At 58.2% G+C, this 57,671-nt stretch carries 54 protein-coding genes (2 of these 54 running past the window's edge); 15 read left to right on the top strand and 39 right to left on the bottom strand.

Features of this window, described 5'->3' with window-relative positions; translation table 11 throughout:
- Together hflC and hflK are read right to left on the bottom strand one after the other, a co-directional pair.
- Window positions 1-809 carry the 5' portion of a protease modulator HflC gene (gene hflC / locus FQ187_RS04445; protein ID WP_129439821.1) on the bottom strand. 226 nt of this gene lie to the left of the window's left edge, so 809 of the gene's 1,035 nt are visible here — the first part of the coding sequence; the start codon lies at window positions 807-809; its stop codon lies beyond the left edge, outside the window.
- Entirely contained in the window at window positions 806-2,764 is a 1,959-nt protein-coding gene (gene hflK / locus FQ187_RS04450) for a protease modulator HflK (RefSeq protein WP_149628661.1), read from the bottom strand. The genes hflC and hflK overlap by 4 nt, the downstream gene beginning before the upstream one ends.
- A gap of 217 nt (window positions 2,765-2,981) precedes the next feature.
- Between hflK and lpdA the strand changes: the two genes are divergently transcribed.
- The 3 genes from lpdA to FQ187_RS04465 all read left to right on the top strand — a co-directional run bounded on the left by lpdA (window position 2,982) and on the right by FQ187_RS04465 (window position 5,738).
- On the top strand, window positions 2,982-4,382 hold the full coding sequence (lpdA, locus tag FQ187_RS04455; protein ID WP_149628558.1) for a dihydrolipoyl dehydrogenase: 1,401 nt from the start codon (window positions 2,982-2,984) through the stop codon (window positions 4,380-4,382).
- A 176-nt stretch (window positions 4,383-4,558) separates the two neighbouring features.
- Complete coding sequence (locus FQ187_RS04460; protein ID WP_149628559.1) at window positions 4,559-5,059, top strand: Hcp family type VI secretion system effector; 501 nt, start codon at window positions 4,559-4,561, stop codon at window positions 5,057-5,059.
- Window positions 5,025-5,738: a DUF4225 domain-containing protein gene (locus FQ187_RS04465; protein ID WP_149628560.1), complete on the top strand. Its 714-nt coding sequence runs from the start codon at window positions 5,025-5,027 to the stop codon at window positions 5,736-5,738. The genes FQ187_RS04460 and FQ187_RS04465 overlap by 35 nt, the downstream gene beginning before the upstream one ends.
- Before the next feature lie 566 nt (window positions 5,739-6,304).
- Here FQ187_RS04465 and FQ187_RS04470 read toward each other — a convergent pair.
- Window positions 6,305-6,778 (bottom strand): Lrp/AsnC family transcriptional regulator, encoded by a 474-nt coding sequence (locus FQ187_RS04470; RefSeq protein ID WP_038980472.1) that lies wholly within the window; start codon window positions 6,776-6,778, stop codon window positions 6,305-6,307.
- Between the two features lie 145 nt (window positions 6,779-6,923).
- On the opposite strand from FQ187_RS04470, the gene FQ187_RS04475 reads away from it, so the two are divergent.
- Window positions 6,924-7,553: a LysE family translocator gene (locus FQ187_RS04475; protein ID WP_149628561.1), complete on the top strand. Its 630-nt coding sequence runs from the start codon at window positions 6,924-6,926 to the stop codon at window positions 7,551-7,553.
- 3 nt (window positions 7,554-7,556) lie between these two features.
- Here the strand turns inward: FQ187_RS04475 and FQ187_RS04480 are convergent, their stop codons facing one another.
- The 26 genes from FQ187_RS04480 to rpmH all read right to left on the bottom strand — a co-directional run bounded on the left by FQ187_RS04480 (window position 7,557) and on the right by rpmH (window position 34,908).
- The gene (locus FQ187_RS04480; protein ID WP_149628562.1) at window positions 7,557-9,671 is read right to left on the bottom strand and encodes a hypothetical protein; all 2,115 of its coding nucleotides are present in this window, start codon (window positions 9,669-9,671) and stop codon (window positions 7,557-7,559) included.
- On the bottom strand, window positions 9,658-10,854 hold the full coding sequence (locus FQ187_RS04485; protein WP_149628563.1) for a DUF3142 domain-containing protein: 1,197 nt from the start codon (window positions 10,852-10,854) through the stop codon (window positions 9,658-9,660). Before FQ187_RS04485 ends, FQ187_RS04480 begins: the two co-directional genes overlap by 14 nt.
- A gap of 51 nt (window positions 10,855-10,905) precedes the next feature.
- Window positions 10,906-12,936 carry a pyridoxamine 5'-phosphate oxidase family protein gene (locus tag FQ187_RS04490; RefSeq protein ID WP_149628564.1) on the bottom strand — a complete coding sequence of 677 codons (2,031 nt, stop codon included), beginning with the start codon at window positions 12,934-12,936 and terminating at the stop codon, window positions 10,906-10,908.
- A gap of 63 nt (window positions 12,937-12,999) precedes the next feature.
- Window positions 13,000-13,626, bottom strand: coding sequence for a glutathione S-transferase family protein (locus FQ187_RS04495; RefSeq protein WP_149628565.1), 627 nt, complete (start codon window positions 13,624-13,626; stop codon window positions 13,000-13,002).
- A gap of 132 nt (window positions 13,627-13,758) precedes the next feature.
- Complete coding sequence (locus FQ187_RS04500) at window positions 13,759-14,661, bottom strand: LysR family transcriptional regulator (RefSeq protein ID WP_149628566.1); 903 nt, start codon at window positions 14,659-14,661, stop codon at window positions 13,759-13,761.
- Window positions 14,662-14,739: 78 nt separating this feature from the next.
- A complete protein-coding gene (gene glmS / locus FQ187_RS04505) occupies window positions 14,740-16,572 on the bottom strand; it encodes a glutamine--fructose-6-phosphate transaminase (isomerizing) (RefSeq protein ID WP_149628567.1) in 1,833 nt (610 codons plus the stop codon).
- 1 nt (window position 16,573) lies between these two features.
- Complete coding sequence (locus FQ187_RS04510; RefSeq protein ID WP_149628568.1) at window positions 16,574-17,350, bottom strand: DeoR/GlpR family DNA-binding transcription regulator; 777 nt, start codon at window positions 17,348-17,350, stop codon at window positions 16,574-16,576.
- A gap of 98 nt (window positions 17,351-17,448) precedes the next feature.
- Window positions 17,449-18,816: a bifunctional UDP-N-acetylglucosamine diphosphorylase/glucosamine-1-phosphate N-acetyltransferase GlmU gene (gene glmU / locus FQ187_RS04515; RefSeq protein ID WP_149628569.1), complete on the bottom strand. Its 1,368-nt coding sequence runs from the start codon at window positions 18,814-18,816 to the stop codon at window positions 17,449-17,451.
- A gap of 116 nt (window positions 18,817-18,932) precedes the next feature.
- On the bottom strand, window positions 18,933-19,358 hold the full coding sequence (locus FQ187_RS04520; protein WP_008155716.1) for a F0F1 ATP synthase subunit epsilon: 426 nt from the start codon (window positions 19,356-19,358) through the stop codon (window positions 18,933-18,935).
- Between the two features lie 45 nt (window positions 19,359-19,403).
- Complete coding sequence (gene atpD, locus FQ187_RS04525; RefSeq protein WP_149628570.1) at window positions 19,404-20,783, bottom strand: F0F1 ATP synthase subunit beta; 1,380 nt, start codon at window positions 20,781-20,783, stop codon at window positions 19,404-19,406.
- 27 nt (window positions 20,784-20,810) lie between these two features.
- On the bottom strand, window positions 20,811-21,671 hold the full coding sequence (atpG, locus tag FQ187_RS04530) for a F0F1 ATP synthase subunit gamma (protein ID WP_033059680.1): 861 nt from the start codon (window positions 21,669-21,671) through the stop codon (window positions 20,811-20,813).
- Between the two features lie 50 nt (window positions 21,672-21,721).
- Complete coding sequence (gene atpA, locus FQ187_RS04535) at window positions 21,722-23,266, bottom strand: F0F1 ATP synthase subunit alpha (protein WP_033059681.1); 1,545 nt, start codon at window positions 23,264-23,266, stop codon at window positions 21,722-21,724.
- A 21-nt stretch (window positions 23,267-23,287) separates the two neighbouring features.
- Window positions 23,288-23,824 carry a F0F1 ATP synthase subunit delta gene (locus FQ187_RS04540; protein ID WP_033059683.1) on the bottom strand — a complete coding sequence of 179 codons (537 nt, stop codon included), beginning with the start codon at window positions 23,822-23,824 and terminating at the stop codon, window positions 23,288-23,290.
- 12 nt (window positions 23,825-23,836) lie between these two features.
- A complete protein-coding gene (locus FQ187_RS04545; RefSeq protein WP_046044927.1) occupies window positions 23,837-24,307 on the bottom strand; it encodes a F0F1 ATP synthase subunit B in 471 nt (156 codons plus the stop codon).
- Window positions 24,308-24,363: 56 nt separating this feature from the next.
- Window positions 24,364-24,621: a F0F1 ATP synthase subunit C gene (gene atpE / locus FQ187_RS04550; RefSeq protein ID WP_002555987.1), complete on the bottom strand. Its 258-nt coding sequence runs from the start codon at window positions 24,619-24,621 to the stop codon at window positions 24,364-24,366.
- Window positions 24,622-24,754: 133 nt separating this feature from the next.
- On the bottom strand, window positions 24,755-25,624 hold the full coding sequence (atpB, locus tag FQ187_RS04555) for a F0F1 ATP synthase subunit A (protein ID WP_149628571.1): 870 nt from the start codon (window positions 25,622-25,624) through the stop codon (window positions 24,755-24,757).
- Window positions 25,625-25,640: 16 nt separating this feature from the next.
- Complete coding sequence (locus FQ187_RS04560; RefSeq protein ID WP_007948092.1) at window positions 25,641-26,048, bottom strand: F0F1 ATP synthase subunit I; 408 nt, start codon at window positions 26,046-26,048, stop codon at window positions 25,641-25,643.
- A gap of 148 nt (window positions 26,049-26,196) precedes the next feature.
- Entirely contained in the window at window positions 26,197-27,069 is an 873-nt protein-coding gene (locus tag FQ187_RS04565; protein WP_008027541.1) for a ParB/RepB/Spo0J family partition protein, read from the bottom strand.
- Between the two features lie 9 nt (window positions 27,070-27,078).
- A complete protein-coding gene (locus FQ187_RS04570) occupies window positions 27,079-27,876 on the bottom strand; it encodes a ParA family protein (RefSeq protein WP_008155709.1) in 798 nt (265 codons plus the stop codon).
- Window positions 27,877-27,894: 18 nt separating this feature from the next.
- Window positions 27,895-28,539: a 16S rRNA (guanine(527)-N(7))-methyltransferase RsmG gene (gene rsmG, locus FQ187_RS04575; protein ID WP_149628572.1), complete on the bottom strand. Its 645-nt coding sequence runs from the start codon at window positions 28,537-28,539 to the stop codon at window positions 27,895-27,897.
- Complete coding sequence (gene mnmG, locus FQ187_RS04580) at window positions 28,536-30,428, bottom strand: tRNA uridine-5-carboxymethylaminomethyl(34) synthesis enzyme MnmG (RefSeq protein WP_149628573.1); 1,893 nt, start codon at window positions 30,426-30,428, stop codon at window positions 28,536-28,538. The genes rsmG and mnmG overlap by 4 nt, the downstream gene beginning before the upstream one ends.
- Window positions 30,429-30,979: 551 nt before the next feature.
- Window positions 30,980-32,350, bottom strand: a complete 1,371-nt coding sequence (gene mnmE, locus FQ187_RS04590; protein WP_149628574.1) for a tRNA uridine-5-carboxymethylaminomethyl(34) synthesis GTPase MnmE — start codon at window positions 32,348-32,350, stop codon at window positions 30,980-30,982.
- A gap of 79 nt (window positions 32,351-32,429) precedes the next feature.
- The gene (gene yidC, locus FQ187_RS04595) at window positions 32,430-34,115 is read right to left on the bottom strand and encodes a membrane protein insertase YidC (RefSeq protein ID WP_149628575.1); all 1,686 of its coding nucleotides are present in this window, start codon (window positions 34,113-34,115) and stop codon (window positions 32,430-32,432) included.
- Window positions 34,116-34,117: 2 nt separating this feature from the next.
- Window positions 34,118-34,363, bottom strand: coding sequence for a membrane protein insertion efficiency factor YidD (gene yidD, locus FQ187_RS04600; RefSeq protein WP_074872215.1), 246 nt, complete (start codon window positions 34,361-34,363; stop codon window positions 34,118-34,120).
- The gene (gene rnpA / locus FQ187_RS04605) at window positions 34,356-34,757 is read right to left on the bottom strand and encodes a ribonuclease P protein component (protein ID WP_031319201.1); all 402 of its coding nucleotides are present in this window, start codon (window positions 34,755-34,757) and stop codon (window positions 34,356-34,358) included. Before rnpA ends, yidD begins: the two co-directional genes overlap by 8 nt.
- Window positions 34,758-34,773: 16 nt before the next feature.
- Complete coding sequence (gene rpmH, locus FQ187_RS04610; RefSeq protein ID WP_003213577.1) at window positions 34,774-34,908, bottom strand: 50S ribosomal protein L34; 135 nt, start codon at window positions 34,906-34,908, stop codon at window positions 34,774-34,776.
- A 567-nt stretch (window positions 34,909-35,475) separates the two neighbouring features.
- On the opposite strand from rpmH, the gene dnaA reads away from it, so the two are divergent.
- The 4 genes from dnaA to gyrB are packed head-to-tail and all read left to right on the top strand — an operon-like array spanning window position 35,476 to window position 41,692.
- Window positions 35,476-36,996, top strand: coding sequence for a chromosomal replication initiator protein DnaA (gene dnaA / locus FQ187_RS04615; protein WP_149628576.1), 1,521 nt, complete (start codon window positions 35,476-35,478; stop codon window positions 36,994-36,996).
- A 39-nt stretch (window positions 36,997-37,035) separates the two neighbouring features.
- A complete protein-coding gene (gene dnaN / locus FQ187_RS04620) occupies window positions 37,036-38,139 on the top strand; it encodes a DNA polymerase III subunit beta (RefSeq protein ID WP_149628577.1) in 1,104 nt (367 codons plus the stop codon).
- A 20-nt stretch (window positions 38,140-38,159) separates the two neighbouring features.
- A complete protein-coding gene (gene recF / locus FQ187_RS04625) occupies window positions 38,160-39,263 on the top strand; it encodes a DNA replication/repair protein RecF (RefSeq protein WP_056738504.1) in 1,104 nt (367 codons plus the stop codon).
- A gap of 5 nt (window positions 39,264-39,268) precedes the next feature.
- Window positions 39,269-41,692, top strand: coding sequence for a DNA topoisomerase (ATP-hydrolyzing) subunit B (gyrB, locus tag FQ187_RS04630; protein WP_046045408.1), 2,424 nt, complete (start codon window positions 39,269-39,271; stop codon window positions 41,690-41,692).
- Between the two features lie 287 nt (window positions 41,693-41,979).
- Here the strand turns inward: gyrB and FQ187_RS04635 are convergent, their stop codons facing one another.
- From FQ187_RS04635 to glyQ, 4 genes are all read right to left on the bottom strand, one after another.
- Complete coding sequence (locus FQ187_RS04635) at window positions 41,980-42,759, bottom strand: 1-acyl-sn-glycerol-3-phosphate acyltransferase (RefSeq protein WP_149628578.1); 780 nt, start codon at window positions 42,757-42,759, stop codon at window positions 41,980-41,982.
- An 82-nt stretch (window positions 42,760-42,841) separates the two neighbouring features.
- Window positions 42,842-43,381 (bottom strand): D-glycero-beta-D-manno-heptose 1,7-bisphosphate 7-phosphatase, encoded by a 540-nt coding sequence (gene gmhB / locus FQ187_RS04640; protein WP_178122674.1) that lies wholly within the window; start codon window positions 43,379-43,381, stop codon window positions 42,842-42,844.
- Between the two features lie 4 nt (window positions 43,382-43,385).
- Entirely contained in the window at window positions 43,386-45,440 is a 2,055-nt protein-coding gene (glyS, locus tag FQ187_RS04645) for a glycine--tRNA ligase subunit beta (RefSeq protein ID WP_149628580.1), read from the bottom strand.
- Entirely contained in the window at window positions 45,437-46,390 is a 954-nt protein-coding gene (gene glyQ, locus FQ187_RS04650; protein WP_003213601.1) for a glycine--tRNA ligase subunit alpha, read from the bottom strand. Before glyQ ends, glyS begins: the two co-directional genes overlap by 4 nt.
- A gap of 81 nt (window positions 46,391-46,471) precedes the next feature.
- Between glyQ and tag the strand changes: the two genes are divergently transcribed.
- The 3 genes from tag to FQ187_RS04665 all read left to right on the top strand — a co-directional run bounded on the left by tag (window position 46,472) and on the right by FQ187_RS04665 (window position 48,269).
- On the top strand, window positions 46,472-47,029 hold the full coding sequence (tag, locus tag FQ187_RS04655; RefSeq protein ID WP_033059707.1) for a DNA-3-methyladenine glycosylase I: 558 nt from the start codon (window positions 46,472-46,474) through the stop codon (window positions 47,027-47,029).
- A gap of 40 nt (window positions 47,030-47,069) precedes the next feature.
- Window positions 47,070-47,957 (top strand): lysophospholipid acyltransferase, encoded by an 888-nt coding sequence (locus FQ187_RS04660; RefSeq protein WP_129439735.1) that lies wholly within the window; start codon window positions 47,070-47,072, stop codon window positions 47,955-47,957.
- Window positions 47,958-48,029: 72 nt separating this feature from the next.
- Window positions 48,030-48,269, top strand: a complete 240-nt coding sequence (locus FQ187_RS04665) for a PilZ domain-containing protein (RefSeq protein WP_008155688.1) — start codon at window positions 48,030-48,032, stop codon at window positions 48,267-48,269.
- Here the strand turns inward: FQ187_RS04665 and FQ187_RS04670 are convergent, their stop codons facing one another.
- Genes FQ187_RS04670 through def form a run of 5 tightly spaced genes read right to left on the bottom strand, consistent with a single transcriptional unit; the run spans window position 48,270 to window position 52,866 of the window.
- Window positions 48,270-48,584: a tetratricopeptide repeat protein gene (locus FQ187_RS04670; RefSeq protein ID WP_149628581.1), complete on the bottom strand. Its 315-nt coding sequence runs from the start codon at window positions 48,582-48,584 to the stop codon at window positions 48,270-48,272.
- 55 nt (window positions 48,585-48,639) lie between these two features.
- On the bottom strand, window positions 48,640-50,013 hold the full coding sequence (gene trkA / locus FQ187_RS04675) for a Trk system potassium transporter TrkA (RefSeq protein WP_149628582.1): 1,374 nt from the start codon (window positions 50,011-50,013) through the stop codon (window positions 48,640-48,642).
- Window positions 50,014-50,035: 22 nt separating this feature from the next.
- A complete protein-coding gene (gene rsmB / locus FQ187_RS04680) occupies window positions 50,036-51,346 on the bottom strand; it encodes a 16S rRNA (cytosine(967)-C(5))-methyltransferase RsmB (protein WP_149628583.1) in 1,311 nt (436 codons plus the stop codon).
- Entirely contained in the window at window positions 51,343-52,302 is a 960-nt protein-coding gene (fmt, locus tag FQ187_RS04685; protein WP_149628584.1) for a methionyl-tRNA formyltransferase, read from the bottom strand. The genes rsmB and fmt overlap by 4 nt, the downstream gene beginning before the upstream one ends.
- 57 nt (window positions 52,303-52,359) lie before the next feature.
- Window positions 52,360-52,866 (bottom strand): peptide deformylase, encoded by a 507-nt coding sequence (gene def / locus FQ187_RS04690; protein WP_149628585.1) that lies wholly within the window; start codon window positions 52,864-52,866, stop codon window positions 52,360-52,362.
- Window positions 52,867-53,037: 171 nt separating this feature from the next.
- On the opposite strand from def, the gene FQ187_RS04695 reads away from it, so the two are divergent.
- From FQ187_RS04695 to FQ187_RS04705, 3 genes are all read left to right on the top strand, one after another.
- On the top strand, window positions 53,038-54,063 hold the full coding sequence (locus FQ187_RS04695) for a LysM peptidoglycan-binding domain-containing protein (protein ID WP_149628586.1): 1,026 nt from the start codon (window positions 53,038-53,040) through the stop codon (window positions 54,061-54,063).
- A gap of 79 nt (window positions 54,064-54,142) precedes the next feature.
- Entirely contained in the window at window positions 54,143-55,243 is a 1,101-nt protein-coding gene (gene dprA / locus FQ187_RS04700) for a DNA-processing protein DprA (protein ID WP_149628587.1), read from the top strand.
- Window positions 55,244-55,297: 54 nt separating this feature from the next.
- A complete protein-coding gene (locus FQ187_RS04705) occupies window positions 55,298-55,855 on the top strand; it encodes an L-threonylcarbamoyladenylate synthase (RefSeq protein WP_129439724.1) in 558 nt (185 codons plus the stop codon).
- Window positions 55,856-55,942: 87 nt separating this feature from the next.
- Here the strand turns inward: FQ187_RS04705 and FQ187_RS04710 are convergent, their stop codons facing one another.
- Entirely contained in the window at window positions 55,943-56,920 is a 978-nt protein-coding gene (locus FQ187_RS04710; protein WP_149628588.1) for an NADPH:quinone reductase, read from the bottom strand.
- Between the two features lie 179 nt (window positions 56,921-57,099).
- Between FQ187_RS04710 and hemF the strand changes: the two genes are divergently transcribed.
- Window positions 57,100-57,671 carry the 5' portion of an oxygen-dependent coproporphyrinogen oxidase gene (hemF, locus tag FQ187_RS04715; protein ID WP_149628589.1) on the top strand. Its footprint extends 343 nt past the window's final position, so 572 of the gene's 915 nt are visible here — the first part of the coding sequence; it begins with the start codon at window positions 57,100-57,102; its stop codon lies beyond the right edge, outside the window.

Raw genomic sequence — 57,671 nt, forward strand, 5'->3', positions numbered from 1 at the left:
ACCGTGGCATCAGCCTGCACGATGCGCGCATCCCGCTCGGCAGCGGAACGGATTTGCGCCGCTTCGCGCTTACCGATGGCCGTGCGTTCGGTGGCGATTGTTTCACGCTCGGCACGCATGCGATCGACCGTAGCGGTGAGGGTTACCGACGGCAAGGTCAGACGCTCGATACCGACTTGCAGCACCCGCACGCCATAAGTGGTGAGTAACTGCTGATCGATTTGCTGACGCAGTTGCGCTTCAAAATCAGCGATGTGTACTTTGTTGGCGTCGGTGTTCACCAGGTTAGCCAGATCAAAACTGCTGGCCGTGGTTTCCAGCGCGGAGCCAACAAACGTACGAATCTGCCGCGCTGCTTCGTCCGGCTGATTCTGTACGGCGCGCATGAAGCGTTGCACGTTGTCCGGATCACCCTGAACCTGCCAGGCCACGTAAGCCTGAACGATGATACGCAAACCGTCCCGCGTACCCACATCCTGTAAACCACTCGAGGTCGTGCGCAGTCGCAGATCGACAGGAATCGCCGCTTCAAAAGGAGCAGGCCAACGCCAGCCAAGACCCGGCTCCAACAATACCCGCGACGGATTACCGAAACGCGTGATCACCGTGGCCTCCCCCGAACGCACCTGCACCAGGCTCGCTGCCGCGATGGCGAACGCTACCAGTAACGCTGCCCAGCCCATTCGCCGCCATGGGAACGGGCCAGCTTCTTGGGGATCACCGTGGTGGTGATGTCCGTGGTGATGCCCGCCATGGCCGTGATCGTGGCCAGTATGGTCATCGTGATCGTGAGTGTGTGACTGGCTCAATTGGCAGCTCCTGGCTGAGCGGTTTTACGCGCCGGCGCAGGGTCAGCCGGCAGCGTGAACGTACGTAAGTCTATGGTCGGCGCGTTACTGCTGCCGCCCAGACGATGATCGAGCACCAGCAACCTGGCATTGGCCAGGCCCTGGGACAGTTGGCTGAAGTACTGCTCCAGCACGAAGGCCTGGCCGGCGCTGGCGTAGGCCTTCTGCTCGGCGCCGAATCTCAGATCTGCCGCTTGGGCGGTGGCGTTGATTTCACGAGCGCTGGCCGTCGCTTGATCGCGAGCGATGCTGGCCTGCAATTGCGCCTGGTTGGTGGCCTCCGCCGCCGCACCGCGCTCGCGGGAAATCAATGCCTGGGCGCCAATCTGCGCTGCCTGAACGCCGTGATAGGCATTGGCGGCACCGGCCGGCGGATGAATCGCCTCGACCACGGTGGCGAGAATTTCCACGCCGCTGTCGAGTTTCTGCAAGTCGGCCTGTACCGCGCGACCAATCTCTTCGGCGAGCCCTACCCTGTCTTCACCGAGCAAACCGTCGAGGGTTCGCGAAGCGAAATCGTGAACCAGAATTCGGCTGGCGGTGCTGCGGATCAGTGTCGGGACATCAGCGCTGTTGTAGGTCGCGGCCAACGCCGCTTGATCACTCAGGCCGATGCGATACACAAAACGAACATCCATGTTGACGATCTGGAAGCTCTGCTTGTCGCCTCGGCGGCTGGCAATGACTTGGGATTTGTCGTTCACATGGCTGGCATCCCACAAGCGATTGGCAATCGCGGGCGCCGGGCCTTCGGCGGGTTCGGCCATGACCGGCGCCGGTGTGTCGCCAACACTGGTGGCCAACTCGTGGACCACACCGTTTTCGACGCTCAACACTCGGCCCAGAGGCCAGGGCAAACCCGCGTGCAAACCGGGACCGAACACCTCCACCGGTTTGCCGAATCGCTCGTAGATGCCCCGCCCTTGCATTGGGATTTCGTGAATGCCGGTCAGTGACCAACCCACAATCGAGACCACGGCCAGCACCGGCAAAAATGCCCGACGCATGTAGGTAAAGGCCCAGATCTGCCGCAGGTCGATTCCGAAGCGGTTGTGCAATTCGTGCTGCAATGCCAGCAAAGGTTGCGGCGGCCAGCGCAGCATGTCGGCGACGAAGCTGCGCGCCAGCAAGGCGGGTTCGAGTTGTTCGCGCTGCGGACTGAACAACGACAGCAGGGCGCGCAACAGTAGTTCGGCGGCGACGAGCCCCGGCAGCAGGCCGATCAGTACCGCCAGACGCACCGGCCAGATCGAGGTTTCGCCACCCAACAACAGGCACAAAGCGCCAAGCACCAGACCAATGATCGCCACCCGTGTCAGCTGCGCCAGCGATGCTGCTTCAGGCCATTGGGCGACGTTTTCCTGCGCCAGTTGACGTTCCAGCACCAGCAAACCGAAGGCCAGCAGCAACGACAGCGCCGCTCCGACACTGGCCGACAACCCCAGCGCGGTGGGCGGCAGTGCCAGGTTCCAGACTTGTTTGATGCTCAATAACGTCAACAGCGACCAACCCGCGAGCCACAGCGTCGGGGCGCCGATCTGCACCAGCATTCGCAGCCAACGCTGGCTGAGCCGATCCAGCAGCCGCTCGTACCAGCCCACCGGGGCAACGACTTCGTCAGCAACGACGACCTGCACGACCGGGTTCAACGCCCGCGCACGCCATTGCGTCACCCACCAGGCCGATTGCAAACCGGCGACCAGCACCAACAAACCGGCGCTCTGATTGACCAGCAACGCGGGCCAGAACGACTGCGGCGCAAACAGCCCGACAAAAAACGCCAGCAACCAACCTGTCGCCGCCAGAGCGCCCAGACCGATCGCGAACTGACGCAATCGTCGCCCTTGAAAAACCGCCTGCTGGAAACGCGGCAGCCCGGCTACTTGCGTCCCATCGACATCGAGATCGACTTGCATACCACCCCAGTGTTTATCGTTGCTCATATCGCAATACGTTACGGTATAACGAAAGCCGTGAAATTTCCGTTCTTAAATGCTCTATCTAAAAGCGCTCAACCTGTCGCTTGGCTGAAGCCTTGACCAAAATGCTGCGGAACGCACATATTACGTTCGTAATTTTAACCAAGGACTACGTTTCCCCATTCTGATCCCCGTTCACTCCAGGAGTACAACCATGAGCAACTATGACGTCGTGATTCTGGGCGGAGGCCCCGGTGGTTATAACGCGGCGATCCGCGCCGGTCAGTTGGGCCTGCGAGCGGTTTGCGTAGAAGGACGCGCCACCCTCGGCGGCACCTGCCTGAACGTTGGCTGCATGCCGTCAAAGGCGTTGTTGCACGCCTCCGAACTCTACGACGCCGCCATGGGCGCGGAATTCGCCAACCTGGGGATTGACGTCAAACCCACACTCAACCTCGCGCAAATGATGAAGCAAAAGGATGAAAGCGTTGCCGGGTTGACCAAGGGCGTCGAGTTTCTGTTTCGCAAAAACAAAGTCCATTGGGTCAAGGGCTGGGGCCACATCGACGGGCCCGGCAAAGTGACGGTGACCGACAGCCAGGGCGCCAAGACCGAACTGAACACCAAGGACATCATCATCGCCACCGGTTCCGAGCCCACTCCCCTGCCCGGTGTGGACATCGATAACAAGCGCATCCTCGATTCGACGGGCGCGTTGTCGCTGACCGAAGTGCCGAAACATTTAGTGGTGATCGGAGCTGGGGTGATCGGCCTGGAGCTGGGTTCGGTGTGGCGGCGTTTGGGCGCTCAGGTGACCGTGGTCGAGTTTCTCGACCGGATCTGCCCCGGTGTGGATGGTGAGGCCGGCAAAACCCTGCAACGTTCGTTGAGTAAACAGGGCATCCACTTCAAATTGAGTTCCAAAGTCACCAGCGCCACAACCTCAGCGACCGGCGTTCAGCTCAGCGTCGAGCCCGCGGCTGGCGGCACTGCCGAACTGCTTGAAGCGGATTACGTGTTGGTATCCATCGGACGCCGGCCTTACACCCAAGGCCTGGGGCTGGAAAACGTCGGCCTTGCCACGGACAAGCGAGGCATGCTCGTCAACAAGGGCCATCGCACTGAAGCGGCTGGCATCTGGGTGATTGGCGACGTTACGTCTGGGCCGATGCTCGCCCACAAGGCCGAAGACGAGGCCATGGCCTGCATCGAGCAGATTGTCGGCAAGGCTGCCGAGGTCAACTACGACCTGATCCCCAACGTGATCTACACCAAGCCGGAACTGGCCAGCGTCGGCAAGACCGAAGAGCAGCTCAAGGCCGAAGGCCGCGCCTACAAGGTCGGCAAGTTTCCCTTCACCGCCAACAGCCGGGCAAAGATCAATCACGAAACCGAAGGCTTCGCCAAAGTGCTGGCCGATGAGCGCACCGACGAGATTCTCGGCGTGCACCTTGTGGGCCCAAGTGTCAGCGAAATGATTGGCGAATATTGCGTGGCCATGGAGTTCAGCGCCTCCGCCGAGGACATTGCCCTGACCTGTCATCCACACCCGACCCGCTCCGAGGCCTTGCGTCAGGCGGCGATGAATGTGGAGGGGATGGCGACGCAAATGTAAGGCTCAATACACAAATCAAAATGGCACAACCTTGGTTGTGCCAAACGAAAGAATAGACGGGTGACCGACACGATTTTTCGTTTCAAGAAATACAGGAATTTTCAGAAACGACCTACATAAGTGGCTACCTCCTTTGCCTTAAACTCCCCCCCATTCTGAGCACAAGGAGTGAGCGCATGGCGAGTCATAGCTACATGACTATTACCGGTAAAAAGCAGGGTCTGATTTCTTCCGGCTGTTCCAGCCAAGACTCTATCGGTAACAAATGCCAGTTTGGGCATGAAGACGAAATCATGGTGTTGGCTTATGCCCATAGCATGTTTACGGGCAGTGATGGCAACATGTCAGGCGGGCGAGGCAAACATATGCCTATTGCTATTACCAAAAACATCGATAAATCTTCGCCACTGCTAGCCAGTGCTCTGGCTGAGTGTGAAGAAGTTGAGTGCAAGATTGATTTTTATCGCACTGCTCCTGCCGGCGGTCAGGATAAATATTATTCAGTGAAAATAACGGGCGGGCGTATTGCGAATGTAACCCTTCAAATCCCCCACGCTATTCATATGTCTGACACAGAGCCGCAAGAGCTGGTATCCATTCGTTATCGAGATATTAGTTGGACGCACATCCAAGCGGGTGCAAGTGCCTATAGCACGTGGGGAAACGAAGATAAATGAGACGTCATGCGATATACATGACGTCACCAAGGCCGCTTCGGACCTGGTTGCATTAGGCTGCACAGTAGGCGCTACACATTTTCATGACGGTATCACGCAACTTCAATTCAATTCGATGGTTTCTTCTTATGCCAACGAAGTTATCAAGGCTGTTGATGAAGGGCTCATCACTGCGTGGGAGGGAGTCCAATCGATAATAAAAGAATATGCAGAGCTATCTTCCAAGGCGATTTTTTATGCTCAAAATGGCATAGGTCTTGTCGCCGGCGCCATGCAAGTTGAGACAGGTGTAGCGGTTACTGTAGGCACAGGTGGATGGGCCGCGCCATTTGGTGGGATGTTTATAGCGCATGGCGTTAATAATATCTATGAAGGTTTTGGCAATATTTATAACGGTCCTGAAGCACCTGGTGCGCAGGGACCTGTGCGGAACGCTTATCAAGCCATTTTTGGAGGCGAGTTCGAGGGAGATATGGTCTATGGTTCTATGGACTTACTATTGTCTGGTATTGGTATTATTAGGCTAGTACGCAAGCCTGACTCGGTACAGCTATTTAGACATGACCCGATAAATCATGAAAGGGCGTATATACAAATAGGGAAGGTAGCTCTATTTTTCGAGGCTCTGGTTGATTACATCACATTAAATTCAATGTTTTCTAAAGAAAAACCAAAATAGACACAAGGCGCTATACCGCCATTCAAATCAAATTACGCCACGTAATTTTTTGACTAAAAAACGAAACCAGAAAACACAGAGAATAATATAAGTAACTATATAAGCAATGCGCAAAATCATGCCCTCCATGGGTATGAAGTATTTTATTACCCGTACAATAAGTGCCGCATAAAGACCATTGCTCCCAAGGACCAAAAGAAGCAGTGAAAAATAGTAACGAATATTTTCAAAATTCATTTAAAATCACACTATTCCACGTAGCCTTTTGACTAAAAAACGAAACGCAAAAAAACAGAGGAACGTATATGTAACTATATAGGCAGCGCCCAAAACCATGCCTTCCATGGGAATGAAGTATTTTATTACCCATACAATAGCTCCCGCGTAAAGACCATTGGTCCCAAGAGTTAAAAGAAGCACAGCGAAATAGTAACGAATATTTTCAAAATTCATGATTAAAGTGTTTCACACATATAAAACACAAGGCTAGTTTATCCACCAGGATTAATCAATTCCCTTTTAAGTTTTGACCGCTGTGTAGTATTTGGTTAACCCGTCTTCGCGATCTACAGTGGTAAATGCTCCAGCGGCAACGCCCCCGGTGTTTTAACCGTATGAATCGCAAAGTTGCTGCGGATGTCACTTACGCCCGGCAATTTCAGCAAACGCCCTGTGAGAAAACGGTCATAGGCGCGCAGATCCGGCACCACTACTTGCAGCAGAAAATCCGATTCCCCTGACACCAGAAACGCTGAAATAACCTCGGGTAGCGCCGTCACGGCCAGGCGAAAGGCTTCGGCCTGTTCATCGTTATGCCGCTCGACCTTGACCCCGACAAACACCGTCAGTCCAAGCCCTACTTCGTCGCGATCCAGATTGGCCTGGTAACCGCGTATCACCCCAGCTTCTTCGAGCATCCGTACTCGGCGCAAACAAGGCGAGGCGGACAGGCCGATCTCGTCAGCCAGTTGTACATTGCTCAAGCGGCCGTCCCGCTGCAGGGCTGCGAGAATCTTGCGGTCGTAGGCATCCAGCTTCATGGTTTGGCAGATCCTGATGGTTCAAATGCAATTGAGTGGCAGGTTATGCCACCCAGAAGCATTTTAGAAGCGAACTACGCAACCACCTGCCCTGCCCTTCAGCCCTAGACTGGCCGTACCGAATCGACAACGAATGGGGTGCAACGTGGCAGGACTCTGGGTGTTTTTCATGGCGCTGGCGGTGGTCTATCTGTTGCCGGGCCCGGACATGATCCTGTTGTTGCAAACCGGTGCCCGTCAGGGCAAAGGCGCGGCGCTGGCGACTGCGGTGGGTCTGGGTGTGGCCCGGGGATGCCATGTAGCGTTGGCAGCGTTGGGGTTGGCGGCACTGTTCAAAGCTGCGCCCTGGGCCTTCGACGTGGTACGCCTGGCCGGGGCCGCCTATCTACTGTGGATCGGCATTCAATGCCTGCGAACCACAATGCTGCCGAGTTTGAACGGAGCAGACGCCACTACCGAAAAACCTCGCTGGCGCGCAGCGATCCAGCGCGGTTTGCTGACCAACCTGCTCAACCCCAAAGCATTGCTGTTCTGCTCGGTGCTGCTGCCGCAGTTCATCGATCCACACGCCGGGCCGGTGCTCACGCAATTCGCGACTCTGGGCGTGGTGTTGGTTGGCGTTGGGTTGTTGTTCGACAGCGCTTACGCACTGACCGGCGCAGCGCTTGGCCGTTGGCTGCAACGCAGTCCTTCGGCCCAGCGCCTGCAGCAATGGCTGTTTGGCAGCCTGTTGATCGGCTTCGCCGTGCGGCTGACCTTTGTGCAACAGGCTTGAGCCTTACCGCGTCTTGCGGCGGCGATTGATCAGCAACAGCGCCGCCGCCGTGACCGCTATCACACCGCCAATCTGCAACGGAGTTTTGTAGGGCCGCAACTGCGAGCGCGCGGCGTCGGTGACCTGGGTCACATAGCGCTTGTCGACGTTCTGGAAGTCCGGATCCTGGCATTGGTGACCAAAATCGCCGGCCCAGACCACATACGGACCTTCCTCGACATAACGACGGTAGAACGCGCTTTGCTCTTGCAGGCTGGTGCCCCACGACGAAGCCTTGCACAGCACCGAAGCAAACGCCTGACTGCTATGGGGCAGATGATCAGCGGCCTTGCTCGCCAACGCCGTGGCGACAAAACGGTAGTGGAAACGCTCATCCGGCTGCGCCACCGTGGCTTGCTGGCGCTGCACTTCACCCTCGGCCATCAGCGGCCCGACCTTGAGCTCGGGCGCCTCCAGACTGTAATTGCCACCGAAGGTCGCGTAATCCGGGGACAACTCGTAGCCCAACAGCTCCATTCCGTCGAAACGGGCCAGTGTCGAGGCATAGTAGTAAGCGAATGCCCGTTTGGTCGGCCACCATTTTGATTCGGCGTCGTGGCGCAACTGCCCGTACCACTTGGCCTTGGCCTGCAAATCGGCGTTATCGAAATAGGCTGGGGCTTCGTCATACCGCTCTTCACGCAGCAAGCGCCGCCCGAGCAAATTGCGCAGTTTCGCCGCCACCGGCAATGGCACGTAGTTATCGCGATCCTGCTGAGTCAGAGGTGGCGGCGCCGGCACTTGAGTGTCGACGTATTGCTTGAGCTCATCGACGGTCAACACCCGCTCGGCGACCGTGGCGGCGTCAAACCAGTAGATATCTTTACTGCGATAAAGCTGATCGAACGCTTGCAGGTAATCCCCGCGTTGCAACGCCAGGATCGCGCTTTCACCCTCGACCCGACACTTGGGCTGAAGCGTTTCGAAGTCCCAGTCTGGCGTGCGCCGCTCACCCCACGACTCATTCTGTGGGAAGGCCTGGGCAGCCTTGGCATACGCTGCGGCAGCCGCGTTTTTATCGCCATCGCGCACGGCCAGTTTGGCCCGCAGCCACCACGCCAGTCCGCCATTACCGGCGTGTTCGAGGAAGGCCTTGGCGCTGGCGTAATCACCCTGTTGATAATTCACCGCCGCCAGGCGATCAGCGTTATCCAGACTACCGCGAGTGCTGTTTTGCAGCAGTTTGATCAGTTTCAATTCGTTCGGCGGTTGATCACCGAATGACCAGCCCAGTCGGCTGATCAACGACGCCGTCACCAGTTGCTGTACCGGTTTGCCGTTGAGCAATATGGCCAGTTGATCGTCAGGCATCGCCGCGAGGTCGGCTACCAACAGTTTCAGCGAGGTGTAACCCACCGCCGAACCCTGAAGGTTTTGCGTGGCGTAGAGTTCGATGGCGCGGTTCCAGTCTCCAGCGGTGCGGGCTACTCGGGCTTCTTCGCCGAGGCTGGCCACACCCAGTTCCAGTGGGTCGCTGAAGCCGTCGATGCTTAGCTGACGGGTCTGCTCGAAGGCCTTTCGAGACTGAGCCAACAGGTCAGGACCCGCGTCCGCTTCCGCGCTCATGGCAAACAGCGCACGGCCTAACGAGTAAGCAGCCCAGGTGCTGCGCAACGCCCGTTGATCCGCTGGCAATGCCAGCACCTTCTGGAAGTACTCGGCTGCCAGCCCATGATCACCGGCATTAAATGCCACCGCACCAGCCAGATAGAGCTTGAGCTCAGCCGGCAGGCTCGCCCCCTGAATCTCGACCTCATGCGCATCGGTCAGGCTGCGTAACTGTTTCACCAGTGTTTGCTGCTCAGCCGTCAAACCGGATTGCTCAGCCTTATCCCGCTGTTCTGCGTAGTCGGGAGCATCGATGTTATAGGCGGTTTCGGTGACGTTCTTCAGCCCGGCGACCGCATGCCCGAGGCGACTGATTTCAAATCTGAAGTTACCTTCCGGCAGCTCCGCCAGCGACTGGCCGCGGTTGTCCAGCAGACGCATCGGGAAATCCGGCCCGCAGGCCAGCGCCGAACCCAGCCACAGGCTGAGGCTCAGGCAAAGCAGATGGCGGGGCCAGTTACGGGTAAACATTCGAACCTCCTTGATCAATATGTGCGCAACGAGCCCAACCCACGGCGCGCTGCCCGCCGGCCGGTATTCGACCGTCGCGCAGGCGGGTGAAGGTAAGCAGGTCCGGGCGCTGTTGCAACGCATAACCGGCCAGCGCATCGGCACCGTCACAGCCCTGCACCACGAGTGTCAGGCGTTCGGGCCAGGCGCTGTCGAGGTTGCCCTGATTGCTGAGGCTGATGTCATAGAGGTCGTTCTGCACCGAGAGTTTCAACGCCAGTCGACTGTCGAGAGTATCGCCACGCGCCACAGCGCTCAGGGTCGTCAGACTCCAGGCCCGGCGGTCGCTGGCCAGCGGCAGACGAAACCAGATCAGGCCCGCCAGATGCGCCGGTGGATCGTTGCGCAACTCGGTCCCGAGTCGGCTCAGTTGCTGCGGATCGGCGAGCAATTCCCGGCGTTTGCCGCCCCGTTCGATGGGTACTTCGCTTTCCACTACCGGCGCACCTGTGCCGCCCGGCAACAACGCCACCCCATAGGCCGGCAGCGCCAGATAGAAAGGTTTGGAGGTGATGCGGCTCCAGGCCCTGGTCCATTGACGGGCCTGATCCGGGTCGAACAAGCCAAGACGCGGATCGCTGACCGCGTGCACCTGCAACACGCTGCTGTCGACTGTGGATAACAGCGCCGGCAATTCGGGACTGTCGAGCCAGGCGGGCAATGCGGTGATGCTCAGCGCAATAGAGGCCGGCAGAACTGCGCGCAGGTGCGTAAGAAATTCGCGGTAGGCCGGTAGCCGAGCATTACCGGCATCGTGGTCGATTTCCACGCCGGAGAGATTCAGTCCCTGCCCTTGCCAATCGCCGAGTACCTGCTGGATCTGCGCGGTGACTGCGTCTCGATCCAGCGACTTGAGTTGGCCGTCGAGACGAATCACCGCGATCAGCGGCCGACCATCACGTTTAAGCAGCGCCGGATCAATCCGCGCCCGGCTCCAACCCGCCTCGGGGAATGCCTGCAAGGCCAGCACCCGCAGGGTGGAAAAGTCAGCGCGGCTGTCCTTCAACGCCGCTTCGTGAGCCGGTGTCCATTGCCGTTGCCAGACGTAGAGTTGTTGATCGAGCGGTGGCGCGTCCTGTTGTTCGCAACCGTTGAGCAATGCCACCGCTACAATCAACGCCGACAGACGAGCAAAAAAATACATAACCGAATCTGATCCTTTGTCGCAGCGGCCAGAAGCTGCGTTCGGCAGATGCTACAGGTCGAGGACAAGAGCCTGCGACCCCTGCGCCGGAATCGCACAACAAATCAGCACTTGTCCGTCATCCGGCACTTCGGCCGGCGGCTGTGGATAATTCACCTGGCCGCTGATCAGGCGAGTCTTGCAGGTCCCGCAGGAACCGCCGCGGCAACTGAATTCCGGGCGCAGCCCACGGCTTTCCGCCAACTCCAGCAAACTGCCACCATCCGGTTGCCAACGGGCCTCTTTAGCCGAGCGCTGAAACACCACCGGCACGGAGGTCTTAGCAGCGGGCGGTTGCTCGATGATCACCGCGTCGGGGTCCGGCACCCGGCGTAAAGTCGAGGGGCCGAAGGTTTCGGCGTGAATCCTTGCATCGCGGATGTCCATTTCCCGCAGGCCGTCGTACAGCCCTTGGGTAAAACTGCCCGGACCACAGAGGACAAAATCCAGCTGATCGTAGTCCTCCCCTTCAAGGAGGGTCTTGAGCCGCGCGGTGTCGATCCGCCCCGTCAGGTCGAAATCCTCCCCCTCCAAGGCCCCGGCTTCCGGCTGACTCACCAGACGCAGCACCCTGACCGCATCACCTGCGCCATCAAGCAAGCGATCCAGCTCAGGACGAAACACTTGATCGGCCAATGTGCGAGAACTCTGGAAAAACCAGATCGGCCGGATGCGGCGGGTGCGCAGGCCTTGATAAACCACCTCGCGCAGCATCGACAGCAGCGGCGTGATGCCCACGCCGGCAGCCAACAACACCAGCGGCCGACGTTCATTAGGTGCCACGGTGAAATGTCCTTGAGGCGCACGGGCCTCCAACAGATCACCGACACGCACCTGTTCATGCAGGTGCGAAGACACCAAGCCTTCACGCTTCACGCTGATGCGGAAAAAATCATCGGACGGCGCGCTCGACAGGCTGTAAGTGCGGATGTGCACCTCGCCGGCAATGTTGAAGCGCAGCGGCAAATGCTGCCCGGCCTGAAACACTGGCAACCCCGCGTCATCGGCAGGCTCCAGATAGATCGAGCGGATGTTGGGGCTCTCCTCTTTGATGCGCGCCACCCGCAGCGGCCGCCAGCGATCCCCCAAAGCCTGCGCTTGAAGACGGGCATTGGCCTGCTCCCAGGTGCCGGTCAGCAAACTGGTCGGTGACACGCCGTCGAAGCGCCACCGCAGAGCAAGCGCGGCGGGCCGACGCACCACGCTTTCCACCTCGAATGTCCACAAGCGCTCGGCCCCTTGAAACGCCTCGACCTGTGGGCCTTCAAGAATGACTTCGGTGCGACCGCTGAGGTGCAGCAGGTCTCCCGAATTGAAATCGACAAACAGCAAACCGGCCCGGGGATTGAGCAGCAGGTTGCCCAAGGTGTTGAAAAACAGGTTGCCGGCGAAATCGGGAATGGTCAGGCGATTGCCTTCTACTTGTACGAAACCGGCCTGTCCGCCGCGGTGAGAAACGTCCACCGAACGTTTGCCATCGACGTCCACGTAACTGGCGACAAAGAACGTATCGGCTCCGGCGATCAGGGTTTTGGCCGCATCATCCAGCCCGTTGAGATGTTGCGCGATGCGAGTCGACGGATCCGCCAACGGGACCGAGCGAAACTGCCGCAATTGGATGTATTGCGGGCAATTGCCGTAAGACTGCTCCACCGTCACATCGAAGCCGCTCGCCGTCATCGCGCCGACTCGGCCGTTGAGGCGGTTGCGACGCCGGGTGTGCAGTTCGATCCCCAGCAGGCCGATAGCCGCGCCCTCCGACAATGGCGCCGGATCATCAGCGCCCGGCAGGCTGCGAAATTGCAGCACTCCTGGCGTGGGCGAGTGAGCGAAGCCCGGTTGCCCTTCGAGAATACTGGCCCAGGGATTACCGTCGGCATCCACCGCGCCGTACAGCATGAACGGCAGTTGCTGATAGAACGTGCGGTGCTGGTCCGGCATCTCGCTACGAATCACCTTACGACCGAGCACCTCCATTCGCTCGGCAATGCCCACATGAGCCTGCAACTGCTTCTCGCCGGCGTGCCAGGGTGAACGGTCCACAACGACTTCTCCCCTGCGCCATCGGCGCAGTGTGAATGACCTGACAGTGTCGGGCCGTAAGCATCAGGCAGTTTTTTGCAGACCGGCAACGGTGCGCGGCATGCCGACAAACCCTGGCAAGGCTTCGATCCGCGCCAGCCAGGCGCGGATGTTGGCGTAGTCATCCAGCGACACGTTGCCTTCTGGCGCATGGGCGATGTAGCTGTAGGCCGAAACGTCGGCAATGGTTGGCTCGGCGCCAGCCAGATACGGCGTTGTTGCCAGTTCCTGATTGATCACTTTGAGCAAGGTGTGGGAATAAGCGATCACTTCTTCAGCGTTGTAAGCCGCACCAAACACCGTGATCAGCCTCGCTCTGGCAGGGCCAAAGGCAATCGGCCCCGCGGCAATCGACAACCAGCGCTGAACCTTGGCCGCCCCGACCGGATCGGTTGGCAGCCAGCGGCCGTCGCCATATTTTTGCGCCAGATAAACCAGAATCGCATTGGAGTCGGCCATCACCACGCCTTGATCATCGATGACCGGAACCTGACCAAACGCATTGAGCGCCAGGAAATTCGGCTGTTTGTGGGCGCCTTTGGGCAGATCGACAAAGATCAATTCGGTCGGCAAATGCAGCAGGGACAGCATCAGCTCCACACGGTGAGCGTGGCCGGAACGTGGGAAGTTGTAGAGTTTGATCGCTTGCATGGTCGACTCCGCTGGGTGTTGGTGCTGTTGAACAGTTGTTCAGCACCGGTGGGGAGCTATCTTCCACCCGCAACCAAAACAACAGAATAACCAGCGAACGCAATCCATTATTTCACCAGGCGAAATAAACCATCACGCCTGCAAGGACGGATGCTCACGCAGCGCGTTCACCGCAAAATCCACAAAACTGCGAATCCGCGCAGGGGCCTTGCGCCCGCCCTGATAGACCACATGGATAGGCAATGGCGGCAGTTCGAAGTCAGCCAGAACGATTTCCAGCTCACCGGAGGCGACTTTGCTCGCGACCTGATAAGACAGAACCCGGGTCAGCCCCAAACCCAGGCATGCCGCCGTAATGGCCGCCTGATTGGCCGTCACCACCAGGCGCGGCGCTGGTCGAACACTCAGCGGCTCTCCTCCTTCGAGGAACGGCCAGGTTCTCGACTGACCGATAGAGGACGTCGCAATAACCGGCGCCTGAGCCAGATCCTGAGGATGTCGAGGTCGACCATGGGCCGTCAGGAATTCCGGCGAGCCGCAAATCACCCGCCGAACCTCACCCACGCGAATCGCGTGCTGATTACTGTCGGGCAACTCACCGATCCGCACGGCGACATCGATGCCCTCCTCGACCATGCTGACCACTCGATCGACCAGCAACCCATTGATACTGACTTCAGGAAACTGCGTCAGATAATTCACCATCACTGGCGTGACAAACAGCTCACCGAACAACACCGGCGCGGTGATTGTCAGTTGCCCACGCGGTTGGGTGTGACTGCCCGCCGCCGAATCTTCGGCTTCCTGCACCTCGGCGAGAATCCTCCGACAGTCTTCCAGGTAACGCTGGCCCGCCTCGCTCAAATGCACACTGCGGGTGGTTCGCGTCAGCAGCAACGTGCCAATGCGTTTCTCCAGCGCCGCCACTGCACGAGTGACACTGGCCGCCGACAGGCCCAAACGCCGCGCCGCCGCCGAGAAGCCTTGGTCTTGGGCGACGGCAGCGAAGACCTGCATTTCCTGGAATCGGTCCATGGGCGTGTCCTCAATTCAGATAAAAAAAATCGCAACCGTAGGCTGCGATTTTTAATGTTTCCATCACCTGTGGATAACTTATTCCACCGTCACTGACTTCGCCAGATTTCGCGGCTGGTCAACGTCAGTGCCCTTCAACACAGCGACGTAATACGAGAGCAACTGCAGCGGAATGGTGTAGAGGATCGGCGACAGGATGTCGTGGATGTGCGGCATCTGCACAACATGAGTGCCTTCGCCATTGGTCATGCCGGCTTGTTCGTCTGCGAAGACGATCAGCTCGCCGCCACGGGCGCGGACTTCCTGGAGGTTGGATTTCAACTTCTCCAGCAACTCGTTGTTCGGTGCCACGGTAACCACCGGCATGTCGTTATCCACAAGCGCCAACGGGCCGTGTTTCAGCTCGCCGGCCGGATAGGCTTCAGCGTGGATGTAGGAGATTTCCTTGAGTTTGAGAGCCCCTTCCATCGCTACCGGGAATTGCGCACCACGACCGAGGAACAAGGTGTGGTTTTTCTCGGCGAACAGCTCGGCGATTTTTTCGACGGTGCTGTCCATGGCCAGGGCTTCGCCCAAACGAGTTGGCAGACGACGCAGCTCTTCAACCAACGTGGCTTCGACGCCCTTGGCCAACGTGCCTTGAACCTGGCCCAGGGACAAGGTCAGCAACAACAGACCGACCAATTGGGTGGTAAAGGCTTTGGTCGAGGCCACGCCGATTTCGCGGCCGGCCTGGGTCAGCAGTGTCAGGTCGGACTCACGCACCAGTGAGCTGATGCCGACGTTGCAAATCGCCAGGCTCGCCAGGTAACCCAACTCTTTAGCGTTACGCAGAGCGGCCAGGGTGTCGGCGGTTTCACCGGACTGGGAGATGGTCACGAACAGTGTGTCGGGCTGCACCACCACCTTACGGTAGCGGAATTCGCTGGCGACTTCGACCTGGCACGGGATGCCGGCCAGTTCTTCGAGCCAGTAACGGGCAACCATGCCGGCGTGGTAACTGGTGCCGCACGCGACGATCTGCACGTTACGCACTTTGGCGAACAGCTCGGCCGCCTGTGGACCGAACGCTTGCACCAGCACGCCGTTCGGACTCAGGCGACCTTCCAGGGTGCGCTGCACCACAGCCGGTTGCTCGTGAATTTCCTTGAGCATGAAGTGGCGGAATTCGCCCTTGTCGGCGGCTTCGGCGCCATCGCTGTACTGCACGGATTCGCGTTTGACAACTTGGCCGCTTACGTCCCAAATCTGCACGCTGTCGCGTCGAATTTCGGCGATATCGCCTTCTTCCAGGTACATGAAGCGGTCGGTGACCTGGCGCAGCGCCAGCTGATCGGAAGCCAGGAAGTTCTCACCCATACCCAGTCCGATGACCAGAGGGCTGCCGCTGCGCGCCGCGACGAGACGATCCGGTTGCTGAGCACTGATGACCGCCAAACCGTAAGCACCGTGCAGCTCTTTGACAGTAGCCTTCAGGGCCACGGTCAGGTCAGGCAGACCCTTGAGTTTGTGGTTCAACAGGTGAGCGATGACTTCGGTATCGGTGTCCGAGGTGAACACGTAACCCAAGGCTTTTAGTTGCTCGCGCAGGGCTTCGTGGTTCTCGATGATGCCGTTGTGCACCACCGCCAGATCATCGGAGAAATGCGGGTGAGCGTTGCGCTCGCACGGCGCACCGTGAGTGGCCCAGCGGGTGTGGGCGATACCCAGGCGGCCGACCAGCGGTTCTTCGGCCAGCGCCAGTTCCAATTCACTGACCTTGCCCGGGCGACGCAGGCGCTCAAGCTTTTGGTCATTGGTGTAGACCGCTACACCGGCACTGTCATAGCCACGGTATTCAAGGCGTTTGAGGCCTTCGAGCAGGATGGCGGTGATATTACGTTCTGCAACTGCGCCGACAATTCCACACATGCTATTTCTCCTGACTGACAGCCGCGAGGATCAAGTTGATTCCGCGGGCCTGAATCTGATCCCGTGCCTCAAGCGGCAGGCGATCATCGGTAATAAGGGTATGGATGCTGCTCCAGGGCAGTTCCAGATTGGGAATCTTGCGGCCGATCTTGTCGGCCTCCACCATGACAACCACTTCCCGGGCGACTTCAGCCATGACCCGGCTCAGCCCCAGCAGTTCGTTGAAGGTGGTGGTACCGCGAACCAGGTCGATGCCGTCGGCACCGATGAACAACTGGTCGAAATCGTAAGAGCGTAGTACCTGCTCGGCCACCTGCCCCTGAAAGGACTCGGAATGCGGGTCCCAGGTTCCGCCGGTCATCAACAGCACCGGCTCATGCTCGAGTTCGCTCAAGGCATTGGCGACGTGCAGGGAATTGGTCATCACGACCAGGCCCGGCTGCTGGCCGAGTTCCGGAATCATCGCCGCCGTGGTGCTGCCGCTGTCGATGATGATCCGCGCATGCTCACGAATTCGTGTAACGGCAGCGCGGGCGATGGCCTTTTTGTATTTGGACACCGGCTGACCAAGGTCGGCCACCAGCTCTTGAGGCAGGGTAATCGCTCCGCCATAACGCCGCAGCAGCAAACCATTGCTCTCAAGCGCCGCGAGATCCTTGCGGATCGTAACTTCCGACGTTTCCAAGCGCTTGGCCAGCTCATCCACACTGACTTCGCCCTGCTCATTGAGCAAGGCGAGAATGTTATGTCGGCGTTGAGGTGTATTGCGTTTCGACATGGCTTGGTATATTTCGATTCGAAAGATAACGGAAGCAATCAAAACCTATTGGCGAAACTTCGTCAAGCGCAGGGCGATAAAAAGACCTTGTGGATAACTCAGCCCTTCTTGATTTTCTCAGGCCGCTTCCAGCCATCTATATTCTTCTGCCGCGCACGGCCCACGGCCAACTGCGCGTTATCCACATTCTGCGTAATGGTCGAACCAGCAGCAGTGGTCGCACCGGAAGAGATATCCACAGGCGCAACTAACGAGTTGTTGGAACCGATAAACACATCTTCACCCAGCACAGTTTTCCACTTGTTGGCGCCGTCGTAGTTGCAGGTGATGGTGCCCGCGCCGATGTTGGTACGCGCGCCGATCTCGGCATCACCCAGATAGGTCAGATGACCGGCCTTGGCGCCCTCGCCGAGATGAGCGTTTTTCAACTCAACAAAGTTACCCACATGCGCTCTTGCTTCCAGCACAGTACCTGGACGCAAACGAGCGAACGGGCCGGCATCGCTGCCTTCGCCGAGAATCGCACCTTCGATATGGCTGTTGGCCTTGATCACAACCCCTTTGCGCAGGGTGCTGTCCTTGATCACGCAGTTCGGACCGATCACCACGTCGTCCTCGATAACGACCTTGCCTTCGAGGATCACGTTGATGTCGATCAGCACGTCGCGGCCGACGGTGATTTCACCGCGCACATCAAATCGAGCCGGGTCACGCAGGGTCACGCCTTGAGCCATCAAACGACGACCGGCGCGCAGCTGATAGTGACGCTCAAGCTCGGAAAGCTGCTTGCGGTCGTTAGCGCCCTGCACTTCCATGGCGTCATGCGGTTGCTCGGTGGCCACGACCAGACCGTCGCTGACTGCCATCGCGATCACGTCGGTCAGGTAATACTCGCCCTGGGCGTTGTTGTTCGATAGACGGCTCATCCAGCCACCCAATTGCGCGAACGGCAGCGCCAGAATGCCGGTGTTGCCTTCAGTGATCGCTCGTTCGGCTTCGTTGGCGTCTTTCTGCTCGACGATGGCTGTCACCTTGCCGTCGGCGTTGCGGACGATGCGGCCATAGCCGGTCGGGTCGTCCAGCTCTACTGTCAACAAACCCAGTTGCTGCGGCGCTACTTGCTTGAGCAGACGCTGCAGGGTCTCGACTTCGATCAATGGCACGTCACCATAAAGAATCAGGACGGTGTCGGACTGAATGAAAGGCACCGCTTGAGCAACCGCGTGGCCAGTCCCAAGCTGTTTGTCCTGCAGGACGAAATTCAGATCATCAGCCGCCAGGCGCTCGCGCACTGCATCGGCGCCATGGCCGATCACTACGTGGATGCGCTGTGGATCAAGTTGCCGGGCGCTGTGGATAACATGGCCGAGCATCGAGTTGCCGGCAATCGGATGCAGAACTTTCGGCAGTGCCGAACGCATGCGAGTGCCCTGACCAGCAGCGAGGATAACGATTTCTAAAGACATGACTGGCTACCAATCCTGGGTGGTCAGCGGCTGCGACCAGGTTATGAATATCTAAAAAGAAAAAAGGGTAGCCGAGGCTACCCTTTTTAATCAATCGCACAACAAGCGGTGGCCTATTAGTGGCCGAACTTTTTGCGGATCTGCTGGACGGTGCGCAGCTGAGCTGCGGCCTCGGCCAGGCGTGCGGCAGCAGAACCGTAATCGAATTCTGCACCACGGTCATGCAAGGCCTTCTCGGCAGCCTTAACGGCTTCCTGAGCGGAGGCTTCGTCCAGGTCGGCAGCACGTTGCACAGTGTCGGCAAGTACCTTGACCATGTTCGGCTGAACCTCGAGGAAACCGCCGGAGATGTAATACACCTCCTCTTCCCCGCCCTGCTTGATCAGGCGGATCGGGCCCGGCTTGAGATTAGTGATCAGCGGCGCGTGACCCAGGGCGATACCAAGATCACCCAGTGCACCGTGCGCAACCACCATCTCGACCAGGCCGGAGAAGATTTCCCCTTCCGCGCTGACGATATCGCAATGGACTGTCATAGCCATCTGATTGCCTCAACCTAAATTAGCGCCCGTTGCCGGGCGCCGGGATTACAGTTTCTTGGCTTTCTCGATCGCTTCTTCGATGCCGCCGACCATGTAGAACGCTTGTTCTGGCAGGTGGTCGTAGTCACCGTTGAGGATGCCTTTGAAGCCAGCAATGGTGTCTTTCAGGGAAACGTATTTACCCGAAGCACCGGTGAAGACTTCAGCCACGAAGAACGGCTGCGACAAGAAACGCTGGATCTTACGAGCACGGTTTACCAACTGCTTGTCGGTTTCCGACAGCTCGTCCATACCCAGGATCGCAATGATGTCCTTCAGTTCTTTGTAACGCTGCAGAACATACTGTACGCCGCGAGCGGTGTCGTAGTGGTCCTGGCCGATTACGTTCGGGTCCAGCTGGCGCGAAGTCGAGTCCAGTGGATCGACCGCTGGGTAGATACCCAGGGAAGCGATGTCACGGGACAGAACGACGGTGGCGTCCAAGTGGGCGAAGGTGGTCGCTGGCGACGGGTCAGTCAAGTCATCCGCCGGTACGTATACCGCCTGGATCGAGGTGATCGAACCGTTTTTGGTCGAAGTGATACGCTCTTGCAGAGTACCCATCTCTTCGGCCAGGGTCGGCTGGTAACCTACTGCGGAAGGCATACGGCCCAGCAGTGCGGATACTTCAGTACCGGCCAGGGTGTAACGATAGATGTTGTCGACGAACAGCAGAACGTCGTTACCTTCGTCACGGAACTTCTCGGCCATGGTCAGGCCGGTCAGTGCTACGCGCAGACGGTTACCCGGCGGCTCGTTCATCTGACCGTAAACCAGTGCCACTTTGTCCAGAACGTTGGAATCCTTCATCTCGTGGTAGAAGTCGTTACCCTCACGAGTACGCTCACCCACACCGGCGAACACGGAATAACCGCTGTGCTCGATGGCGATGTTACGGATCAGTTCCATCATGTTTACGGTTTTGCCTACACCGGCACCACCGAACAGACCGACTTTACCACCCTTGGCGAACGGGCAAACCAGGTCGATAACCTTGATGCCGGTTTCGAGCAGGTCGTTGCCGCCAGCTTGTTCAGCGAAGGTTGGCGCAGGACGGTGAATGCCCCAGCGCTCTTCGGTGTCAATCGGGCCAGCTTCGTCGATCGGGTTGCCCAGTACGTCCATGATCCGGCCCAGGGTCGCTTTACCGACCGGTACGGAGATGGCTGCGCCGGAGTCCTTGACTTCCAGACCGCGCTTCAAGCCTTCGGTGGAACCCATCGCAATGGTACGAACCACGCCGTCGCCCAGCTGTTGCTGAACTTCCAGAGTGGTCCCTGCCGCGCTTTGTACCAACAGCGCGTTATAGATGCTCGGTACGCTGTCGCGTGGAAATTCCACGTCGATAACGGCGCCGATGATTTGAACGATACGTCCGCTACTCATAGCTGGATCCTCTGAATATTTGAACCGTTAAACCGCGGCAGCGCCGCCGACGATTTCCGAGATCTCTTGGGTGATCGCAGCCTGACGCGCCTTGTTGTAGACCAGCTGCAAATCGCTGATCAAATCACCGGCGTTGTCGGTAGCGTTCTTCATCGCGATCATCCGCGCAGCTTGTTCAGCCGCGTTGTTCTCGACCACCGCCTGGTAGACCTGCGACTCGACGTAGCGGACCATCAAGCCGTCAAGCAGCTCTTTGGCATCCGGTTCGTAGAGATAGTCCCAGTGGTGCTTGAGCGATTGATCCGGGGTTGCCTCCAGTGGAATCAACTGCTCCACAGTAGGCTGTTGCGTCATGGTGTTGATGAACTTGTTGGACACCACGGACAGGCGATCAATACGGCCGTCCAGGTAGGCATCCAGCATCACCTTGACGCTGCCAATCAGATCATTGATCGACGGCTCTTCACCCAGGTGGCTGATAGCTGCAACGACGTTACCGCCGAAGTTGCGGAAGAAAGCCGCACCCTTGCTACCAACAACACACAGATCGATCTCGACGCCGTTTTCGCGGTTTACCGCCATGTCCTTGACCAGGGCCTTGAACAGGTTGGTGTTCAAGCCACCACACAGACCACGGTCACTGCTCACTACGACATAACCGACGCGCTTGATTTCACGCTCGATCATGAAGGGGTGGCGATATTCCGGGTTGGCGTTGGCCAAATGACCAATAACCTGGCGGATGCGCTCCGCGTAAGGACGGCTAGCAGCCATGCGCATTTGTGCCTTGCGCATTTTACTGACCGCCACTTTTTCCATGGCGCTGGTAATCTTTTGCGTGCTTTTGATGCTCGCAATCTTACTGCGAATCTCTTTTGCGCCTGCCATGTAACACCTATCAGGTTAGCAAGCGGGAGCCTTGCGGCTCCCGCTGCGGCTTACCAGGTTTGGGTGGCCTTGAACTTCTCGATACCGGCTTTCATGCCAGCGTCGATTTCGTCATTGAAGTCACCCTTCACGTTGATCTTCGCCATCAATTCGGCGTGATCGCGGTTGAAGAAAGCAATCAGCGCTTGTTCGAAGCTGCCGATCTTGGCGATTTCAACGTCAGTCAGGAACCCACGCTCAGCGGCATACAGCGACAGCGCCATGTCAGCGATCGACATTGGTGCGTATTGCTTCTGCTTCATCAGCTCGGTAACGCGCTGACCATGCTCAAGTTGCTTACGGGTCGCTTCGTCCAGGTCAGAAGCGAACTGGGCGAATGCCGCCAGTTCACGGTACTGAGCCAGAGCGGTACGGATACCACCGGAGAGCTTCTTGATGATCTTGGTCTGAGCGGCACCACCCACACGGGATACCGAAACACCGGCGTTCACAGCAGGACGGATCCCGGAGTTGAACATGGCCGATTCCAGGAAGATCTGACCGTCGGTGATGGAAATCACGTTGGTCGGAACGAACGCGGAAACGTCGCCAGCCTGGGTTTCGATGATCGGCAGTGCGGTCAGGGAACCGGTTTTGCCGGTCACTGCGCCGTTGGTGAACTTCTCTACGTACTCTTCCGAAACGCGGGATGCGCGCTCCAGCAGACGGGAGTGGAGATAGAACACGTCGCCTGGGTAAGCTTCACGGCCTGGTGGACGGCGCAGCAGCAGGGAAATCTGGCGGTAAGCCACTGCTTGCTTGGACAGATCGTCATAAACGATCAGCGCGTCTTCACCGCGGTCGCGGAAGAATTCACCCATGGTGCAACCGGAGTACGGTGCCAGGAACTGCAGTGCTGCAGATTCCGAAGCGCTCGCGGCAACGACGATGGTGTTAGCCAGTGCGCCGTTTTCTTCCAGTTTGCGAACCACGTTAGCGATGGTCGATTGTTTCTGACCGATCGCTACGTAGACGCAGAAAATACCGCTGTTTTTCTGGTTGATGATCGCGTCGATCGCCAGAGCGGTTTTACCGATCTGACGGTCACCGATGATCAGCTCACGCTGGCCACGGCCGACAGGAATCATGGCATCGACAGCCTTGTAGCCAGTCTGTACAGGCTGGTCTACCGACTTACGCCAGATCACGCCTGGAGCAACTTTCTCGACCGCATCGGTCTCGGTGTTGTTCAGCGGACCTTTGCCGTCAACTGGGTTACCCAGTGCGTCGACTACGCGACCCAGCAGTTCCTTACCAACCGGAACTTCGAGGATGCGGCCAGTGCACTTGGCGCTCATGCCTTCAGCCAGAGACTGGTAAGAGCCCAATACAACGGCACCTACAGAGTCTTGCTCCAGGTTGAGAGCCATACCGAAGACGCCGCCCGGAAACTCGATCATCTCGCCGTACATTACGTCGGCCAGACCGTGAATCCGCACGATACCGTCAGATACGCTGACGACAGTGCCTTCGTTACGGGCTTGGGAGGTCACATCGAGCTTGTCGATGCGGCCCTTGATAATTTCACTTATTTCGGAAGGATTGAGTTGCTGCATTGCTCTGCTGCCCCTTCAAACTCAAGATTTCAATGCTTCGGCAAGGTTCGCGAGTTTGCCGCGAATCGAGCCATCGATTACCAGGTCGCCGGCGCGGATGATGACACCACCAATAAGGGTGGCATCCTCCGCAGCGTGCAGTCGCACTTCCCGGCCGAGCCGTGCACTGAGAACCTTGGCGAGTTTGTCTTGCTGTTCTTGGTTCAATGCAAAAGCACTGGTTACGTCCACGTCTACCGATTTCTCTTGTTCGGCCTTGTACAGGTCAAACAGAGCGGCGATCTCCGGCAAAAGCGGGAGACGGTCGTTTTCGGCAACGACGTGAATGAAATTCTGTGCCTTGGCATCGAACTTGTCGCCACACACGTCAATAAACGTGGTGGCCTTGTTTGCGCTCGTCAGTCGCGGGGCCTTGAGCACGCGCTGCATGGTGTCGTCTTGCGACACTGCTGCAGCCAGGCCGAGCATGGCTGACCAAGAGGCCAGTTGCTGGTGGGCCTGGGCGTGCTCGAAGGCTGCCTTAGCGTAAGGTCGGGCCAACGTGGTCAATTCTGCCATGATCGCCCTCGCTTAAATTTCAGCAGCCAGTTTGTTTACCAGCTCCGCGTGCGCGTTTTGATCGATTGTGGCACCCAGGATCTTCTCGGCGCCGCCAACGGCCAGAGCACCCAATTGGGCACGCAGCGCGTCTTTGACACTGTTCAGTTCCTGCTCGATCTCGGCCTGAGCCTGAACCTTCACACGGTCAGCGTCGATACGGGCTTTTTCAACGGCCTCATCAACGATCTGGTTACCGCGTTTCTTGGCTTGCTCAATGATTTCAGCTGCCTGAGCTTTTGCTTCGCGCAGTTGATGACCCGCTTTCTCTTGGGCCAACTCCAGGTCGCGAGCTGCTCGGCTGGCAGCATCCAGTCCATCCGCGATCTTCTTCTGACGTTCGTGCAAAGCCGCGATGACCGGAGGCCACACGAACTTCATGCAAAACAGTACAAAAATGAAGAACGCAACGGACTGGCCAATCAGGGTTGCATTAATGTTCACGCCAACACCTCGCTCGTTCGTTGCACATCACACCAATTACTCGAAGGTTCGAGCAATTAGCCAGCGAGTTGACCAACGAATGGGTTCGCGAAGGTGAAGAACAGAGCGATACCAACACCGATCATGGTTACGGCGTCGAGCAGACCGGCAACGATGAACATTTTAACTTGCAGCATTGGAACCATCTCTGGCTGACGCGCTGCGCCTTCCAGGAACTTGCCACCCAACAGGCCGAAACCAATTGCGGTACCCAGTGCGCCCAGGCCGATCAACAGTGCAACAGCGATAGCGGTTAGACCAACTACAGTTTCCATCTTTCCTCCCGACTTTTACGTCGTATGGTTTAGGTTTTTAAGATTTTAAAGCGGTAAAACAAATCGTTTCATAGCCCTGTTCGGGCACCCACTCGTTTGACCGAGTGGGACATCAGACTAGTCGAGACTGGTCTTAATGGTTCTCTTCGTGCGCCATCGACAGGTAAACGATGGACAGCATCATGAAGATAAACGCCTGCAGGGTGATGATCAGGATGTGGAACACAGCCCACGCCCACTGCAGAACTATGCCCAGGCCACTAAGCCAGAGCAGACCGCTGCCGAACATCACAGCAATCAGAATGAAGACCAGCTCGCCGGCGTACATGTTGCCGAACAGACGCAGTGCCAGGGAGATTGGCTTGGCAACCAGGGTCACGAACTCCAGCAGGAAGTTCACCGGAATCAGCAGGGCTTGAACGAAGATGTTCTTGCTGCCGAACGGGTGCAGGGTCAGTTCGCCGATGAAGCCGCCGATGCCCTTGACCTTGATGCTGTAGAAAATGATCAACGCGAATACCGACAGGGACATGCCCAGGGTCGCATTCGGGTCAGTGGTAGAAACAGCACGGAAGACCAGGTGCGGGTCGCCAGTAATGAAGGCAGCCAGCTTAGGAATCCAGTCAACCGGTACCAGGTCGACGGCGTTCATCAGGAACACCCAGACAAAAATCGTCAGAGCCAATGGCGCGATCAATGGATTACGGCCGTGAAAGGTATCTTTCACGCTGGTGTCGACGAACTCGATCAGAACCTCTACGAAGTTCTGCAGGCCGCCAGGCTGACCGGAAGTCGCCTTCTTTGCCGCCATGCGGAAAAGAAGAACGAAGATCAGACCCAACGCGACCGACCAGCCGAGGGTATCGACGTGGAAAGCCCAGAAGCCCATTTCTTTGGCTTCTGCTGCGGTGTGGGCAAAACCCCACCCGCCGGTTGGGTGCTGACCGAAGGTCAGGTTCTGCAAGTGGTGCTGGATATAGCCCGAAGCGGTTGTCTCTGCCATGGTTGCCTCAAACGCCCTAAGGTCTCGAAAGTCTTGTTCTCATCAGCAGGGGCGCGAACCAGCTGACCAGTTGGGTCAACACGAAGACGCCGAATACAGCTAGCGGCGCCAATGGCTTCACACCTGCAAACGTCAATGCGAAGAGCACTGCCGTCAAAATTAGTTTGCCCGCCTCACCAGCATAAAAAGACCGGACGATGGCTTGAGCTGCTCGGGCGCCGGAAAACCGAAATGCCCTGTGAGCGAAATAAACATTGGGTAGCAAGGCTATCAGGCCTCCGCAGAGTCCTGAGTACCCGGCTACGACTCCATGCCAGTACCAGAGCGCCAAAGCGGCCAGTACCAAAACGACAAATTGAGCCAGTAAGACCGGAAAAACTGCCAGGCGATGGAACGGCAAGCGGTTTGGCGTGCGGCTCTCCATCGTTTTTGCTCCCCAATGATCGGCTGCCAGAATTCAATAACTTGGCATAATTTGTGCCGACAAAATGCGCGCAGAGTATAGGGGCGGTTCTGCCCCTATTCAACTGTCAGGTAGTGATTTCCGACTGCACGCTACATGAGGAAATGTTTCAACGAATGTGTGCAAGCACACCTTGAAGCTCATCGAGGGAGTTGTAACCGATCACCAACTGCCCCTTCCCCTTTTTACCGTGGCGGATCTGCACCGCAGAGCCTAGGCGCTCAGCCAGACGCTGTTCGAGTCGAGCAATATCCGGGTCCGGCTTTACCGGTTCAGCAGGTTCCTGTTTACCACTCAACCACTGGCGAACCAGTGCTTCAGTCTGGCGTACAGTCAGCCCCCGTGCGACAACGTGTCGCGCCCCTTCAACCTGTTGATTTTCCGGCAAACCGAGCAAAGCACGTGCATGACCCATTTCCAGGTCGCCGTGGGACAGCATGGTTTTGATGACTTCCGGCAACGCGATCAAGCGTAGCAGGTTGGCCACGGTCACGCGGGATTTGCCCACGGCTTCGGCCACCTGTTGCTGCGTCAGCTGGAATTCCTGCTGCAAACGCTGCAAAGCCACCGCTTCTTCGATTGGATTGAGGTCTTCGCGCTGGATGTTCTCGATCAGCGCCATGGCGATCGCGGTTTCATCCGGCACATCGCGAACCATCGCAGGGATGGTTTCCTGCCCAGCCTGCTGACTGGCACGCCAACGGCGTTCGCCGGCGATGATTTCGAAGCGGCCGCTGCCGATCGGACGAACCACGATCGGCTGCATCACGCCCTGAGCCTTGATCGACTGCGCCAGCTCTTCCAGCGCCTGTGGGTCCATGTCCCGGCGCGGCTGGTACTTGCCGCGCTGGATCAGGTCCAGGGGCAGGTGCTGCAGCTCACGCTGATCAGCCTGCACCGCTTGTTCTTCCAGCGAGCTGACAGTCGGACCACTCAGCAGTGCATCCAGTCCACGTCCGAGACCTCGTTTCTTGACGGCCATGGGGATTCCTTAAGTTGCCTGAGCAGCGGCAGTGCGTGAGTTTTTGCGTTGACGACGAACCATCTCGCCCGCCAATGCCAGATAGGCAATGGCGCCCCGCGATGATTTGTCGTACGCCAGCGCCGGCATGCCATAGCTTGGCGCTTCGGCCAGGCGGATGTTGCGCGGAATCACCGTGTCGTAGAGCTGCTCGCCGAAGTGTTCCTTGAGCTGCGCCGAAACATCGTTCATCAGGCTCAGGCGCGGGTCATACATGGTTCGCAACAGGCCTTCGACTTTCAGGTTCGGGTTCAGCAACTCAGCGATGCGCTTGATGTTATCCACAAGGTCGCTCAAACCTTCGAGCGCGAAGTACTCGCACTGCATGGGGATAATCACCCCGTCAGCCGCAACCAGTGCGTTAAGCGTGAGCATCGACAACGACGGCGGGCAGTCGATCAAAATGTAATCGTAGTTTTCACGGATCGGCGCCAACGCGCTGCGCAGGCGGCTTTCCTTCATCTGCATTTCCAGCAGAACCACTTCGGCCGCGGTCAGGTCGCGGTTGGCCGGCAGCAGTTGGTAACCACCGTGCTCGGAATAGTGCATGGCCTGGGCCAGATCGCATTCGCCGATCAGCAGGTCGTAGACCGAGTTCTCCAGGCCGTGTTTATCCACACCGCTACCCATGGTGGCGTTGCCTTGTGGATCGAGATCGATCAACAGCACCCGGCGCTTGGTAGCGACCAGGGAAGCTGCGAGGTTGATACAGGTGGTGGTCTTGCCCACACCACCCTTTTGGTTCGCTATCGCGAATACCTTAGCCATTCTTGCTTGTGTTCCCAATCATGCCGTGCGGCGCAGTATCAGCAGATGGCGTTGGCCTTGGCAACCGGGTACGGCCAGGGCGTGTTCGCTATCGAGGTGGAAGTCTGCCGGCAATGCTACCAGCTCATCGGCGGGATGAACGCCCTTCATTGCCAGCCAACGTGTTTCGGTGTCGCCGAGGTGGCGAGTCCAGTTGCTGAAGTTCTCCATGCTGCTGAACGCCCGGGAGATGATCCCGTTGAATGGCTGATCAGGCTGAAAAGTTTCGACGCGACTGTGGATAACTTGCAGGTTATCCAGTTTGAGTTCGAGTTTGACCTGGGTCAGGAAGCGGGTTTTCTTGCCGTTGCTGTCCAGGCAGGTCACTTGGGACTCTGGAAACAGAATGGCCAACGGAATACCCGGCATGCCACCACCGCTGCCGACGTCCAGCCAGCGACCGTTTTCGACGAACGACATCACGCTCAAACTATCGAGCAAGTGACGGGAGACCATTTCATCCGGATCGCGAACGGCAGTCAGGTTGTAGGCCTTGTTCCATTTGATCAACAGGGCCAGATAACCCAGCAGCTGAGCGTGCTGGGTTTCTGTCAGCGTGACACCGAGCTGGCGAGCACCTGTGGATAACTCTTCTGCGTGTTGCGAGGTGACCAACGAACTCAAGCGCTTTGCTCCAACTGACGGCCCGCGCCGCGTTTTTTCAAATGAATCATCAACAGCGAAATCGCTGCCGGCGTCACACCCGGGATACGCGACGCCTGGCCCAAAGTCTCTGGACGGGTCGCACCGAGCTTGCTCTGGATCTCTTTGGAGAGACCGGAAATATTCGTGTAATTGATATCCACAGGTAGTTTTGTGTCTTCACTGGCCCGCAGACGAGCGATTTCATCCTGCTGACGATCGATGTATCCAGCGTATTTGGTCTTGATTTCGACCTGCTCGGCGACTTGTGGATCTTCTGCGCCGCCACCAGTCAAGGCGATCAGACCAGCGTAGTCGATTTCCGGACGGCTCAGCAGGTTGAGCAAGTTGTATTCGTGGGTCAGCGGCGTGCCGAATTTCTCGGAAATCGCATCACCTTGCTCGGTGCCCGGGCGAACCCAGGTACTTTTCAGTCGTTGCTCTTCCAGCGTGATGCTTTCGCGTTTGGTGCAGAACGCAGCCCAACGCGCGTCATCCACCAGACCCAGTTCGCGACCTTTTTCGGTCAAGCGCAGGTCGGCGTTGTCTTCGCGCAGGATCAGGCGGTATTCGGCGCGGGACGTGAACATCCGATACGGTTCCTGGGTACCCAGGGTAATCAGGTCGTCGACCAACACGCCGATGTACGCCTCGTCGCGACGCGGACACCAGGCTTCTTTGCCCTGAGCACGTAGTGCGGCGTTGGCCCCGGCCAGCAAACCCTGGGCGCCGGCTTCTTCGTACCCGGTAGTGCCGTTGATTTGCCCGGCGAAGAACAGACCGCCGATGACTTTTGTTTCCAGGTTGTACTTCAGGTCACGCGGGTCGAAGTAGTCGTACTCGATGGCATACCCCGGACGAACGATGTGCGCATTTTCCATGCCGCGGATCGATTGCACGATCTGCAGTTGCACGTCGAATGGCAGGGATGTGGATATCCCGTTCGGGTACAGCTCGTTGGTCGTCAGGCCTTCCGGTTCGATGAAGACCTGATGGCTATCCTTGTCGGCAAAGCGATGGATCTTGTCTTCGATCGACGGGCAGTAACGCGGGCCGATACCTTCGATCACACCGGAATACATCGGCGAACGATCAAGGTTGGCGGCAATGATTTCGTGGGTACGGGCGTTGGTGTGGGTAATCCAGCAACTGACCTGTTTCGGATGCTGCTCTTTGGAACCCATGAACGACATCACCGGGATCGGTGTATCGCCGGCTTGCTCGGTCATCACCGAGAAATCCACAGAACGACCGTCGATACGCGGTGGTGTGCCGGTTTTCAGGCGGCCAACGCGCAATGGCAATTCACGCAAACGGTGAGCCAGGGCGATCGACGGCGGATCACCGGCTCGGCCACCGGAAAAATTCTGCATTCCGATGTGGATAAGTCCACCGAGGAAGGTGCCAGTGGTCAACACCACGGAGTCCGCGAAGAAACGCAGGCCCATTTGGGTGACAACACCGCGCACTTGTTCCTGCTCGACGATCAGATCGTCGGCAGCCTGTTGAAATATCCACAGGTTCGGCTGGTTTTCGAGGATTTCGCGGACAGCGGCCTTGTACAGAACCCGGTCAGCCTGAGCGCGGGTTGCCCGCACGGCCGGGCCTTTGCGGCTGTTCAATACGCGAAATTGAATACCACCTTTATCGGTGGCCATGGCCATCGCGCCGCCAAGGGCATCGATTTCCTTGACCAGATGGCTTTTGCCGATCCCACCGATAGCGGGGTTGCAACTCATTGCACCGAGGGTTTCCACGTTATGCGTCAGCAACAGGGTTTTTGCACCCATTCGTGCTGAGGCCAGTGCTGCCTCGGTACCGGCATGACCGCCGCCGATGACGATCACTTCAAAACGGGAAGGGAAATCCACCACGCACCTCGTGCCTGCTTTAGTTAGGTAATCAGGAATAGTTTGAGCTCAGGTTTTTGGACCTGGGCGGCAAGTATAGGGACTTCGCCCTTCCTAAAGAACCCTTTGCACAAAATTTAACCAGCTGTGGAGAAGTCGCGGTTATAGAAATTAAAAAGAAAGAAATTTATTAAATCTTTGTTTTTATGTTTATTTCTACTGAGGCACATTTCTGTGGATAGATCGCTACAGACCTTTATATTAAACATGTACAGAGATTCAAAACCCTGTGGTCATGTGCCAATGAGGCCCTTGGATAACCGGTTTAAGCCTGTGGATTAAAGGGGCACTTATCCACAAGGTCGGTTATCTTCAGTTTTGAGGCCCTGTTATCAACTGCCCTTAGAGGCAGTTATTCACAGGGCTTAATCCACAGAAAACTGCTGAATAAGCAAATCCAGGGCACGGAAAATCCGCTCAAGCAGAAAGAATCTGCTCAGCACTGGAAGAGAATTCAAGAAAAGGAGGGAACAGACAGGCACGAATGGCCTGTCTGTGGACAACCGGGAAGATTATTTACCGATACAGAAGCTGGAAAAGATCCGTCCCAGCAGGTCATCGGAGCTGAATGCACCAGTGATTTCACCCAAAGCGTGTTGGGCTTGTCGCAAATCCTCGGCTAACAGTTCACCGGCACCCGCCAGGGTCAGCTGTGCACGGCCGTGCTCAAGAAAAGCACTGGCGTGACGCAACGCTTCAAGGTGACGCCTGCGAGCACTGAAGCTGCTTTCCGAGGTCTGTTCGTAGCCCATGCAGGCCTTGAGGTGGTCGCGCAGCATTTCCAGCCCTTCACCTGCAGATTTAGCGCTCAGGCTGATGGTGACGTGGCCATCCTCGCTGACTTCCAGGGCAATGGCTTCGCCAGTGAGGTCAGCCTTGTTTCGGATCAGCGTGACTTTCGCCGGATCGGGACGGATCTCCAGAAATTCAGGCCATAACGCGAACGGATCAAGTGCCTCAGGAGCCGTAGCATCGACCACCAACAGCACGCGATCAGCCTCGCCGATTGCTTTCAGCGCCCGTTCGACACCGATTTTTTCTACCTGGTCGTCGGTATCTCGCAGGCCTGCGGTGTCGACCACATGCAGCGGCATACCATCGATGTGGATATGTTCACGAAGAATATCCCGGGTGGTGCCGGCGATCTCGGTGACGATAGCGGCTTCACGACCGGCCAGGGCATTCAGCAAACTGGATTTACCAGCATTTGGTCGGCCGGCGATCACCACGGTCATCCCGTCACGCAACAAGGCACCCTGCCCGGCTTCCCGTAGTACGGTGGATAACTCGTCACGCACTTTGTCGAGCATGCTCAGTACGTGACCATCGGCGAGGAAGTCGATTTCTTCTTCAGGGAAGTCGATCGCCGCTTCGACATAGATGCGCAGGCCAATCAGTTGCTCGGTGAGGTTATGCACACGATCGGAAAATGCGCCCTGCAAGGAACGCAGTGCATTTCGTGCAGCCTGTGCAGAACTCGCCTCGATCAAGTCAGCGATGGCCTCGGCCTGAGCCAGGTCGAGTTTGTCGTTAAGAAACGCACGCTCGCTGAATTCACCCGGTCGGGCCAACCGACAGCCCAGTTCAAGGCAACGCTTGAGCAGCATATCCAGAACTATCGGCCCGCCGTGGCCCTGGAGTTCCAGCACATCTTCACCGGTGAACGAGTTCGGGCCCGGAAAATACAGGGCAATGCCTTGATCCAGAACCTCATCGTTTTCGCTGAGAAATGGGCCGTAGTGGGCGAATCGCGGCTTGAGCTCACGACCGCTGAAGGCCCTGGCCGCAACGCTCGCCAACGGCCCGGAAATACGGACGATGCCGACACCGCCGCGACCTTGAGCGGTGGCGACGGCGGCGATGGTTTCACGAGGAACGCTCATAAACCGTTATCCAGACAAAAGTGACAGATAGCAAAACGCCCCACTAGGGGGCGTTTTGAGTGGTTATCCACAGTGTAAATCAGGCAGCTGCTTTGGTAGCCGCTTCGATCTTACGAGTGATGTACCACTGTTGGGCGATCGACAGGCAGTTGTTCACTACCCAGTACAGCACCAGACCAGCCGGGAACCACAGGAAGAAGAAGGTGAAGATGATTGGCATCAGCTTCATCACCTTGGCCTGCATCGGATCCGGAGGAGTCGGGTTCAGCTGCTGCTGGATGAACATGGTTGCACCCATGATGATCGGCAGAATGAAGAACGGATCCTTGATCGACAGGTCAGTAATCCACAGCATGAACGGCGCTTGGCGCATTTCAACGCTTTCCAGCAGAACCCAGTACAGCGAAAGGAAAACCGGCATCTGCACGAGGATTGGCAAGCAACCACCCAGCGGATTGATCTTCTCTTTCTTGTACAGCTCCATCATGGATTGCGACATCTTCTGCCGGTCGTCGCCATGTTGCTCTTTCAGCGCCGCCAGTTTCGGTGCCACTGCACGCATGCGCGCCATGGATTTGTAGCTGGCAGCCGACAGCGGGAAGAAGATCCCCTTGATCAGCATGGTCAGGAAGATGATCGACCAGCCCCAGTTACCGACCAGCGCGTGGATGTGTTGCAGCAGCCAGAAGATTGGCTGGGCAATGAACCACAGAATGCCGTAGTCGACGGTCAGTTCCAGGCCTGGGGACAACTCTTTCAGCACAGCCTGGCTTTTCGGACCGGCATACAGAACGGCACTGGTCTCGGCTTTTGCACCTGGCGCGACAGTCATTGCCGGGGCGGTGTAGCCGATGATGTAGTTGCCCTTGCTGTCTTTACGGGTCTGGACGAGGTTGTTCTCGCCTTTCGCCGGAATCCACGCGGTCACGAAGTAGTGCTGCAACCATGCAACCCAACCACCGTTAACGGTTTCTTTCAGCTGAGCCTTGTCCATGTCCTTCATGGACACTTTCTTGTACGGCTCGTTACTTGTCCACAGGGCGGCGCCCAGGTAAGTCGCGGTGCCGGTGGCAGTGCTGGAAGAAGGATCGGAGCTGGCGTCACGCTTCAATTGCGCGAACATTGCACCGGACCAAGGCTGAGCACTCTGGTTATCGATCAGGTAGGAAACGGTTACGTCATACAGGCCACGTTTCAGGGTGAAACGCTTGATGTAGTTGACGCCATCCTTGCTGAACTTCAGGTCTGCGACCAATTGGTCCTGACCGTCAGCCAGTTGGTAAATCTTCTTCTCCGAGGAGTAAACCGGACGGCCGGCAGGACTGGCGTCCGGACCGTTGGTGCCGATCAGACCGCTCTGGGCCAGATAGGTCCGCTCGTTGCCGTTATCGAACAACTGGAATGGAATTTCCGGATGGTCCTGGCGACGTGGATACAGCGGCAGCGTCAACTGGGCAACATCGCCACCTTGTGGATCGATTGCCAGGTTGAGCACATCCGTTTTGATCTGGATGAGGTCTTTGCTTGCAGCTACTGGTGATTCAGCAGGTGCAGTTGCACTGGTATCGCTTGCGGCGCGTGGAATGTCGTCACTGACAGAAGCATTATTGCCAGTCGCCGTATCCGGTAGGCCCGGTGCGGTAGTACTGGAAGCAACATTCTGAGTCGGCAGGGCAGCCTGGCCATAGTCCTGGTTCCATTTAAGAACCATAACGTAGGACACGATTGCCAGGGCGACGATCAGGATCGTGCGTTTGATATCCATGATTACTCGGCCATCGAAGAAGAACGGGAGGTAGGGATAGATGGAACCGGGTCATAACCACCGGGATTCCACGGATGACAGCGACCTAAACGACGAAAGGCCAGCCAGCCACCGCGCAGAAGACCATGATTTTCTATGGCTTCATACGCGTAGCAGGAACAACTGGGGTAGAAACGACAGTGACTGGCCATCAGAGGACTAATGGCATAGCGATAAAACTGGATCGGAACGAGTGCCAGTTTACGCATCGGGACTGTCTACCCCTACAGTTTCGGTTTTGACTGCTGGTACCGGCGTGCTGCGTGCCAGACGCTTCCAGAGTTTGCCGAAATGCTGAATCAATTCGGGGTTTTCTACGTCACCCAAACCTTTGCGCGCGACGATAACGATGTCCCAGCCGGCCAGTGAGTCCTGGTTCAGACGGAACGATTCGCGCATCAGACGTTTGAGGCGATTGCGCTCGACGGAGAGCTTTACGCTCTTTTTCCCGATAACCAGCCCGAGACGGGGGTGATCGAGATCGTTGTTGCGCGCAAGGAGCAGGAGATTTTTCCCCGGAACCTTGCCGGTAGGGGAGTCAAAGACTGCCTTGAAATGCCGGGGAGTAAGCAGACGCTTTTCCCGACTGAAGTCCTGACTCACCTCCAGTGCCGGATTATCAAACTGCCAGACGCGCACGACCTTTGGCGCGACGACGCGACAGGACGGCACGACCGTTTTTGGTAGCCATGCGAGCACGGAAACCGTGGGTACGAGCGCGTTTGATAGTGCTTGGTTGGAAAGTACGTTTCATTGTCGTGTTACCTGGTTCGTCCACAACGGGCCGGAATGGCCCCCGTTTTAAGAGACCGGGGATTCTAGAGAAAGCAAGCCTCTAGGTCAATTTCCAACCAGCGTTTCCTTATAAATAGATCTCCAGACGTTTTTCCTGCCGGACTCCTTGGCTAGATATAGAAATTAAGAAGGAAAGTATTTAAAGCTTTTCTGTAAAGCTTATAAAAGCTAGGGACACGATCACCTGTGGATAACTGCCATCAGCCCTTTAAAGTCGTGGTGTACAGAGAATGACAACTACGGTGGAAAACGGTGGTAAGCCTGTGCTGCGCTGTCGGATAAGCTGTGTGTGAAAGAGGTACTTATCCACAGCGTGGTTATCCACCGGGTTTCGCCCCCACTTGTACAACGATCTTAGGCCCGGTTATCCACAGAGCTTATGCACAGACCGCTGGTCGTCTTTTTTTCGTATAAATCACTGATTCTTCATGGGAGGTGCCCAACCTTCGTGTGGATAAGTCGGGGCCTGGTCGGCTACAATGGCGGCTTGTTTTTGCCTCACCGGCTTTCAACTTAGGGGATATCCGTGTCAGTGGAACTTTGGCAGCAGTGCGTGGAGCTTTTGCGCGATGAGCTGCCTGCCCAACAATTCAACACTTGGATCCGTCCACTACAGGTCGAAGCCGAAGGCGACGAGTTGCGTGTCTACGCACCGAATCGTTTTGTTCTCGACTGGGTCAACGAAAAGTACCTGGGCCGCGTCCTTGAACTGCTGGATGAGCATGGCAATGGCATGGCGCCGGCGCTGTCCTTATTAATAGGCAGCAAACGCAGTTCGGCACCACGTGCCGCCCCGAATGCTCCGTTGGCCGCCGCTGCTTCACAGGCTCAGGCCGCTCAAGCACCTGTCAGCGCCCCGCCGTCATCCCAGGTAGCCGCTCCGACCAAGCGTTCGACACAAAAAGTTGCCGAGGTTAATGAAGAGCCATCGCGCGACAGCTTCGACCCGATGGCCGGGGCCAGTTCGCAACAAGCTCCGATTCGCGCCGAACAGCGTACGGTGCAGGTCGAAGGCGCGCTCAAGCACACCAGCTACCTGAACCGCACCTTCACCTTCGAAAACTTCGTCGAGGGCAAGTCCAACCAACTGGCCCGTGCTGCGGCCTGGCAAGTGGCGGACAATCCCAAGCACGGTTACAACCCGCTCTTCCTTTATGGTGGCGTCGGCTTGGGTAAAACCCACTTGATGCACGCGGTGGGTAACCACCTGTTAAAGAAGAATCCGAATGCCAAGGTTGTGTACCTGCATTCCGAACGGTTCGTGGCCGACATGGTCAAGGCCCTGCAGCTGAACGCCATCAACGAGTTCAAGCGCTTCTACCGTTCGGTGGATGCATTGCTGATCGATGACATTCAGTTCTTCGCCCGCAAGGAACGTTCCCAGGAAGAGTTTTTCCACACCTTCAATGCCCTGCTTGAAGGTGGCCAGCAGGTCATTCTCACCAGTGACCGCTACCCGAAAGAAATCGAAGGCCTTGAAGAGCGCTTGAAATCCCGCTTCGGCTGGGGCCTGACGGTAGCCGTCGAGCCGCCGGAGCTTGAAACACGCGTGGCGATCCTGATGAAAAAGGCCGATCAGGCCAAAGTCGATCTGCCCCATGACGCGGCGTTCTTCATTGCCCAGCGTATTCGTTCCAATGTGCGTGAGCTGGAAGGCGCGCTCAAACGCGTGATCGCCCACTCGCACTTCATGGGCCGCGATATCACCATCGAGTTGATTCGCGAATCCCTGAAAGATCTGTTGGCACTGCAAGACAAACTGGTCTCTGTGGATAATATTCAGCGCACTGTCGCCGAGTACTACAAGATCAAGATCTCCGACTTGTTGTCCAAACGTCGTTCGCGTTCGGTAGCTCGTCCGCGTCAGGTCGCCATGGCTTTGTCCAAAGAACTGACCAACCATAGCTTGCCGGAAATCGGTGACGTGTTTGGCGGCCGGGACCACACGACTGTTTTGCACGCCTGCCGCAAGATCAACGAACTTAAGGAATCCGACGCGGACATCCGCGAGGACTACAAGAACCTGCTGCGTACACTGACCACTTGATGAACACCAGCGCAGCTTATTAAGGCAAGGGACTAGACCATGCATTTCACCATTCAACGCGAAGCCCTGTTGAAACCCCTGCAACTGGTCGCAGGCGTCGTCGAGCGCCGACAGACCTTGCCGGTGCTCTCCAACGTGCTGCTGGTTGTCGAAGGCCAGCAATTGTCGCTGACCGGTACCGACCTGGAAGTCGAGCTGGTCGGTCGTGTACAACTCGAAGAGCCTGCCGATCCAGGTTCCATCACTGTGCCTGCGCGCAAGCTGATGGATATCTGCAAAAGCTTGCCGAACGATGCGCTGATCGATATCAAGGTCGACGAGCAGAAGCTCGTGGTGAAGGCCGGCCGTAGCCGCTTCACCCTGTCGACCCTGCCGGCCAATGACTTCCCGACTGTGGAAGAAGGCCCCGGCTCGCTGACGTGCAGCCTTGAGCAAAGCAAACTGCGTCGCCTGATTGAACGCACCAGCTTCGCGATGGCCCAGCAAGACGTGCGTTACTACCTCAACGGCATGCTGCTGGAAGTCTCGGCTGGCATCATCCGCGCCGTGGCCACCGACGGTCACCGTCTGGCCATGTGCTCGATGCAGGCTGATATCGGTCAGCCGGATCGCCACCAGGTCATCGTGCCACGTAAAGGTATCCTTGAGCTGGCGCGCCTGCTGACTGAGCCAGAGGGTATCGTCAGTATCGTTCTGGGTCAGCACCACATTCGTGCGACCACTGGCGAGTTCACCTTCACGTCGAAACTGGTCGACGGCAAATTCCCGGACTACGAGCGTGTTCTGCCTAAGGGCGGCGACAAACTGGTACTCGGCGATCGTCAGGCCCTGCGTGAAGCCTTCAGCCGTACCGCGATTCTGTCCAACGAGAAGTACCGCGGCATCCGTCTGCAACTGGCCAACGGTCAGCTGAAGATCCAGGCGAACAACCCGGAACAGGAAGAAGCGGAAGAAGAAGTGGGCGTCGAGTACAACGGCGGCAATCTGGAAATCGGCTTCAACGTGAGCTACCTGCTCGACGTGTTGGGCGTCATGACCACTGAGCAGGTTCGTCTGATCCTGTCCGACTCCAACAGCAGTGCGTTGGTGCAAGAGTCTGACAACGACGACTCGGCCTACGTTGTCATGCCGATGCGTCTGTAATCATGCTCAGCAGAAGCTAGATGTCCTTAAGTCGTGTCTCTGTCACCGCGGTGCGCAATCTGCACCCGGTGACCTTCTCCCCCTCCCCCCGAATCAACATTCTTTACGGCGCCAACGGCAGCGGCAAAACCAGTGTTCTGGAAGCCATTCATCTGCTGGGGCTTGCCCGTTCGTTTCGTAGCACCCGCCTGTTACCGGTCATCCAGTACGAGCAGCTCGCCTGTACGGTGTTTGGTCAGGTGGAGATGGCCGAGGGTGGGCACAGCGCATTGGGGATCTCCCGAGACCGTCAAGGGGAGTTCCAGATTCGCATCGACGGGCAGAATGCTCGCAGCGCGGCGCAACTGGCGGAAATCCTGCCGCTGCAGTTGATCAACCCTGACAGTTTTCGATTGCTGGAAGGCGCACCGAAGATTCGTCGGCAGTTTCTCGACTGGGGCGTGTTCCACGTGGAACCACGATTCATGTCTACCTGGCAGCGCTTGCAGAAGGCCCTGCGCCAGAGAAACTCTTGGCTGCGGCATGGTACACTTGACGCCGTTTCGCAAGCGGTTTGGGACAGGGAACTGTGCCAGGCCAGCGCTGAAATTGATGAATACCGCCGCGCTTATATCAAAGCCTTGAAACCAGTCTTTGAACAGACCTTGAGCGAACTTGTTGAGCTCGAGGGCTTAACGCTCAGCTATTACCGAGGTTGGGACAAAGACCGAGAGCTGAGTGCAGTGCTCGCCGGATCCCTTCAGCGGGATCAGCAAATGGGTCATACCCAGGCCGGACCGCAGCGCGCTGATTTGCGTCTTAGATTGGGCGCACACAACGCCGCGGACATCTTGTCTCGCGGTCAGCAGAAGCTGGTGGTCTGTGCATTGCGGATTGCCCAAGGGCACTTGGTCAGTCAGGCCCGACGCGGGCAGTGTATTTATCTGGTGGATGACCTGCCGTCCGAACTGGACGAGCACCACCGCCGCGCGCTTTGCCGCTTGCTGGAAGACTTACGCTGCCAGGTGTTTATCACCTGTGTAGATCACGAATTATTGAGGGAAGGCTGGCAGACGGAAACGCCAGTCGCTCTGTTCCACGTGGAACAGGGCCGTATCACCCAGACCCACGACCATCGGGAGTGAAGGCATTGAGCGAAGAAAATACGAATACCTACGACTCAACGAGCATTAAAGTGCTGAAAGGCCTGGATGCCGTACGCAAACGTCCCGGTATGTACATTGGTGACACCGACGATGGTAGCGGTCTGCACCACATGGTCTTCGAGGTAGTCGACAACTCCATCGATGAAGCGCTCGCTGGCCACTGCGACGACATCAGCATCATCATCCACCCGGACGAATCCATCACCGTTCGCGACAACGGTCGTGGCATCCCGGTAGACGTGCACAAAGAAGAAGGCGTCTCGGCAGCTGAGGTCATCATGACCGTGCTGCACGCTGGTGGTAAATTCGACGACAACTCCTACAAAGTATCCGGCGGCCTGCACGGTGTAGGTGTGTCGGTTGTGAACGCCCTGTCCGAAGAGCTGGTCTTGACCGTTCGCCGCAGCGGCAAAATCTGGGAACAGACCTACATTCACGGTGTTCCAAAAGAACCGATGAAAATCGTCGGTGAGAGTGAAAGCACCGGCACCCAGATCCACTTCAAACCGTCCGACCTGACGTTCAAGAACATCCACTTCAGCTGGGACATCCTGGCCAAGCGGATTCGTGAACTGTCCTTCCTCAACTCCGGTGTCGGCATCGTCCTCAAGGATGAACGCAGCGGCAAGGAAGAGCTGTTCAAGTACGAGGGTGGCCTGCGTGCGTTCGTTGAATACCTGAACACCAACAAAACCCCTGTCAACCAGGTGTTCCACTTCAACATTCAGCGCGAAGACGGCATTGGCGTGGAAATCGCCTTGCAGTGGAACGACAGCTTCAACGAGAACCTGTTGTGCTTCACCAACAACATTCCACAGCGCGATGGCGGTACTCACCTGGTGGGTTTCCGTTCCGCTCTGACGCGTAACCTGAACACCTACATCGAAGCCGAAGGTCTGGCGAAGAAGCACAAAGTCGCGACCACCGGTGACGATGCCCGTGAAGGCCTGACCGCGATCATCTCGGTAAAAGTGCCGGATCCGAAGTTCAGCTCCCAGACCAAAGACAAGCTGGTTTCTTCCGAAGTGAAGACCGCGGTCGAACAGGAAATGGGCAAGTACTTCTCCGACTTCCTGCTGGAAAACCCGAACGAAGCCAAGCTGGTTGTCGGCAAGATGATCGATGCGGCTCGCGCTCGTGAAGCGGCGCGTAAAGCCCGTGAGATGACCCGCCGTAAAGGCGCGCTGGATATCGCCGGCCTGCCGGGAAAACTGGCTGACTGCCAGGAAAAAGACCCTGCCCTTTCCGAACTGTACCTCGTGGAAGGTGACTCTGCTGGTGGCTCCGCCAAGCAGGGACGCAACCGTCGGACCCAAGCCATCCTGCCTCTCAAGGGCAAGATCCTGAACGTCGAGAAGGCGCGCTTCGACAAGATGATCTCTTCGCAAGAAGTGGGCACCTTGATCACCGCGCTGGGCTGCGGCATTGGCCGCGATGAGTACAACATCGCGAAGCTGCGTTACCACAACATCATCATCATGACCGATGCTGACGTCGACGGTTCGCACATCCGTACCCTGCTTCTGACCTTCTTCTTCCGTCAGTTGCCGGAGCTGATCGAGCGCGGCTACATCTACATCGCTCAGCCACCGCTGTACAAGGTCAAGAAAGGCAAGCAAGAGCAATACATCAAAGACGACGACGCCATGGAAGAGTACATGACGCAGTCGGCCCTGGAAGATGCGAGCCTGCACCTGAACGAGGAAGCCCCGGGTATTTCCGGACCAGCCCTCGAGCGTCTGGTGAATGACTTCCGTCTGGTAATGAAGACGCTCAAGCGTCTGTCGCGCCTGTACCCACAGGAGCTGACCGAGCACTTTATCTACCTGCCTGCCGTTAGCCTGGAGCAATTGTCCGATCACGCTGCGATGCAGGATTGGATGGCCCAGTATGAAGTTCGCCTGCGCACCGTCGAGAAGTCCGGCCTGGTTTACAAAGCCAGCCTGCGTGAAGACCGTGAACGTAACGTCTGGCTGCCTGAGGTCGAACTGATCTCCCACGGCTTGTCGAACTACGTCACCTTCAACCGCGACTTCTTTGGCAGCAACGATTACAAGACTGTTGTTTCTCTGGGCGCTCAACTGAGCACCTTGCTGGACGACGGCGCGTATATCCAGCGTGGCGAGCGTAAGAAGCCGGTCACCGAGTTCAAGGAAGCCCTTGAATGGCTGATGGCCGAAAGCACCAAGCGTCACACCATCCAGCGATACAAAGGTCTGGGTGAGATGAACCCGGATCAGCTGTGGGAAACCACCATGGACCCAAGCCAGCGCCGGATGCTCAAAGTGACCATCGAAGACGCCATTGGCGCGGACCAGATCTTCAACACCCTGATGGGTGATGCGGTCGAGCCTCGTCGTGACTTCATCGAAAGCAACGCCCTGGCGGTTTCCAACCTGGACTTCTGATCCAGCGAACCTGCCAAACGAAAAAGGCCAACGCTCAAGCGTTGGCCTTTTTTATTGTCCGTAAATGGCTTTGGTAACAATCCAATCTTGCTGTTGTTCAACGATTGAAACACGTTATCGCTGGCATAAAAAAACCGGCTATATCAGCCGGTTTTTTTGCGCCCTAAAAAAACTTATGCACCTTTTTCGGTTTTTTAAGGGTTTATGAAATATGTATATAAATCATAAGCCTACAAGCTAAATCCGACGCTTTTCAGCAAAACGGTACACAGGTTATCCACAGAATCTCAGACAGCGACTTGATCGTTGGCAGAGGGGGCCGCCGGCGCTGCCGGTAGCGAACCCATTTCACGTTGCATCTGCTCGTTCCAGGCCTGGACCCGATCATTCAGCTCGGCAACCGCTCGCGGCCCGCTACCCTCGGCATACAGGGGTGCGCCGATGATCACGGTAATGACGCCCTGCTTCTTCGCCCAGCCGGTTTTCGGCCAGAACTTGCCAGCATTGTGCGCAATTGGCAGGACCGGAAGTGCGGCGTTGACCGCCAACGCCGTGCCACCGCGTGAGAACTTGCCGATGGTGCCATAAGGAACACGAGTCCCTTCGGGGAAGATCAGCACCCAGACGCCATCCTTCAGCAGTTCATCGCCCTTCTTCGCCACATGCTTGAGCGCGGCTTTCGGATTGTCGCGGTCGATGGCGATTGGTCGCAGCATGGCCATGGCCCAGCCGAAGAACGGCACAAACAGTAATGAGCGCTTGAGCACTTGGCTCAACGGCTCGAAGTAGGCGGAGAGAAAGAACGTCTCCCACGTGCTCTGGTGGTTCGACTGAATCACGCAGGGCTGGTCAGGCACGTTCTCGGCGCCCTTCACTTCGTAGCTGATGCCCAGGAAAACCTTGCTCAGCCACAAGGCGCAGCGGCACCAGTACACATTGATGAAGCGATAGCGCGCCTTGAACGGCAGAAAAGGCGCGATAAAAAAGCTCAGGCTGCACCAGAGCAAGGAGCTGATGCCCAGCAGCAGGTAAAAGAGGAAGGATCTGATGGCCTGCAGTATCGACATGGCGACATTTACCGTTGCGGGCACTGCCCGCCTATTCAAGCGCACTCCCGATCAATCCTTGGCCAGGAATATCAGAAGCACTCTAATTGTGGATAAGTTCTGCGGCAATCGCCGCCAGATCGTCAAAAATCAAGGTGCCTACCGGTAGGGTCTTGCCCAAAGTCTTTTCGCCTTTCCCGGTCTTTACCAAAACTGGCTGAGAATCGACGGCTTCGGCGGCCTCCAGGTCACCAAGGGTATCGCCGACGAACCAAAGATTGGTCAGCGATACGTTGTAATGCGCGGCGATGGTTTTCAACATCCCGGGTTTTGGTTTGCGGCATTCGCAGCCATCGTCCGGCCCGTGCGGGCAATAGACGATCAGCCCGACTTCACCGCCCTGCTCCGCCACCCGCTCGCGCAAGCGCTCGTGCATGGCGTCCAGGGTGGCGATGTCGTAATAGCCGCGAGCGATGCCCGACTGGTTGGTAGCCACCGCTACCGTCCAGCCGGCCTTGCTCAACTGCGCGATGGCTTCGATCGAACCCGGGAGCGGAATCCACTCCTCCACCGACTTGATGTAAGCGTCGGAGTCGTAATTGATCACCCCGTCCCGATCGAGAATCAGCAGTTTCAACAGCAGCTCCTCAGCCCAGCAGCGAAATGTCGGCGACGCCGAGGAACAGCCCGCGCAGACGCGACAGCAACGCATAACGGTTAGCGCGGACCTTGGCATCTTCAGCGTTGACCATTACGGCTTCGAAGAACGCATCCACTGGCTCACGCAAGGCAGCCAGACGTGCCAGCGATTCGCGGTACTGACGCGCCGCAGCCATCGGCTGGACAGCCTGGTCAGCCTGCTGGATCGCCGAGTACAGGGAGAACTCGTTGGCGTTGTCGAAGTACTTGGCTTCCACGACCGAAGGAACAGAGCCTTCTACCTTGCTCAGCAAGTTCGAAACGCGCTTGTTCACCGCGGCGAGGGCAGCGGCTTCCGGCAGTTTGCGGAAGGCTTCTACCGCTTGTACGCGCTGATCGAAGTCCAACGCCGAACCCGGTTTCAGGGCACGCACCGACAGGTAAGTCCCTACATCAACGCCTTCGTCTTCGTAACGGGCACGCAGACGGTCGAAGATGAACTCCAGTACCGAATCGTTGAGGCCGGCAACCTTGACCTTTGTACCGAACGCATTCACGGCGAACGCCACGGCATCGTTCAAATCGAGGTCGAGCTTCTTGTCGATCAGGATGCGCAACACACCCAGCGCAGCACGGCGCAAGGCGTACGGGTCTTTGCTACCGGTTGGCAGCATGCCGATACCGAAAATGCCCACCAGTGTGTCGAGCTTGTCAGCGATGGCCACGGCCGCACCGGTCAGGGTTGTTGGCAGTTCGGCACCGGCACCGCGCGGCATGTACTGCTCGTTCAGTGCCAGTGCGACTTCTTCCGGCTCGCCGTCGTTGAGGGCGTAGTAGTAACCAGCGACACCTTGCATCTCCGGGAACTCACCGACCATCTCGGTCGCCAGGTCGCACTTGGACAGCAGGCCGGCACGGGAAGCCCATGCGGCGTTGCCGCCAATGCGTTGAGCGATGAACGCGGCGAGTTTGGAAACGCGCTCGGCCTTGTCGTAGACGCTGCCGAGTTTTTCCTGGAACACCACGTTCTGCAGGCGCAGGTTGAAGTCTTCGAGTTTCTGCTTCTTGTCTTGCTTGAAGAAGAACTCGGCGTCGGTCAGGCGTGGGCGAACCACTTTCTCGTTGCCGGCGATGATCTGCTGCGGGTCTTTGCTTTCGATGTTGGCCACGGTAATGAAACGTGGCAGCAACTTGCCGTCGGCATCCAGCAGGCAGAAATACTTCTGGTTGTCCTGCATGGTGGTGATCAAGGCTTCTTGCGGCACGTCGAGGAAACGCTCTTCGAACGAGCACACCAGCGGCACCGGCCATTCAACCAGCGCGGTCACTTCGTCGAGCAGGGCTGGCGGCACGATCGCCGTCCCTTCCTGCATCGTCGCCAGCTCTTCGACGCGCTTGCTGATCAGTTCGCGACGCTCGTTGGCATCAGCCAATACGTAAGCGGCACGCAGGTCGGTCAGGTAATTGGCCGGCGAGGTGATGCGTACGCTTTCCGGGTGGTGGAAGCGGTGACCACGGGAATCACGGCCGGACTTTTGGGCAAGGATCGTGCAATCGATGACATTGTCACCGAGCAGCATCACCAGCCACTGGGTCGGACGAACGAATTCTTCCTTGCGAGCACCCCAGCGCATGCGCTTGGGAATCGGCAGGTCGTTCAGGGAATCTTCGACGATGGTCGGCAGCAGACTCGCGGTTGGCTTGCCGGCAATGCTTTGGCTGTAGCGCAGTTTCGGGCCGCTCTGATCGATTTCGCTCAGGTCGACGCCGCACTTCTTGGCGAAGCCCAATGCCGCTTGAGTCGGGTTACCTTCGGCATCGAACGCGGCCTGACGTGGCGGGCCGTCGAGGTTGATGCTGCGATCCGGCTGCTGAGTCGCCAGATCGGTGATCAGCACGGCCAGGCGACGTGGCGCGGCGTAGACGGTTTTGGTCTCGTAGTTCAGGCCAGCGGCTTGCAGGCCCTTGTCGATACCGGCCAGGAACGCGTCGGCCAGGATGTTCAGGGCTTTGGGTGGCAGTTCTTCGGTGCCCAGTTCAACCAGAAAATCTTGAGCACTCATTGTGCAGCCTCCAGCTTAGCCAACACTTCGTCACGCAGGTCCGGGGTCGCCATCGGGAAGCCCAGTTTGGCGCGAGCCAGCAGGTAGGCTTGCGCAACGGAACGCGCCAGGGTGCGGACACGCAGAATGTATTGCTGACGCGCGGTCACCGAGATCGCCCGGCGCGCATCCAGCAGGTTGAAGGTATGGGACGCCTTCAACACCATTTCGTAGCTCGGCAACGGCAGCGGCTGGTCGAGTTCGATCAGGCGCTTGGCTTCGCTTTCGTAGAAATCGAACAGTTCGAACAGCTTCTCGACGTTGGCGTGTTCGAAGTTATAGGTCGACTGCTCCACTTCGTTCTGGTGGAACACGTCGCCGTAGGTCACCTTGCCGAACGGACCGTCAGCCCAGACCAGGTCGTAGACCGAGTCCACGCCTTGCAGGTACATGGCCAGACGCTCGAGACCGTAGGTGATCTCGCCGGTCACCGGGTAGCACTCGATGCCGCCCGCTTGCTGGAAGTAAGTGAACTGTGTCACTTCCATGCCGTTGAGCCAGACTTCCCAGCCCAGACCCCAGGCGCCCAGTGTTGGCGATTCCCAGTTGTCTTCAACGAAGCGTATATCGTGGACCAATGGGTCCAGGCCGACATGCTTGAGGGAGCCCAGGTACAGTTCCTGGAAGTTGTCCGGGTTTGGCTTCAGCACGACCTGGAACTGGTAGTAGTGCTGCAGACGGTTCGGGTTTTCGCCGTAGCGGCCGTCAGTCGGGCGACGACTGGGCTGCACATAAGCGGCGTTCCAGGTTTCCGGGCCAATGGCACGCAGGAACGTGGCAGTGTGGAAAGTCCCGGCGCCTACTTCCATATCGTAGGGCTGAAGTACCACACAACCTTGTTCGGCCCAGTATTGCTGGAGGGCGAGGATCAAGTCTTGGAAGGTACGCACGGCTGGCGTAGGCTGGCTCACGAAATTCACCTGTTTCTTGGGCTGCGATTTAAAGAGCGGGAGTATACCCGATTCGGTCCTGCGCACGCCCCCTGGAGCCTTATGCCACGCTGCTTTTGGTGTTCCGAAGATCCGCTGTACATGGCTTATCACGATCAGGAGTGGGGCACGCCGCTACGCGATGCGCAGGGTTTGTTCGAGTTGCTTTTGCTCGAAGGGTTCCAGGCCGGCCTTTCCTGGATCACCGTGCTGCGTAAACGTGAGCACTATCGTCAGGTGATGTTCGGTTTCGACGTACAGCGCGTGGCGCAGATGAGCGACGCCGAAATTGATGAGTTGATGCTCGATCCGGGCATCATTCGCAATCGCCTCAAACTCAATGCGGCCCGGCGCAATGCCCAGGCCTGGCTGGCGCTGGAGGATCCGGTGGAATTTCTCTGGTCCTTCGTCGACGGCAAGCCTGTGATCAATCATTTCAAGGACCGCAGTGAAGTGCCGGCCGTGACGCCGACCGCCGTGGAGATGAGCAAAGGCCTGAAAAAGGCCGGCTTCACGTTCGTCGGCCCGACTATTTGCTACGCGCTGATGCAGGCCTCGGGCATGGTCATGGACCACACCCAGGATTGCGATCGCTACGCGGCGCTCGCGAACGGCGGTTAGAATAGCCGCCTCGCGCACAGCACAAGATCAGGAGTGACCTGTGGATAAGTTTAAAGGCGCCTTGCTGGTAGGCGCTCTGCGGCTGTTTGCCCTGCTCCCGTGGCGGGCAGTGCAGGCCGTGGGCTCGGCCATCGGCTGGGTCATGTGGAAAACCCCCAACCGTTCACGCGATGTGGTGCGGATCAACCTCGCCAAGTGTTTCCCGGACATGGACGCGGCTGAACGGGAGCGTCTTGTCGGCCAGAGCCTTAAAGACATCGGCAAGTCCCTGACCGAAAGTGCCTGCGCCTGGATCTGGCCGGCCCAGCGCTCCATCGACCTGGTGCGTGAAGTCGAAGGTCTCGACGTATTAAAGGACGCACTCGCCTCCGGCAAGGGTGTCGTCGGTATCACCAGCCACCTGGGCAATTGGGAAGTGTTGAACCACTTCTATTGCAGCCAGTGCAAACCGATCATTTTCTATCGCCCGCCGAAATTGAAGGCTGTGGATGATTTGCTGCGCAAGCAGCGGGTGCAATTGGGTAACCGGGTTGCCGCCTCCACCAAGGAAGGCATCCTCAGCGTCATCAAGGAAGTGCGCAAAGGTGGTGCAGTGGGCATTCCCGCTGACCCGGAACCGTCCGAATCCGCCGGGATCTTCGTACCGTTCTTCGCCACTCAGGCCCTGACCAGCAAATTCGTACCGAACATGCTCGCCGGCGGCAAAGCGGTCGGCGTGTTCCTGCATGCGCTACGTCTGCCGGACGGATCGGGTTACAAAGTGATCCTCGAAGCCGCGCCAGAGGCCATGTACAGCACCGATACCGAGACGTCCTGCGCCGCCATGAGCCAGGTGGTCGAGCGCTATGTGCGGGCGTATCCGAGCCAGTACATGTGGAGCATGAAGCGCTTCAAGAAGCGTCCGCCGGGCGAAGAACGCTGGTACTGAGTTAATTGGCATGATCTGTGGATAACCTAGGGGCCAGGGTTATCCACAACCGTTCAGTAAAGGGCGCAGAAGATGTCCGAACACCGCAAATCGTTTCGCATCAAGATCAGTCACCACAGTTTCGGCGAATGCTTGGGCCAGACGCGTAACCTTTCGACGACAGGCGTCTACGTCAAGCATCCGGGCTTGTCGGCATTGCCCAAGGGCGCGGTGGTGTACGGTCAGGTGCAGGACTTACCCACAGGCGCGCCGCGGGTGCGCATGGAAGTGGTGCTGGTGGATGCCGAGGGCATTGGCCTGCGCTATCTCTGATCAGTGAGCCTGACGCTCAAGCTTCTTCAGAAACACGGTCATTTCCTTTTCGGCCTGCTTGTCGCCATGGGCGCGAGCGGCTTCCAGGCCCAGTTCCCACGCCTGACGTGCCGCCGCGAAATCCTTCAGCCCCAGATGGGCCTTGCCCATTAGCTTCCAGGCCGCTGAGTACTTCGGATCGAATTCGACGCAACGCTGGAAATGCTCGGCCGCCTTGGCGTTTTCCCCAAGGTCCAGATAACCCTTGCCCAGCCCGAAGCGCAGCAATGAGTTATCCACACCCTTGGCGAGCATTTTTTCCAGGGATTCGATCATCGTTCGCACCTCTTTGGACAGCGATCGTTCCCACGCAGAGCGTGGGAACGATCAGTTAGAAGAAGCTGAGTCCCACATGAAACAGCTTTTCAACATCCCGAATATGTTTCTTATCCACAAGGAACAGAATCACATGGTCGCCCGCCGCAATCACGGTGTCGTCGTGGGCAATGATCACCTCTTCGTCACGGATGATTGCGCCAATGGTGGTGCCCGGCGGCAGGCCAATGTTCTCAATGGCCTTGCCGATGACCTTACTCGACTTTTCATCGCCGTGGGCAATCGCCTCGATGGCTTCCGCCGCGCCCCGGCGCAATGAGTGCACGCTGACGATATCGCCACGGCGCACGTGCGCCAGCAAGGTGCCGATGGTGGCCAATTGCGGGCTGATAGCGATGTCGATGTCGCCGCCCTGGATCAGGTCGACGTAGGCCGGGTTGTTGATGATCGTCATCACCTTCTTCGCGCCCAGGCGCTTGGCCAGCAGTGACGACATGATGTTGGCTTCGTCGTCGTTGGTCAGGGCCAGGAAAAGGTCAGCGTCAGCGATGTTCTCTTCCAGCAGCAGATCCCGATCCGAAGCGCTGCCCTGCAGCACCACAGTGCTGTCGAGGGTGTCCGAAAGATGACGGCAGCGCGCCGGGTTCATTTCGATGATCTTCACTTGGTAACGGCTTTCGATGGCCTCGGCCAGGCGTTCACCGATCTGCCCGCCGCCCGCGATGACGATGCGCTTGTAGCTCTCATCGAGGCGACGCATTTCGCTCATCACGGCGCGAATATTCGCCTTGGCGGCGATGAAAAAGACTTCGTCGTCCGCCTCGATCACCGTATCGCCCTGCGGCAGGATCGGCCGATCACGACGGAAAATCGCCGCAACACGGGTTTCGACATTTGGCATGTGCTCACGCAACTGTCGCAGTTGCTGGCCCACCAGCGGGCCGCCGTAGTACGCCTTGACCGCCACCAATTGGGCTTTGCCTTCGGCGAAGTCGATCACCTGCAAGGCGCCCGGATGCTGGATCAGGCGCTTGATGTAATTGGTGACCACTTGCTCCGGGCTGATCAGCACGTCCACCGGAATCGCTTCGTTGTCGAACAGCTCGGAGCGAGTCAGGTAGGCGGCTTCGCGAACCCGGGCGATTTTGGTCGGCGTGTGGAACAGGGAGTGGGCTACCTGGCAGGCAATCATGTTGGTTTCGTCGCTGTTGGTCACCGCCACCAGCATGTCGGCGTCGTCCGCGCCAGCCTGACGCAGCACCGTCGGCAGCGAGCCGCGGCCCTGCACGGTGCGGATGTCCAGCCGATCGCCGAGGTCGCGCAGGCGTTCGCCATCAGTGTCGACCACGGTGATGTCGTTGGCCTCGCTGGCCAAGTGTTCTGCCAGCGAACCGCCGACCTGCCCTGCGCCGAGGATGATGATTTTCATCCAGTCACTCCCTTAAAACCCATTAACCGCGCGCGGCGGCGATCTTGATCAGCTTGGCGTAGTAGAACCCGTCGTGGCCGCCGTCCTGGGCCAGCAATTGGCGGCCGTGAGGTTGCTTGATACCGGCTTGAGTCGCGAGGTCCAGTTCACGGGCGCCAGACGTGCGAGCGAGGAAGGCTTCAATGACTTCGGTGTTCTCGGTCGGCAGCGTGGAGCAGGTGGCGTACAGCAGAATTCCACCGACTTCCAAAGTTATCCACATGGCGTCGAGCAGCTCACCTTGAAGCACCGCCAGAGCAGCGATGTCGTCCGGTTGGCGAGTCAGCTTGATGTCGGGATGACGACGGATGACGCCGGTGGCCGAGCACGGCGCGTCCAGCAGAATGCGCTGGAAGGGCTTGCCGTCCCACCAGGTGGCGGTGTCGCGGCCGTCGGCGGCGATCAGTTCGGCGCTCAGGCCCAGGCGTGCGAGGTTTTCCCGCACCCGCACCAAACGCTTGGCTTCCAGGTCCACCGCTACCACGCCGGCGAGTGCCGGCTCGGCTTCAAGGATGTGGCAGGTCTTGCCGCCCGGTGCGCAGCAGGCGTCCAGCACCCGTTGGCCCGGTGCCAGGTCGAGCAGGTCGGCGGCCAGTTGCGCGGCTTCGTCCTGAACGCTGATCCAGCCTTCGGCAAATCCCGGCAAGCTGCGCACATCGGCAGCGGCGTCGAGAACGATGCCGTCCTGACTGTAAACACACGGCGTGGCGGCGAGGTCGGCGTCGGTCAGCAACCCGAGGTAAGCATCGCGGCTGTGATGACGACGGTTGACCCGCAGGATCATCGGCGGATGCGCGTTGTTCGCCGCACAAATGGCTTCCCACTGCTCAGGCCAGAAGGCTTTCAGGGATTTTTGCAGCCAGCGCGGGTGGGCAGTGCGCACCACCGGGTCATGTTCCAGCTCCGCCAGCAGCGCTTCGCTTTCACGCTGGGCACGGCGCAGCACGGCGTTGAGCAAGGCCTTGGCCCAGGGTTTTTTCAGCTTGTCGGCGCAACCCACGGTTTCGCCAATGGCGGCATGGGCCGGAACCCGTGTATAGAGCAACTGGTAGAGACCGACCAGCAACAGCGCTTCGACATCGGCGTCGGCTGCCTTGAACGGCTTCTGCAGCAACTTGGCCGCCAGCGCCGACAAACGTGGCTGCCAGCGAGCGGTACCGAACGCCAGGTCTTGGGTGAAGCCTCGATCACGGTCTTCGACCTTGTCCATTTGCGTCGGCAGAGAACTGTTGAGTGAGGCTTTTCCGTTAAGAACAGCGGCGAGTGCCTTGGCGGCGGCCAGACGTGGATTCATTGAGCGTCCGCCGCTTGACCGAGAACGGTGCCGACGGCGAATTTCTCACGACGGCTGTTGAACAAGTCGCTGAAGTTCAGCGCCTTGCCGCCGGGCAATTGCAGACGAGTCAGGCACAGGGCTTGCTCACCGCAGGCGACAATCAAACCATCCTTGCTGGCGCTGAGGATTTCACCGGGAGCGCCCTGCCCTTCGGCGAGGCTGGCGGCCAGCACCTTCAATGCTTCGCCATTCAGCGTACTGTGGCAGATCGGCCACGGATTGAAGGCGCGAACCAGACGTTCCAGCTCAACCGCCGGGCAACTCCAGTCGATGCGCGCTTCGTCCTTGTTCAATTTGTGAGCATAAGTGGCGAGGCTGTCGTCCTGCACTTCGCCTTCCAGCGTTCCGGCAGCGAGCCCGGAAATCGCCTGAATCACCGCTGGCGGGCCCATTTCGGCCAGACGGTCGTGGAGGCTGCCGCCGGTGTCTTCACTGGTGATCGGCGTGGTGACTTTCAGCAGCATCGGCCCGGTGTCGAGTCCCAGTTCCATACGCATCACGGTCACACCGCTTTCGCTGTCGCCCGCTTCGACGGCGCGCTGGATCGGCGCCGCACCGCGCCAGCGTGGCAGCAAGGAGGCGTGGCTGTTGATGCAGCCCAGGCGTGGAATATCCAGCACCACTTGCGGCAGGATCAGGCCGTAGGCGACCACCACCAGCAAATCCGGTTTGAGCGCGGCCAGTTCAGCCTGAGCGTCTTCGTTGCGCAGCGTCGGCGGTTGCAGCACAGGAATGTTGTTTTCCAGAGCCAACTGCTTGACCGGGCTTGGCATCAGTTTTTGCCCGCGACCCGCCGGACGGTCCGGTTGGGTGTAAACCGCGACGATCTCGTAAGGGCTGTCGAGCAGGGCCTTGAGGTGTTCGGCGGCGAATTCCGGGGTGCCGGCAAAGACGATGCGCAGTGGCTCAGTCATTCAAAAGGTCTCGCAAAAGAAAAAGGCTTGCCGCAGCAAGCCTTTGGAAGGAGGGCATCAAGCGTTCTGGCGATGGAGCTTTTCCAGTTTCTTCTTGATTCGGTCGCGTTTGAGACTGGACAGGTAGTCGACGAACAATTTGCCATTCAGGTGGTCGCATTCATGCTGGATGCACACGGCGAGCAGGCCTTCGGCGATCAGTTCGTAAGGCTGGCCGTCGCGGTCCAGGGCTTTGATTTTGACTTTTTGCGGGCGATCGACGTTTTCGTAGAAACCCGGCACCGAGAGGCAGCCTTCCTGATATTGCTCCATCTCGTCGGTCAGGGTTTCGTACTCGGGGTTGATGAACACCCGTGGTTCGCTGCGGTCTTCGGAGAGGTCCATCACGACGATACGTTTGTGCACGTTGACCTGGGTCGCGGCGAGGCCGATGCCTGGCGCTTCATACATTGTTTCAAACATGTCATCGACCAACTGACGCACTTCGTCGTCCACTACGGCCACAGGTTTGGCGATAGTGCGCAGGCGCGAATCGGGGAATTCGAGGATGTCTAAAATGGCCATAAGCTTAATTGCTGCACGTTTGAGGTAATGTCGGGTCGATGGCCTGGCGGGTCCGAAGATGCAGGCTACCGTTGTGAAGCGTAGCTCCTTTTCTTTTTGTTAAAGAGTCGGGAGCGAGCCACGAGGGCTCTGGCGTTTCACGCGAACGCACATAATAAAGGGATTCACCGCATGAGGAAATCACTACTCGCCTTGCTCCTTCTGGCCTCGGCCGGTTTGGCGCACGGGCAAGTGCAACTCAAGGAAGGTTTTCCACAGCAATACACCGTGGTATCGGGTGACACACTCTGGGACATATCGGGGAAATTCCTTCGTGAACCGTGGAAATGGCCGGAACTCTGGCAGGCCAATCCACAAATCGAAAACCCCAATCTCATCTACCCCGGCGACTCGTTGTCGCTGGTTTACGTCAACGGGCAGCCACGCCTGACCCTCAACCGCGGCGCTTCCCGAGGCACCATCAAGCTGTCGCCACGCATCCGCAGTAGCCCGGTTGCCGATGCGATCCCGAGCATTCCGCTGCAATCGATCAACAGCTTTCTGCTGAGCAACCGCATCGTCGACAAGGTCGAGGACTTCGACAAGGCGCCTTATATCGTCGCCGGCGATGCCGAACGCGTGCTCAGTGGCACCGGTGACCGAATTTTCGCTCGCGGCCATTTCGATCCGGCTGAGCCGGTTTACGGCATCTTCCGCCAGGGAAAGGTCTACACCGATCCTGTCAGTAAAGAATTTTTGGGGATCAATGCCGACGACATTGGCGGCGGCGAGATTGTGGCCACCGAAGGCGACGTTGCCACGCTGGCGTTGCAACGCACCACTCAGGAAGTTCGCCTCGGCGACCGCTTGTTCAGCGGTGAAGAGCGATCGATCAACTCGACCTTCATGCCCAGTGCGCCAAAAACCGAGATCAACGGGTTGATCATCGACGTGCCGCGCGGGGTGACCCAAATTGGCGCGCTGGATGTGGTCACGCTGAACAAGGGCCAGCGCGATGGCCTGGCCGAAGGCAACGTGTTGGTGGTGATGAAAACCGGCGAGACCGTGCGTGACCGGATCACCGGTCAGCCACTGAAAATCCCGGATGAGCGCGCCGGTCTGCTGATGGTTTTTCGCACCTATGACAAGCTCAGCTACGGGCTGGTGCTCAAGGCATCACGCTCCTTGGCGGTGCTGGACAAGGTGCGAAATCCTTAGCAGGTTCCACAAGTTACCAACAGAGTTATCCACAGCTTATTCCCGTTTGAACGGGGCTCATAACGATCAAGGATGATCCATGTCGCTGTCTACTTTTGCACCGGTTTCCCCTGCGGAACTGGAAGCTCGTTTACGTTTGCATCGCTTGCCGGAACTCGGCCCTGCGCGTTTCAAGAAATTGCTAGAGGCCTTCGGCTCGGCGTCCAAGGCTATCAGCGCGCCGGCCAGTGCCTGGCGTTCGTTGGGTTTGCCCCTCGCTTGCGCGGAGGCCAGGCGCTCCAGTGAAATCCGTGATGGCGCGAGCCACGCATTGGCCTGGTTAGAGCGTCCGGGCCAGCATTTACTGATGTTGGACCAACCTGACTACCCGGCACTGCTGGCGGAAATCAGTGATGCGCCGCCGCTGTTATTCGTGGCGGGCGATCCCGGCATTCTGGAAAAACCGCAACTGGCGATGGTCGGCAGCCGTCGCGCTTCGCGGCCAGGCATGGACACCGCCGCCGCCTTTTCCCGCAGTCTGGCCGGCGCCGGTTTTGTCATTACCAGCGGTTTGGCGCTGGGCATTGATGCCGCCGCCCATCAAGCCGCTTTGGACGTGGGCGGGCGAACGGTCGGTGTACTTGGCACGGGACTTGAAAAGTTTTATCCACAGCGCAATCGAAGGCTGGCGGATGCCATGATCGCCTCGGGCAGCGCTGTACTTTCGGAGTTCCCGCTGGACGCCGGGCCGACCGCCAGTAACTTCCCCCGGCGCAATCGAATCATCAGCGGTTTATCCCTGGGCGTGCTGGTGGTCGAGGCGAGTGTCGCCAGCGGTTCGTTGATCACCGCAAGGCTGGCGGCGGAACAAGGGCGCGAGGTGTATGCAATTCCCGGGTCGATCCACCACCCTGGTGCAAAGGGTTGTCATCAACTGATCCGCGACGGCGCGGTGCTGGTAGAAACCATCGAGCATATCCTCGAAGCCTTGCGTGGCTGGCAGCAGTTGCCGTTACCCACAGCGACACCAGCGGTGACACATCCGTTGCTCATTCTGCTGCATGCGGCGCCGCATACCAGTGAAGCGTTGTCCGTCACCAGCGGCTGGGCCTTGCCGAAAGTGCTGGCGGCACTGACGGAACTGGAAATGGATGGTCGGGCGGTCTGCGAAAGCGGGCGCTGGTTTGCGCGGGTGAGCTAGGTTTTATAAGGAAGATCGGTAAACTGCGCAGAGCCTTATTCCGGAGAGTTTTTCATGGTTAACAGTTGGCGTGTGCAACAAGCCGCGCAAGCCATTCGCGCAGGTGCGGTGATTGCCTATCCAACCGAAGCGGTCTGGGGGCTGGGTTGCGACCCATGGGACGAAGAGGCGGTTGAGCGTCTGTTGATGCTCAAGGGCCGGTCTGTGGGTAAGGGGCTGATTCTGGTCGCCGACAACATCCGGCAGTTCGACTTCCTCTTCGAAGACTTCCCGGAGCTGTGGATGGACCGCATGGCCAGCACCTGGCCGGGACCGAACACCTGGCTGGTGCCGCATCAGAATATGTTGCCCCAGTGGATTACCGGCGTGCATGAAACGGTGGCGCTGCGGGTCAGCGATCATCCGCTGGTGCGGGATTTGTGTGCGTTGGTCGGGCCGCTGGTGTCGACCTCGGCCAATCCACAGGGCCGGCCGGCGGCGCGCACACGGATTCGCGTGGAGCAGTATTTCCGTGGGCAGTTGGATTTGGTGTTGGGCGGGAATCTGGGTGGGCGCAAGAACCCGAGCGTGATCCGAGACCTGGCAACCGGCCACGTTGTGCGCCCGGATTGAGACCGCGTTATCGTTCATCGCGAGCAAGCTCTCTCCCACAGAATCAAGCGGTCTCCTGTTGGAGCGGGCTTGCTCGCGAAGAGGCCCTCAAGGCAATAAAACAGTCGAACCAGTCGTACGCCGTGCTGACAACTCGTTCTGCGCCTTCGCCGCTTCAGCCAATGGATACTTCTGGCTGATGTCCACTTTCAGCTTGCCGCTGATGATCATCTCGAACAGTTCATCCGCCATACGCTGCAGGTTTTCAGCGTTGTTGGCGTAGGTCGCCAGGGTCGGGCGAGTCACGTACAGCGAACCTTTCGCCGACAGAATTCCCAGGCTCACCCCGTCAACCGCGCCCGACGCATTGCCGAAGCTCACCACCAGACCGCGAGGTGCCGTGCTATCAAGCGAAGTCAGCCAGGTGTCCTTGCCCACGCCGTCGTACACCACCGGGACCTTTTTGCCGTCAGTCAATTCCAGTACGCGCTGTGCGACGTTTTCATGACTGTAATCGATGGTCGCCCAAGCGCCGTTGGTCTTGGCCAGTGCGGCTTTCTCCGGTGAGCTGACCGTGCCGATCAACTTCACGCCCAAGGCCTTGGCCCATTGGCAAGCCAGGGAGCCGACACCACCGGCCGCGGCGTGAAACAGGATGGTTTCGCCACCCTTGAGCTCATAAGTCTGACGCAGCAGGTACTGCACGGTCAGGCCCTTGAGCATTACGCCGGCGGCCTGTTCGAAGCTGATCGCGTCCGGCAGGTGCACCAGATTGGCCTCCGGCAACACGTGAACGTCGCTGTAGGCGCCCAACGGACCGCTGCCATACGCCACGCGATCACCGACCTTGAACCGGGTGACTTCACTGCCCACGGCCTCGACCACGCCCGCGCCTTCCGAGCCCAGGCCCGATGGCAGGGCTGGCGGCGCATAGAGACCGCTGCGGAAATAGGTGTCGATGAAATTCAGGCCGATGGCCTTGTTGGTGACGCGAACCTGCTGCGGGCCGGGCTCGGCGGGTTGGTAGTCAACATACTCGAGCACCTCGGGGCCGCCATGGGCGCGGAACTGGATACGCTTAGCCATCAGAACTCTCCTTAGGTCTTAGCTACTAGGGTTGTAGCGCGAAGCTCCCTATCGGACTCCTATGCTTGATCTTCGTCAACTGCGGCAGGTCCATCTGCGATGTTATGCTACGCGCCCATTTGCGCCGGCCCCCGCTCCGATGGAGCGCCGCGTAGCTTTGCCCGATTCAAGGTGATGACATGACGACCCGCACCGAGGCCGTAAAAGCCTACCTGCTCGACCTGCAAGACCGCATCTGCGCGGCCCTCGAAGCTGAAGACGGCGGCACGCAGTTCGTCGAAGACGCCTGGACCCGGCCTGCCGGCGGTGGCGGTCGCACCCGAGTGATCGAAAACGGCGCGGTCATCGAAAAGGGCGGCGTCAACTTTTCCCACGTCTTCGGCAGCGGTCTCCCACCGTCCGCCAGCGCTCATCGGCCAGAACTGGCCGGCCGTGGCTTCGAAGCCCTTGGCGTCTCTTTGGTTATTCACCCGCACAACCCGCATGTGCCGACGTCCCACGCCAACGTGCGCTTTTTCATCGCTGAAAAAGAAGGCGAAGAACCGGTCTGGTGGTTCGGCGGTGGCTTCGACCTGACCCCTTATTACGGCAATGAAGAAGACTGCGTGCACTGGCACCGCGTCGCCGAGCAGGCCTGCGCGCCGTTTGGCCCGGACGTCTACTCGCGCTACAAGGCCTGGTGTGACAGCTACTTCCACATCAAGCATCGCCACGAGCCGCGCGGTATCGGCGGCCTGTTTTTCGATGACTT

This window comes from Pseudomonas sp. ANT_J28 (genome assembly GCF_008370005.1).
Classification (GTDB): domain Bacteria; phylum Pseudomonadota; class Gammaproteobacteria; order Pseudomonadales; family Pseudomonadaceae; genus Aquipseudomonas; species Aquipseudomonas frigoris.

Coding starts and splice junctions, on each gene's coding strand:
- hflK (WP_149628661.1), bottom strand. CDS start 2,764: ATGCAAGTCGATCTCGATGTCGATGGGACGCAAGTAGCCGGGCTGCCG.
- lpdA (WP_149628558.1), top strand. CDS start 2,982: ATGAGCAACTATGACGTCGTGATTCTGGGCGGAGGCCCCGGTGGTTAT.
- FQ187_RS04460 (WP_149628559.1), top strand. CDS start 4,559: ATGGCGAGTCATAGCTACATGACTATTACCGGTAAAAAGCAGGGTCTG.
- FQ187_RS04470 (WP_038980472.1), bottom strand. CDS start 6,778: ATGAAGCTGGATGCCTACGACCGCAAGATTCTCGCAGCCCTGCAGCGG.
- FQ187_RS04480 (WP_149628562.1), bottom strand. CDS start 9,671: ATGTTTACCCGTAACTGGCCCCGCCATCTGCTTTGCCTGAGCCTCAGC.
- FQ187_RS04485 (WP_149628563.1), bottom strand. CDS start 10,854: ATGTATTTTTTTGCTCGTCTGTCGGCGTTGATTGTAGCGGTGGCATTG.
- FQ187_RS04495 (WP_149628565.1), bottom strand. CDS start 13,626: ATGCAAGCGATCAAACTCTACAACTTCCCACGTTCCGGCCACGCTCAC.
- FQ187_RS04500 (WP_149628566.1), bottom strand. CDS start 14,661: ATGGACCGATTCCAGGAAATGCAGGTCTTCGCTGCCGTCGCCCAAGAC.
- glmS (WP_149628567.1), bottom strand. CDS start 16,572: ATGTGTGGAATTGTCGGCGCAGTTGCAGAACGTAATATCACCGCCATC.
- FQ187_RS04510 (WP_149628568.1), bottom strand. CDS start 17,350: ATGTCGAAACGCAATACACCTCAACGCCGACATAACATTCTCGCCTTG.
- glmU (WP_149628569.1), bottom strand. CDS start 18,816: ATGTCTTTAGAAATCGTTATCCTCGCTGCTGGTCAGGGCACTCGCATG.
- FQ187_RS04520 (WP_008155716.1), bottom strand. CDS start 19,358: ATGGCTATGACAGTCCATTGCGATATCGTCAGCGCGGAAGGGGAAATC.
- atpD (WP_149628570.1), bottom strand. CDS start 20,783: ATGAGTAGCGGACGTATCGTTCAAATCATCGGCGCCGTTATCGACGTG.
- atpG (WP_033059680.1), bottom strand. CDS start 21,671: ATGGCAGGCGCAAAAGAGATTCGCAGTAAGATTGCGAGCATCAAAAGC.
- atpA (WP_033059681.1), bottom strand. CDS start 23,266: ATGCAGCAACTCAATCCTTCCGAAATAAGTGAAATTATCAAGGGCCGC.
- FQ187_RS04540 (WP_033059683.1), bottom strand. CDS start 23,824: ATGGCAGAATTGACCACGTTGGCCCGACCTTACGCTAAGGCAGCCTTC.
- atpE (WP_002555987.1), bottom strand. CDS start 24,621: ATGGAAACTGTAGTTGGTCTAACCGCTATCGCTGTTGCACTGTTGATC.
- atpB (WP_149628571.1), bottom strand. CDS start 25,624: ATGGCAGAGACAACCGCTTCGGGCTATATCCAGCACCACTTGCAGAAC.
- FQ187_RS04560 (WP_007948092.1), bottom strand. CDS start 26,048: ATGGAGAGCCGCACGCCAAACCGCTTGCCGTTCCATCGCCTGGCAGTT.
- FQ187_RS04565 (WP_008027541.1), bottom strand. CDS start 27,069: ATGGCCGTCAAGAAACGAGGTCTCGGACGTGGACTGGATGCACTGCTG.
- FQ187_RS04570 (WP_008155709.1), bottom strand. CDS start 27,876: ATGGCTAAGGTATTCGCGATAGCGAACCAAAAGGGTGGTGTGGGCAAG.
- mnmE (WP_149628574.1), bottom strand. CDS start 32,350: ATGAGCGTTCCTCGTGAAACCATCGCCGCCGTCGCCACCGCTCAAGGT.
- yidC (WP_149628575.1), bottom strand. CDS start 34,115: ATGGATATCAAACGCACGATCCTGATCGTCGCCCTGGCAATCGTGTCC.
- yidD (WP_074872215.1), bottom strand. CDS start 34,363: ATGCGTAAACTGGCACTCGTTCCGATCCAGTTTTATCGCTATGCCATT.
- rpmH (WP_003213577.1), bottom strand. CDS start 34,908: ATGAAACGTACTTTCCAACCAAGCACTATCAAACGCGCTCGTACCCAC.
- dnaN (WP_149628577.1), top strand. CDS start 37,036: ATGCATTTCACCATTCAACGCGAAGCCCTGTTGAAACCCCTGCAACTG.
- recF (WP_056738504.1), top strand. CDS start 38,160: ATGTCCTTAAGTCGTGTCTCTGTCACCGCGGTGCGCAATCTGCACCCG.
- FQ187_RS04635 (WP_149628578.1), bottom strand. CDS start 42,759: ATGTCGATACTGCAGGCCATCAGATCCTTCCTCTTTTACCTGCTGCTG.
- glyS (WP_149628580.1), bottom strand. CDS start 45,440: ATGAGTGCTCAAGATTTTCTGGTTGAACTGGGCACCGAAGAACTGCCA.
- tag (WP_033059707.1), top strand. CDS start 46,472: ATGCCACGCTGCTTTTGGTGTTCCGAAGATCCGCTGTACATGGCTTAT.
- FQ187_RS04665 (WP_008155688.1), top strand. CDS start 48,030: ATGTCCGAACACCGCAAATCGTTTCGCATCAAGATCAGTCACCACAGT.
- FQ187_RS04670 (WP_149628581.1), bottom strand. CDS start 48,584: ATGATCGAATCCCTGGAAAAAATGCTCGCCAAGGGTGTGGATAACTCA.
- trkA (WP_149628582.1), bottom strand. CDS start 50,013: ATGAAAATCATCATCCTCGGCGCAGGGCAGGTCGGCGGTTCGCTGGCA.
- rsmB (WP_149628583.1), bottom strand. CDS start 51,346: ATGAATCCACGTCTGGCCGCCGCCAAGGCACTCGCCGCTGTTCTTAAC.
- fmt (WP_149628584.1), bottom strand. CDS start 52,302: ATGACTGAGCCACTGCGCATCGTCTTTGCCGGCACCCCGGAATTCGCC.
- def (WP_149628585.1), bottom strand. CDS start 52,866: ATGGCCATTTTAGACATCCTCGAATTCCCCGATTCGCGCCTGCGCACT.
- FQ187_RS04695 (WP_149628586.1), top strand. CDS start 53,038: ATGAGGAAATCACTACTCGCCTTGCTCCTTCTGGCCTCGGCCGGTTTG.
- dprA (WP_149628587.1), top strand. CDS start 54,143: ATGTCGCTGTCTACTTTTGCACCGGTTTCCCCTGCGGAACTGGAAGCT.
- FQ187_RS04705 (WP_129439724.1), top strand. CDS start 55,298: ATGGTTAACAGTTGGCGTGTGCAACAAGCCGCGCAAGCCATTCGCGCA.
- FQ187_RS04710 (WP_149628588.1), bottom strand. CDS start 56,920: ATGGCTAAGCGTATCCAGTTCCGCGCCCATGGCGGCCCCGAGGTGCTC.